This is a genomic window from Corynebacterium sp. (assembly GCF_030532965.1).
Taxonomy (GTDB): Bacteria; Actinomycetota; Actinomycetes; order Mycobacteriales; family Mycobacteriaceae; genus Corynebacterium.
In genome coordinates this window covers 1-57,671 of record NZ_JAUNKC010000015.1, presented here as the reverse complement: position 1 = coordinate 57,671, position 57,671 = coordinate 1, and the positions used below count along the sequence as shown (strand labels likewise).

At 54.5% G+C, this 57,671-nt stretch carries 43 protein-coding genes, 1 tRNA gene and 1 pseudogene (1 of these 45 running past the window's edge); 12 read left to right on the top strand and 33 right to left on the bottom strand.

Features of this window, described 5'->3' with window-relative positions:
• On the bottom strand, positions 1 to 302 hold the 5' portion of the coding sequence (leuA, locus tag Q4D85_RS08275) for a 2-isopropylmalate synthase (protein ID WP_303199629.1). The gene continues 1,516 nt to the left of window position 1, outside the view; 302 of the gene's 1,818 nt are visible here — the first part of the coding sequence; its start codon is at positions 300 to 302; its stop codon lies beyond the left edge, outside the window.
• Positions 303 to 926: 624 nt separating this feature from the next.
• Between leuA and Q4D85_RS08270 the strand changes: the two genes are divergently transcribed.
• Positions 927 to 2,222 carry a hypothetical protein gene (locus tag Q4D85_RS08270; RefSeq protein ID WP_303199628.1) on the top strand — a complete coding sequence of 432 codons (1,296 nt, stop codon included), beginning with the start codon at positions 927 to 929 and terminating at the stop codon, positions 2,220 to 2,222.
• Positions 2,223 to 2,472: 250 nt separating this feature from the next.
• Positions 2,473 to 2,871, top strand: a complete 399-nt coding sequence (locus Q4D85_RS08265; protein ID WP_303199627.1) for a helix-turn-helix transcriptional regulator — start codon at positions 2,473 to 2,475, stop codon at positions 2,869 to 2,871.
• Positions 2,872 to 3,014: 143 nt separating this feature from the next.
• Here Q4D85_RS08265 and Q4D85_RS08260 read toward each other — a convergent pair whose 3' ends face one another.
• Complete coding sequence (locus tag Q4D85_RS08260) at positions 3,015 to 3,866, bottom strand: DMT family transporter (protein WP_303199626.1); 852 nt, start codon at positions 3,864 to 3,866, stop codon at positions 3,015 to 3,017.
• A 196-nt stretch (positions 3,867 to 4,062) separates the two neighbouring features.
• Between Q4D85_RS08260 and Q4D85_RS08255 the strand changes: the two genes are divergently transcribed.
• The 5 genes from Q4D85_RS08255 to Q4D85_RS08235 all read left to right on the top strand — a co-directional run bounded on the left by Q4D85_RS08255 (position 4,063) and on the right by Q4D85_RS08235 (position 18,657).
• On the top strand, positions 4,063 to 5,328 hold the full coding sequence (locus tag Q4D85_RS08255) for an aspartate kinase (protein WP_303199625.1): 1,266 nt from the start codon (positions 4,063 to 4,065) through the stop codon (positions 5,326 to 5,328).
• Positions 5,329 to 5,679: 351 nt separating this feature from the next.
• Positions 5,680 to 10,974 (top strand): DUF5979 domain-containing protein, encoded by a 5,295-nt coding sequence (locus Q4D85_RS08250; RefSeq protein WP_303199624.1) that lies wholly within the window; start codon positions 5,680 to 5,682, stop codon positions 10,972 to 10,974.
• 208 nt (positions 10,975 to 11,182) lie between these two features.
• Positions 11,183 to 12,226 (top strand): aspartate-semialdehyde dehydrogenase, encoded by a 1,044-nt coding sequence (locus Q4D85_RS08245; RefSeq protein WP_303199623.1) that lies wholly within the window; start codon positions 11,183 to 11,185, stop codon positions 12,224 to 12,226.
• Positions 12,227 to 12,901: 675 nt separating this feature from the next.
• Positions 12,902 to 16,576 (top strand): DUF5979 domain-containing protein, encoded by a 3,675-nt coding sequence (locus tag Q4D85_RS08240; RefSeq protein WP_303199622.1) that lies wholly within the window; start codon positions 12,902 to 12,904, stop codon positions 16,574 to 16,576.
• A 548-nt stretch (positions 16,577 to 17,124) separates the two neighbouring features.
• Positions 17,125 to 18,657: a catalase gene (locus Q4D85_RS08235; RefSeq protein ID WP_303199621.1), complete on the top strand. Its 1,533-nt coding sequence runs from the start codon at positions 17,125 to 17,127 to the stop codon at positions 18,655 to 18,657.
• 101 nt (positions 18,658 to 18,758) lie between these two features.
• On the opposite strand, the gene Q4D85_RS08230 is transcribed toward Q4D85_RS08235, so the two are convergent.
• The 9 genes from Q4D85_RS08230 to Q4D85_RS08190 form a co-directional block, all read right to left on the bottom strand.
• Entirely contained in the window at positions 18,759 to 19,283 is a 525-nt protein-coding gene (locus Q4D85_RS08230; protein WP_303199619.1) for a carboxymuconolactone decarboxylase family protein, read from the bottom strand.
• A gap of 1 nt (position 19,284) precedes the next feature.
• A complete protein-coding gene (locus Q4D85_RS08225) occupies positions 19,285 to 19,881 on the bottom strand; it encodes a peroxiredoxin (RefSeq protein ID WP_303199618.1) in 597 nt (198 codons plus the stop codon).
• Between the two features lie 263 nt (positions 19,882 to 20,144).
• On the bottom strand, positions 20,145 to 20,702 hold the full coding sequence (locus tag Q4D85_RS08220; protein ID WP_303199617.1) for an RNA polymerase sigma factor: 558 nt from the start codon (positions 20,700 to 20,702) through the stop codon (positions 20,145 to 20,147).
• Positions 20,703 to 20,746: 44 nt separating this feature from the next.
• On the bottom strand, positions 20,747 to 21,073 hold the full coding sequence (locus tag Q4D85_RS08215) for a Na+/H+ antiporter subunit G (protein WP_303199616.1): 327 nt from the start codon (positions 21,071 to 21,073) through the stop codon (positions 20,747 to 20,749).
• Positions 21,073 to 21,345: a cation:proton antiporter gene (locus Q4D85_RS08210; protein ID WP_303199615.1), complete on the bottom strand. Its 273-nt coding sequence runs from the start codon at positions 21,343 to 21,345 to the stop codon at positions 21,073 to 21,075. The genes Q4D85_RS08215 and Q4D85_RS08210 overlap by 1 nt, the downstream gene beginning before the upstream one ends.
• A gap of 3 nt (positions 21,346 to 21,348) precedes the next feature.
• Positions 21,349 to 21,759 (bottom strand): monovalent cation/H+ antiporter subunit E, encoded by a 411-nt coding sequence (locus tag Q4D85_RS08205; RefSeq protein ID WP_368502285.1) that lies wholly within the window; start codon positions 21,757 to 21,759, stop codon positions 21,349 to 21,351.
• A gap of 8 nt (positions 21,760 to 21,767) precedes the next feature.
• On the bottom strand, positions 21,768 to 23,363 hold the full coding sequence (locus tag Q4D85_RS08200) for a monovalent cation/H+ antiporter subunit D family protein (RefSeq protein ID WP_303199613.1): 1,596 nt from the start codon (positions 23,361 to 23,363) through the stop codon (positions 21,768 to 21,770).
• A gap of 6 nt (positions 23,364 to 23,369) precedes the next feature.
• The gene (locus Q4D85_RS08195) at positions 23,370 to 23,816 is read right to left on the bottom strand and encodes a cation:proton antiporter subunit C (RefSeq protein ID WP_303199612.1); all 447 of its coding nucleotides are present in this window, start codon (positions 23,814 to 23,816) and stop codon (positions 23,370 to 23,372) included.
• Positions 23,813 to 26,833 (bottom strand): DUF4040 family protein, encoded by a 3,021-nt coding sequence (locus Q4D85_RS08190; protein WP_303199610.1) that lies wholly within the window; start codon positions 26,831 to 26,833, stop codon positions 23,813 to 23,815. Before Q4D85_RS08190 ends, Q4D85_RS08195 begins: the two co-directional genes overlap by 4 nt.
• Before the next feature lie 204 nt (positions 26,834 to 27,037).
• Here Q4D85_RS08190 and Q4D85_RS08185 point away from each other — a divergent pair, with 204 nt between their 5' ends.
• Positions 27,038 to 28,606: a hypothetical protein gene (locus Q4D85_RS08185; protein ID WP_303199609.1), complete on the top strand. Its 1,569-nt coding sequence runs from the start codon at positions 27,038 to 27,040 to the stop codon at positions 28,604 to 28,606.
• 386 nt (positions 28,607 to 28,992) lie between these two features.
• Positions 28,993 to 29,406, top strand: coding sequence for a hypothetical protein (locus Q4D85_RS08180; RefSeq protein ID WP_303199608.1), 414 nt, complete (start codon positions 28,993 to 28,995; stop codon positions 29,404 to 29,406).
• A gap of 217 nt (positions 29,407 to 29,623) precedes the next feature.
• On the opposite strand, the gene Q4D85_RS08175 is transcribed toward Q4D85_RS08180, so the two are convergent.
• The 3 genes from Q4D85_RS08175 to Q4D85_RS08165 all read right to left on the bottom strand — a co-directional run bounded on the left by Q4D85_RS08175 (position 29,624) and on the right by Q4D85_RS08165 (position 35,467).
• Positions 29,624 to 31,492 (bottom strand): right-handed parallel beta-helix repeat-containing protein, encoded by a 1,869-nt coding sequence (locus Q4D85_RS08175; RefSeq protein ID WP_303199607.1) that lies wholly within the window; start codon positions 31,490 to 31,492, stop codon positions 29,624 to 29,626.
• 249 nt (positions 31,493 to 31,741) lie between these two features.
• Complete coding sequence (locus Q4D85_RS08170; RefSeq protein ID WP_303199606.1) at positions 31,742 to 33,727, bottom strand: OPT family oligopeptide transporter; 1,986 nt, start codon at positions 33,725 to 33,727, stop codon at positions 31,742 to 31,744.
• Between the two features lie 216 nt (positions 33,728 to 33,943).
• On the bottom strand, positions 33,944 to 35,467 hold the full coding sequence (locus Q4D85_RS08165) for an adenylate/guanylate cyclase domain-containing protein (protein WP_303199604.1): 1,524 nt from the start codon (positions 35,465 to 35,467) through the stop codon (positions 33,944 to 33,946).
• A 73-nt stretch (positions 35,468 to 35,540) separates the two neighbouring features.
• On the opposite strand from Q4D85_RS08165, the gene Q4D85_RS08160 reads away from it, so the two are divergent.
• A complete protein-coding gene (locus Q4D85_RS08160; protein WP_303199602.1) occupies positions 35,541 to 36,737 on the top strand; it encodes a DNA polymerase III subunit delta' in 1,197 nt (398 codons plus the stop codon).
• Positions 36,738 to 36,801: 64 nt separating this feature from the next.
• Positions 36,802 to 36,874 (top strand) — tRNA-Thr (locus Q4D85_RS08155).
• A gap of 58 nt (positions 36,875 to 36,932) precedes the next feature.
• Here the strand turns inward: Q4D85_RS08155 and Q4D85_RS08150 are convergent.
• The 3 genes from Q4D85_RS08150 to Q4D85_RS08140 form a co-directional block, all read right to left on the bottom strand.
• A complete protein-coding gene (locus Q4D85_RS08150) occupies positions 36,933 to 37,346 on the bottom strand; it encodes a hypothetical protein (RefSeq protein WP_303199600.1) in 414 nt (137 codons plus the stop codon).
• Positions 37,347 to 38,493: 1,147 nt separating this feature from the next.
• Positions 38,494 to 39,099 (bottom strand): GNAT family N-acetyltransferase, encoded by a 606-nt coding sequence (locus Q4D85_RS08145; protein ID WP_303199598.1) that lies wholly within the window; start codon positions 39,097 to 39,099, stop codon positions 38,494 to 38,496.
• A gap of 78 nt (positions 39,100 to 39,177) precedes the next feature.
• Positions 39,178 to 39,747, bottom strand: coding sequence for a hypothetical protein (locus tag Q4D85_RS08140; protein ID WP_303199596.1), 570 nt, complete (start codon positions 39,745 to 39,747; stop codon positions 39,178 to 39,180).
• 308 nt (positions 39,748 to 40,055) lie between these two features.
• Here Q4D85_RS08140 and Q4D85_RS08135 point away from each other — a divergent pair, with 308 nt between their 5' ends.
• Positions 40,056 to 40,994 carry an NAD-dependent epimerase/dehydratase family protein gene (locus tag Q4D85_RS08135; RefSeq protein ID WP_303199595.1) on the top strand — a complete coding sequence of 313 codons (939 nt, stop codon included), beginning with the start codon at positions 40,056 to 40,058 and terminating at the stop codon, positions 40,992 to 40,994.
• Positions 40,995 to 41,040: 46 nt separating this feature from the next.
• On the opposite strand, the gene Q4D85_RS08130 is transcribed toward Q4D85_RS08135, so the two are convergent.
• The 16 genes and pseudogenes from Q4D85_RS08130 to Q4D85_RS08055 form a co-directional block, all read right to left on the bottom strand.
• A complete protein-coding gene (locus Q4D85_RS08130) occupies positions 41,041 to 41,838 on the bottom strand; it encodes a hypothetical protein (RefSeq protein WP_303199594.1) in 798 nt (265 codons plus the stop codon).
• A gap of 136 nt (positions 41,839 to 41,974) precedes the next feature.
• Positions 41,975 to 43,615 (bottom strand): AMP-binding protein, encoded by a 1,641-nt coding sequence (locus Q4D85_RS08125; RefSeq protein ID WP_303199593.1) that lies wholly within the window; start codon positions 43,613 to 43,615, stop codon positions 41,975 to 41,977.
• 100 nt (positions 43,616 to 43,715) lie between these two features.
• Positions 43,716 to 44,600 carry a cytochrome c biogenesis CcdA family protein gene (locus tag Q4D85_RS08120; RefSeq protein WP_303199590.1) on the bottom strand — a complete coding sequence of 295 codons (885 nt, stop codon included), beginning with the start codon at positions 44,598 to 44,600 and terminating at the stop codon, positions 43,716 to 43,718.
• 103 nt (positions 44,601 to 44,703) lie between these two features.
• Positions 44,704 to 45,570, bottom strand: coding sequence for a thioredoxin domain-containing protein (locus Q4D85_RS08115; RefSeq protein ID WP_303199588.1), 867 nt, complete (start codon positions 45,568 to 45,570; stop codon positions 44,704 to 44,706).
• Positions 45,571 to 45,625: 55 nt separating this feature from the next.
• Positions 45,626 to 45,976, bottom strand: a complete 351-nt coding sequence (locus Q4D85_RS08110) for a DUF2304 domain-containing protein (protein ID WP_047261003.1) — start codon at positions 45,974 to 45,976, stop codon at positions 45,626 to 45,628.
• Positions 45,977 to 45,981: 5 nt separating this feature from the next.
• A complete protein-coding gene (locus tag Q4D85_RS08105; RefSeq protein ID WP_303199585.1) occupies positions 45,982 to 46,761 on the bottom strand; it encodes a glycosyltransferase family 2 protein in 780 nt (259 codons plus the stop codon).
• A gap of 32 nt (positions 46,762 to 46,793) precedes the next feature.
• Positions 46,794 to 47,609, bottom strand: coding sequence for a glycosyltransferase (locus Q4D85_RS08100; RefSeq protein WP_303199583.1), 816 nt, complete (start codon positions 47,607 to 47,609; stop codon positions 46,794 to 46,796).
• Between the two features lie 10 nt (positions 47,610 to 47,619).
• The gene (gene rfbA, locus Q4D85_RS08095) at positions 47,620 to 48,480 is read right to left on the bottom strand and encodes a glucose-1-phosphate thymidylyltransferase RfbA (protein WP_303199581.1); all 861 of its coding nucleotides are present in this window, start codon (positions 48,478 to 48,480) and stop codon (positions 47,620 to 47,622) included.
• Positions 48,481 to 48,485: 5 nt separating this feature from the next.
• Positions 48,486 to 49,913 carry a bifunctional dTDP-4-dehydrorhamnose 3,5-epimerase family protein/NAD(P)-dependent oxidoreductase gene (locus tag Q4D85_RS08090; protein ID WP_303199579.1) on the bottom strand — a complete coding sequence of 476 codons (1,428 nt, stop codon included), beginning with the start codon at positions 49,911 to 49,913 and terminating at the stop codon, positions 48,486 to 48,488.
• Positions 49,914 to 49,968: 55 nt separating this feature from the next.
• Positions 49,969 to 50,961, bottom strand: a complete 993-nt coding sequence (gene rfbB, locus Q4D85_RS08085; RefSeq protein WP_303199643.1) for a dTDP-glucose 4,6-dehydratase — start codon at positions 50,959 to 50,961, stop codon at positions 49,969 to 49,971.
• Between the two features lie 89 nt (positions 50,962 to 51,050).
• Positions 51,051 to 51,608, bottom strand: a complete 558-nt coding sequence (locus Q4D85_RS08080; protein WP_303199577.1) for a hypothetical protein — start codon at positions 51,606 to 51,608, stop codon at positions 51,051 to 51,053.
• 43 nt (positions 51,609 to 51,651) lie between these two features.
• A complete protein-coding gene (locus Q4D85_RS08075; RefSeq protein WP_303199575.1) occupies positions 51,652 to 53,196 on the bottom strand; it encodes a hypothetical protein in 1,545 nt (514 codons plus the stop codon).
• 531 nt (positions 53,197 to 53,727) lie between these two features.
• Positions 53,728 to 54,402 carry an RloB family protein gene (locus Q4D85_RS08070; RefSeq protein ID WP_303199574.1) on the bottom strand — a complete coding sequence of 225 codons (675 nt, stop codon included), beginning with the start codon at positions 54,400 to 54,402 and terminating at the stop codon, positions 53,728 to 53,730.
• A 1-nt stretch (position 54,403) separates the two neighbouring features.
• A complete protein-coding gene (locus Q4D85_RS08065) occupies positions 54,404 to 55,723 on the bottom strand; it encodes an ATP/GTP-binding protein (RefSeq protein ID WP_303199572.1) in 1,320 nt (439 codons plus the stop codon).
• Positions 55,724 to 55,931: 208 nt separating this feature from the next.
• Positions 55,932 to 56,426 (bottom strand): hypothetical protein, encoded by a 495-nt coding sequence (locus Q4D85_RS08060; RefSeq protein WP_303199571.1) that lies wholly within the window; start codon positions 56,424 to 56,426, stop codon positions 55,932 to 55,934.
• Positions 56,427 to 57,306: 880 nt separating this feature from the next.
• Positions 57,307 to 57,671, bottom strand: a pseudogene (locus Q4D85_RS08055) (hypothetical protein); the annotation flags it as partial.

Here is a 57,671-nt window from a genome sequence, read left to right as displayed (position 1 = left end):
CCCATCTTGACCAGCAGGTTGAACATGCGTCGCTTGCGTTCCGGGCTCATGGGGTCGATCAGCGCCTGATTGCCATCGCGCAGGTCCACTGCACACCACTGTGGGGCGACGGTGATTTTCTTGTCTGGCCAGGTGCGATCCGGCAGCTTGATGTCTTCGACTTCCTCGGCGAATGCCTGGTAGCGGGCGACTGGCATTGCGGAATTGCGTTGTTTATTCCAGGGTGCTTGGCCGGGGGCGGGTGGGCCGGATGGGGTGGTGATGTCTGCAGGGGCGGAGATGAAGGTGTCGTGGATAGCCATGAGGGAGTCCTTTAAAGGTGTTTAAAGAGTCTTTCCTCGACAAATCTACATTTAATACGGCCTATTGCATAAACTTCTGGCGATTGGCGGGGATAACCGCGTGGGGATCGATCTGTGTGTGACCTCTAAAACGCCTTGTCGAGGCACGGCCAGCAGCATTACAATTTCCCGCGACGGGGTGCTGGCCGAATAAATGAAGAACTTTAAGGCCTCTAAAACCCGCCGCGGCGAAGAAGTAGAAGAAAGCTCGCACGCTGCATGTGGCACAGCATACACTTTTATGTGGGGTTGCGAAGGGGGAATGCCGTGAAAACCTTGCCGTTCCGGCACTTGAGGGATATTTTGGTTGAATATTTTACTTAAATCTTGAATTGTGAAATTTAATTGCTCGGTTTTGGATGGGTGTGATGTGTGGGAGGGGCGAGTGCTCGGTGAATTGATACCCGGTGGCGCGCTGGGATGAATGTGCGGATAGTGGTGGACTGTCCGCACGAAATAAGGCGATAAGCGGGGAAAAGCTATGCCAACGTTTGTGAACATGCCGGAAAGAACGAGTGGTTTTTATGTATAACCCGCCGTGGCGTTTGCTGCGTGAAGCCGCAAAACCTGGTTAGGTGGAAATTTGTGAGTATCCCAGAAGGCCAACCAAGACCGCGCGGCTTCTTAGGTCAGCGGAAACAGTCGCGTACCGGCGCGGATAACATGCGGCGTAACCAGATGCAGGCACCGGCGCACCCTGCCGGAGAAGCAGCAGAATCCGTGGCGGCTCAGGGCGGCAGCGGCAAGGCCGCAGGGAGGCTATTAACGGGCACCGACTGGCTCTGGGCGATCTCGATCTACGCGCTGACATCGTTGCTGCGTTTCTTCGCACTCTGGCTATTGAGTCGACCGCAGGATGCTGTCGCAAGCCTGCTGGGAAAATGGGATGCCCAGCACTTTATTGCCATAGCGAAATATGGGTATTTCTCCAGTGATGGGGCAGGGCCGCCCGATCCGGCCATTTATGAGCAGCGACTTGCGTTTTTCCCCGGTTTGCCTGGTCTGATGCGGCTGTTGCATGAGATTACCGGAATGAACGTCATCGTTGCGGGATGGCTTGTGGTTGCCGTGAGCGCGGTGGCCGCGGTAGCTGGTGCTATGGCGCTGGTGGCGCTGATGGGATACGGGAAACGGGCGCAGGTACTCACTGGGATTGTGGTGGCGACCGCGCCCATGACGGTGACGTTTAACATGATTTACACCGAGGCGCCGTTTATGGCGGTAACCACCTGGGCATTGATAGCCATGATCCAACGTAAATGGTGGTTGGCCGGGTTGCTCATTTTTACGGCGGGTTTGCTGCGGCTGACCGCCATTGACATTGTTGCCACCTTCGCTGTGGTTGTCGCGTTATATGCTCGTCGCAACTGGTGGGCCTGGCTCGCGGTTGCGGTTTCGGGGGTTTCGGTCATAAGTTACGTGGTGATTGCTTCTGGCTATACCCGTGCGATCGGCGGCTATTTCGGCATGCAGCAAAAAGGTTGGGATTCCAGCTTCGATTTCGGAGTAGCGACGCTGCAATGGGTTCGGCGCACGTGGTCGGCCTGGAATGAGCCGGGGTACGTGTTGTCGACGATCGTGATTATCGCGTCGATATGTGGTGTGATTATTGGTTTTCGTCGATTGCCGTGGCCGGTGTGGCTGTTTAGCGCGGCACTGGTTGCCAATATTCTTCTTTCCGACGGGATCATGCATTCGCGCCCCCGGTTGTTGCTACCGGCGATCTTTTTGATCCTTCCGATCGTGTTGTGGCTGGAAAGCCGCGATAACGATCGCGCTTGTCGACGCCCCTACGTTTGGCTGGTTCCCCTCGTAGTCTGGGTTGCGTGGGGCACGTGGTTCTCGGCCTATATGCTGGGGGTCTTTGAGTGGGCGATTTGAGCCACGATTCCGAGCGGAATTGAGGAGAAGGTAACCTAATTATCACCCCCGTTAAGTCAAAATTAAGTTGTCTTGTCACCTATTGGCTTTGCTTCACAAACGCGGTAGGTTGCAAGCTGCGAAAACTTAAAGATGCAGTTCGCTATGTGGATTAAATTATCAGTGTTTCTACCTTGGAAAATTGGAGACGTCTGACGAATTTGAATTGAAGGGGGTAAATCTTTAATAAAAGCTGAGAAACAGATATGCTATGCGTGTGACTAAAGAGATTTCCAAGAAACTATCGGTCCTTTCGACCGAGTGCGCTTGCATTGAAGGGCGCTGCAGCCTTCCCGATCACGACGCCGACCGGATGGCATTGGTTTTCAAGGCGTTGTCCGACCCGGTGCGTTTCCGCATCTATCACTTCATCGCGAGCAATAACGGTGGAAGCGTGTGCACCTGCCACATGCCAGAAATTTTTGGCATTACCCAACCGACCTTGTCCTACCACCTCAAGCGGCTGGTCAAGGCTGGCCTTGTTACCCGCGAAATGCAAGGCAAATGGGCACATTTCAGCATTGCAACCCACAGCGTGGGGCAGATCCAAACCTTCCTCGACGATGTGCTCGCAGCGGCGCACCAGCCGGAACTGGAATCTGTCATCTAACGGATTGTAGAAACCAACGGATAGTACGGGTAATTCTACGCCCTCCCGGGTTAGTTTTCTGCCAAGTTCCAGACGGGAATCTCCCAGGTAGCCAATCGTGGCGCTATTTTCGCTGACACCCGCCAATGCGCAAGCAACCAGTGTTAGTGATTGCCGCGCGCTGAAAGGGCGAACGTGGACAGGATCATCGCAACGATGGCTACAGCCATAAATACCCAGTTGTAGCCATTGACCTGGAATGATTCGTCAAGCACGAGATAGCCGAGGGAAAACGCAACGATTGGTTCCACCGTGGTCATCGCGGGAAGCGACAGCCGCAGCGCACCAGCATTAAACGCATACTGCTGGACAATGGTGCCGAATACCGAGCCGAAGACGAGGGAATAAAACACCCAGGAACTCAGTAGCCCACCAAGGCCACCCATGTTATAAACGTCCACGGTCGCCTTGGATAACACGGCGATAAATCCGTAAATTATGCCCACTATCACGCCCAGCATTAACCCTTGAATATTCTTTGGGCGACGTAACGATAGGCCGTAAATAATTCCCATCGCCCCGGTTCCCACCACCAATGCGGGAAGCCATTCCCAGAACGTTGGGATCGTCATTCCCGGTTTGGGTCTACCCAATACGATCAACACCGCGACCGCGATGGTCAGAACCGCACCCCAAAACAATTCGTCCTGTTGGAGTTTGCGCTTGTCGTAGAAAGCCGACATGGGCATGGTGAACATCAAGCTCAGCACCAAGATTGGCTGCACAATAAGCAAGGTTCCGTAGCTTAAGGCAACAACCTGGAAGAAATATCCAATGAGAGCCGTTGAGGTTGCGAACCACCACAGCGGCCGCCGGATCGCGGTGATCAGTGGGGATCCGCTCCAGGTGCCGTCGGCAGGTGCACGTTCTGCGATTCGGTGGCGGACCACCGTGCCCCACGCGATAACGAGCGCAGCGGCGAGCGCGAAGCCGACGGCAAGGAAGTTATTGTGCACCTATGAAATCCTAGTTCCTGATTACGCCAAAACGTGTATTACGGGGCTATGGAATAGTATGCTAGTTTTTCGATAACCCAAGATGATTTTGAGGAAACTGCTGCTTGGTTACGGCGCCGCTATTGTATGAAATTTTGTCATACCTGGTTATTCGGCGCTATATGTCAGCGGACGGTTTCATGGAAAGGCGTTGCCCGTGGCACTTGTCGTACAAAAATATGGAGGTTCTTCGCTCGAAAGTGCGGAACGGATTCGTCGGGTTGCTGAACGCATTGTTGCCACAAAGAAGCAGGGGCACGACGTGGTCGTCGTGTGTTCCGCTATGGGCGACACCACCGATGAATTACTGGATCTAGCAGCCCAAGTTAACCCAGTGCCGCCAGCTCGGGAGATGGACATGCTGCTTACCGCCGGTGAGCGGATTTCAAACGCGCTGGTTGCGATGGCCATCGAGTCCTTCGGCGCACAGGCGCAATCGTTTACTGGTTCCCAGGCTGGCGTGTTAACCACCGAGCGGCACGGAAATGCGCGCATCGTTGATGTCACCCCTGGGCGGGTGCGTGAAGCCCTGGATAAGGGGATGATTTGTTTGGTGGCAGGCTTCCAGGGTGTTAATAAAGACACCAAAGATGTCACCACCTTAGGGCGGGGTGGCTCGGACACAACCGCTGTTGCGCTGGCTGCGGCATTGGAAGCGGATGTGTGCGAGATTTACTCGGATGTGGACGGTGTCTACACCGCCGATCCCCGCATCGTTCCCGATGCACAGAAGCTCGATCAGATTTCTTTTGAAGAGATGCTGGAATTGGCGGCTTCTGGTTCCAAGATTCTTGTGTTGCGAAGCGTCGAGTACGCTCGCGCCTTTAATGTTCCGATTCGTGTTCGTTCGTCGTATAGCAATGATCCCGGCACCCTGGTGGCCGGTTCAATGGAGGATATTCCTGTGGAAGAAGCAGTTCTGGTTGGTGTGGCTACCGATAATTCTGAGGCTAAGGTTACGGTCTTGGGCATTCCCGATAATCCGGGTGAAGCAGCGAAGGTATTTCGGGTGCTTGCCGACGCCGAAATCAATATCGACATGGTGATCCAGAATATCTCTTCGCTGGAAGATAATCGCACCGACATCACCTTTACCTGCCCCCGCACGGATGGTCCGCGTGCGCTGGAGCTATTAAAGAAACTGCAATCCGACGGCACCTGTGAGAATGTGCTTTACGACGATCAGATCGGCAAGGTCTCCTTGGTCGGTGCTGGAATGAAGTCTCATCCGGGGGTCACCGCCACCTTCTGTGAGGCATTCCGTGACGCAGGGGTCAACATCGAGCTGATCTCTACATCGGAAATCCGTATTTCGGTATTGATCCGGGAAACCGAGATGGCGAAATCGGTTAAAGCTTTGCATGATGCTTTTGAGTTGGGCGGTGAAGAAGAAGCGACGGTTTACGCAGGAACCGGGCGTTAATACGTAGACAGCGAACAGAAGCCTCAGTCGGGATTATATTTCCGATGAGGCTTTTCTTGGATTGCGGGGGCGCTACGGGGGTGGGGTTAAGGGTAGTGAATTTGCGTGTTAAAGCGCTTCTATATCCATTTTGGGTTCTCGAGGGTACGGCGTGGGTTTTATCGACGTGGTCTTATTTGATACGCTTTAATTTCTAAAGATTGTCTAAATTTTTTTGGGCAAAGGTATATCAGAATATAAGTTAGGAATTATGCTATGCGGAAGTTTTTCCGACGTTCTCGAATGAGATCGGGCCGGGTGGCAGTAACAGTTGCTGCTGTTGCGTCTTTGGTTGCACAAACGCTAGTCGTGATGCCTGTGGCTCAAGCCGACGTGAATCCCGCAATCGTTATTTCGGATGTCAAGATCCAAAGCTCAGACCCAACGGGCAACTTGGTCAATGATGGAAACCAGCAGCTTATGCAAGGGCTTAACTCTGCGAAAGTTAGCTTCAATTATGATGCGAGTGACGATTCGGTTACAAACGGAAGCCAGTTCAATGTAAAACCACCGGCATTTCTTACCACTGGCGTCGAGCAAAAACTAGATCTGGAAGTCCCATACAATGGAAGTAACGTCAAGGTTGGTCAATGTGTCTTGAACAAGGCATCAGGATTAACATGTACTTTCAATGATCGTATAGATGTTTTGCGTCAGCTTGGTTTTTCCGGGTTTAAAGGCAATCTTGCCTTCGTCGCTGGAATTCAGGCTACGCATGACCAAAATACGGCGGCTGTGTCAGTTAATGGTCAGGATGTAATAGTTCCTTTGCCTGCTAACAAACCAGTTGGAAAAGTGAGTAGGCCATATTCTCGTGCTCCTTTGGGGAAGAATACCAGCAATCTCATTAATCAAGAGGGAAGCCTTGGTTGGGGCGTTAGCTTTAACAGTGCCTTGGTTCAAGAGGAGCTTCAGCGTATTGGTGATTCTCGGGTATTTGACGGTAAACAAACTCATACCTTGTCTTTTCTTGAAAGTGCAGGTCCCGGGCAAGAGTTTGATCCGGACATGTCCAAGTGGATATTGAAGTTTAAGGGCAATGCGGAACTGTACTCGAAGTTTAATAGTGATGCGCCAACAGGATGCTATAACGTCACGTTGGCAAGTGGAGTACGGCCTGGCCTTGTTACCACAGATTCTTTTGGCAAAGAATGTGTAGATGCGATCCGTGATAGGCAGATCGATATGAAGTTGCCAGATGGATTTTCCATGCAGGTAGAGTTTATCGATACGAATGGAGATGGGCAGGCTGATTATCGGGATTCCCAGGCTCGTATTCGAGTCACTGGCCCCTTTGACGCAGACACTAATTATGCCATCAACCCGCAATTGCGCCGTTCTGGATACGAAGAAGCTGATGCCCAAGGCCGCAAGAATTTGGCTGTGAAAGAGGGTATGACCTTTGAAAACACAATTTCTTTGGAGGATACCAGGCAATCAGTAGGTGCGATCGGTAAAGCATTTCAGACGCTTACTGGGAACATTGTTATGGTTGACCAGTTCGGTACGTTCTCAGTTCGGAAATACTTGCAGGGTAATGGAATTGAAAATGTTCAACAAAGTGATAAATTTACCATTACCGGTACATGGTCGTTGCCCAACGGGAATACAGTCAGCTCTTATCCAGGATGGCAGCCAACTTCTGGTGATGGCGTCGAAGTTACAGTTACTGGTGCACCTGCTACCGCAACGTCTGGAACCATAACATTTAGGCTGTCTCCAGGTGAGCGTAAAACTGCACCAGCTCCTCATTTCCCGGTAGGGACAACCATTACTTTGGCAGAGGATATTCAGACTGCTCCGAAGCCAGGTGGCATTGAGTGGGAAGAAGCGGAATTTCAAATTGGGCAGAAAGTAGTAGAACCTAATTTTAAAATCCGAAATAAGACCAATACTGAAGTCGAAGTCTTCAATAAGGCGAAACGTGAAACTGGAAAGTTGCGGGTTAAGAAGGTTCTTCAAGATCTTCCAGAAGCCCTGAAGCAACAAGCAGCGACAGATACATTTACTTTCGAATATCGGTGCGGTACAGGCACTGCATTTAAAGACATTCCAGATGTTTCGGCAAGCGGAGCTGAGAAGGAAGTGCCTGATGATTTCCCGATCGGAACTGTTTGTGTCGTCCGTGAAAAATTTGATCCACAGCAACCGCATACGGTTGGAGACTTCGTGCAATCCGCGATGGAGCCAGCTCTGGTTACTATCACCAAAGCCGGCGGTGTTGCGGAGGTAACCAATAAATACTCCCGTCTCAAGGGGGGATTCCGCATAGCTAAAGAAATAACTGGCGAACCAGAAGTTAGGAAGCTCGCTGGCTTGCAATCTTTCGCTTTTAATTATGATTGTCAGATTGGTGGGCAGTCGGTTGCTAAAGCGGACAACGTTGCTGTGACTACCGGTGAGCCAGCGGATATTACCGGAGTTGATGTCGGTGCGGAATGCGTTGTTACTGAATCAGCTGCAAATAACAATGGTGAGATTGGCGGCTATAACTTAACCCGACCACAGGAACAACGGTTTGTTATTGCTCAGCAATCCACGCCAGAAAACAACGTTAAGAACTTTAACAATGCTTATGAGCTAAAGCGGGGTGGCTTTAGCGTAGTCAAGCAATTCGCCGACCCTAAGTTCAAAGATCTGCTGAACAAACAAACCATCGACTTTACCTTCAGCTGTAAGTCGCCGCTAGGTGACCCATCAAATCTGGAAGGCGAAGCACAGGCCGCCAACGGAACCATCGCAGTCCCCGTTGATGGAACGCCGAAAACCGTCACTGGCATTCCTGTTGGTCACCGGTGTGAAGTTACAGAGGTTGCTGACTCAGCGAACGTGAAGAATTACACCCACACCCCATTGCAAGCGCAGACCGCAGTGGTTGTAGAAGACCCGGCTGCGCCAGACGCGGCAGCGGAATCCAAATTGACCTTCACTAATGCCTACACCTCAAAGAGCGCTAAGTTTGCGGTGACGAAGCAAGCACAGTTAGCTTCGGGGCAGGATACGCATCGTCAGGTGTTTGAGCAGCAACTTCAGGCTAAAGGTGAGTTTGAGTTCAGCTACACCTGTGACAGCCCGAACTTCGGTGCGCCGAAGACAATGCGGGTCGCGGCCAATGGTCAAGCGGTAGAAAGTGCCGAGGAATACCCGATTGGCACGCAGTGCACTATCACTGAGAATCTTGCCGAAGCGCAACTGTCGGGATTCGACGCGCCGGTGGTCAACAATGAGAACATCATGGTCACCATCGCTGATGAAGGCGAACCGGTTGCCATTGCAGCCTTCATCAATACCTATACTCGAAAGTCGGCTGGGTTGAAGCTGCAAAAGACCTTCACCGGCGCACGGCCACAGGTATTTGATACCGCACACAAGTTCCCGGTGAAGTGGAGCTGTGACGCAAACAGCGTTTCCGGCCCGGACACCTATGTCGCAGGCACTAAGGTTCCAGCAGAACTTCCGGCTTCCGGCGTGTTGGTGGAAACCGGTTACAGTTTCCCAGAAGGCACCACTTGTGAAATCAGCGACGAGGAAAACCTGTTAACCGACACCCTAATCCGGGCAGGTTATGTTGCGGGTGCACCGCAGTACACGCCAACGACCATTACCGCAGGTGTGGAAAACATTGTTGGCGTCAGCAACACCTACACCAAGCAGGTAGGAACGTTTACCGTAACCAAGAACGTTGAGGGCGACGACGCTGCGAAGTTCACCAACAGCAACTTCAGCTTTGCCTACACCTGTACGCTGCCGACCGACGGCGCGAAGCCGGAAGACATTACCGGCAACCTGACCGTCACTGGCAATGGGCAGCCAGGCGCACAGAAATCCGTCGAGATCCCAGTTGGGTGGGAGTGTACGCTCCAAGAAACAACACGTGCCCCAGAGGGATACGCCTTCGTCACTAACATTAATAACCCAGTTACCATCGCCGCCGGTGATGGCAATGCCTTCAACGTGACGAATACTGTTACTCGGAAGACCGGCGGATTCACGGTTGCTAAGGTAACCAACGATCAGCTTTTCGACGGCACCTCGTTCCTCGTCACCTACACCTGCGATAACGCGCCGGGTGAGATCAAAGAACTCAGGGTGCCAGCAAACGGCCAACCTGTGAGCGTCGAAAAGCTCCCGAGTGGAACCTCCTGCGAGATTGCCGAGCGCCCAGCCGACGCTGAGCGGCCTGGTTACACGGTGGGATCGGTTGTTAACCCGGCCACCGTGACCATCGAAGCCGATCAGGTGAAAAATGTCACAGTGACAAATACGTTTGCGGAGAAGATTGGTGGCCTGAACATTTCCCATACCGCCATCGGCAACGCTGCACCACTTGGTTCGAAGGAACTGGAGTACACCGTCACCGGCACGCCTGATAAGGGCGGCGACCCGATTACCAGGACCGTGACTGTCAAGGCTGGTGGCACTGCTACCATTGCCGATCTGCCAGCCGGTACCTACACCGTGACCCAGAGTGACCCGACTGCTGCGAAGTACGTCAAAATCGGGACCACCGTCAATGATCAGCCGGGATTGATAACCCAGGTAACGGTAAGCGGTATGCCGAACGACCCAGCTGAAGTAAAGGCGATCAATACTTACACGCTGGAAACTGGTTCGTTGAAACTGGCAAAGACAGTAACCGCGCCAGAACACGCTAACCGCAGCTTCACCCTGGATTACTCCTGCACCAGCCCACTGGATCCGGCGAAGGTCACCGGAAGCATTTTCGCACCGGCTGATGGCTCTGAAGTAGAAGCGGTGAAGTCTCTGCCATACGGTTCGACGTGTACCATCACCGAAGACCTGGCAAAGAACACCATTACTGGTTACACGATCGCACCGGTCGCTGAGAAAACCATCGAGATCACGGCCGCAACCCAAAAGGTTGAGATCGAAAACTCGATTAGCCGCGACACCGCGCCGCTGTCGATCGCGAAGATCGTTACCGGCAATGAGGATTTTGCCAAGAAGGAATTCACCTTCCGCTACACCTGCACCGACACCGGTGCCACCGAAACCGAAATCAAGGTGCTTGGCGACGGCAAACCGGTGGTAGCTCGGGACGCGGTTCCAACCGGAACCTCCTGTACCTTTACCGAGGACGAGGAGAAGGCCGCTGAACAGCACTACTTCCTCAGCATGGAACCCGCGAAGACCGTTAAACTGGCGAAACGCGATGAGGCTGTGACAGTCACCTTCACCAATACCTATACGCAGAAGCCGTATTGGATTGCTGGCTTGGTGCTTATCCCAGCGGTCATTGGTGGCGTCGCCGCGATTGCCCACCTAGCAAAGAAGGGCCACCCAACTGCACCGCCAGCCCCAGCTGCGGAAAAGAAGGGTGACGATCCTCTTGGCGATGGTGCTCAAGGAGCAGGCAAGAAGGGCATCGCCAAGGACGCAACTGCAGCGCCACAGGCCGCAGCGCCTAAGGGCGAGAACGCCGGAAAGGCGAACGCCCCAGCCAACGGCCAGCCAGGTGCTACCGGCTCACTGGCACGCACCGGCGCTTCAGTCCTCGGCGTGCTAGCAGCGGCATTGCTCATCATCGCACTCGGTGTCTTCTTCATCCGACGCGGACGCAATATGGGCGGCACTAGCGAAAGCTAATCACTGTAACTAGCGTGTAGCTGCCAACAACTAAGCGGCACGAAAACAACCACTTTCATAAGGTTGTTCTCGTGCCGCTTTTGCATGCCGGAAGCTGCGCTGCATTAGATTCATTGAAGCATTGCGGCATTGTGGCGGCACAACAAGGGGGAGTACTATCTAAAAGACACGACTAACCCACACAAAGTAGATTGAGGGCGAACCCTAAATGACAACTGTTGCAGTAGTTGGTGCTACCGGCCAGGTAGGCCGCGTGATGCGTAGCATCCTAGAAGAACGAAATTTCCCCGCAGATAAGGTACGGTTCTTTGCCTCCGCACGTTCGGCAGGAACGACGATGCAATTCCGCGGCGAGGACGTCGTAGTGGAAGACCTCGCCACGGTGACAGTCGAAAGCCTCGCTGGCATCGACATCGCATTATTCAGTGCCGGTGGTTCCACATCATTGCAGTACGCGCCGATCTTCGCCGAAGCAGGGGCGAAAGTGGTGGATAATTCTTCCGCATGGCGCAAAGACTCTGAGGTGCCGTTGATCGTTTCCGAAGCTAATCCGGACGATAAAAACAACGCCGTTAAAGGCATTATCGCTAATCCAAATTGCACGACTATGGCTTTGATGCCGGTGCTCACGGTATTGCATAAGGCTGCGGGTTTGAAGAAGCTACACGTCTCCTCCTACCAAGCCGTCTCCGGTTCGGGCTTGGCTGGTGTCGAGACTTTGGTGAAGCAGGTTGCCGAAGTAGGCGATCGCGCAGTGGAGTTGGTGCATGACGGTTCAGCTGCTCACTTCGGTGACCTCGGCCCTTACGTTGCTCCGATTGCCTATAATGCGCTGCCATTCGCCGGTAATTTGGTTGACGACGGTTCTGATGAAACCGATGAAGAGCAGAAATTGCGCAATGAATCCCGCAAGATTTTAGGAATCCCAGATCTCTTGGTTGCCGGAACCTGCGTTCGGGTGCCGGTATTGACTGGACACACCATGACGGTTCATGCCGAATTCGACTCCGCGATCACCCCAGAACAAGCTAAGGAATTGCTTTACGACGCCCCAGGCGTCTCCGTAGTCGACGTTCCCACCCCGCTTGCGGCCGCCGGGCGCGATGATTCGCTGGTTGGCCGGATCCGACAAGACCAAACGGTTGCGGATAATAAGGGGCTTGTCTTCGTCGTCTCTGGCGACAATCTCCGTAAAGGCGCAGCTCTAAACACGATTCAGATTGCCGAATTATTGGTGGATGCCGATAACTAAGCCTGCCTGACTCCCCGGTGGAAGTGGCATATGCCTTTGACTGCCGGGGAGTTTTCCATTGGTGTACGCATATGCAAAATTATGTGCAACATATCTCCCTATCCATCCTGCTGATGGCGGAATTTTGCCGGATTGGGACAAGAAATCGTTTCAAACCGGGCAAACCAGCAAGCTTTCATAATTTTGTTTTAATGAATCTAATACTCACGTATTAGATTCATAGCATGTGTAAAAAAGCCTATTTCGAGATTTATCGATGTTAGAGCGGGTATTAAATGCACCCCTATTGATAGGGGGTAAAATTTGGGGGAAACAAAGGTAGAATGCTGCAGATCACAGATTAATTTTGCTCATTTTCTGCTTATGAAAATTTAATCTTTGCCGGATGGGGTATCCGTAGCACTTTAGCCATAATCGGGTTTTGGCAATATCTGTGATATTAGTGTGATCTTATTTGCCAAAAAGTAAGTAAAAACTAAGAATTATGCTTAAAAGGCTATGAAAATGCCGGGGGTAGGTTGCTGTTTTTCTATAGGTTCACGCATAAGGTTATTGCAAAACAGCCCTCACTTGGCAGCGCTATGCCCAAGCGGGCGGACTGTTCAATCCACATTATTAACAATGTGGACAGTTATGAGAAACGCTTAATAAAGATTCAAGAGGAGGTGGCTACCAATGGGGCAACTGTCATTCACGAACGCGCGCAATAACGTCCGCGCCTTCGTTATGGTGATGGTTTTTGCGTTGGTATCGTCGTTTATCGTCGTCATGCCAACCGGTACTGCGAACGCACAAACATCTTTTGTGCCGGAGGACTTTGCGTCCAAATATGGTACAAACCTGACAATTACTCGTGACGGCGTAGATATCACTGATTCAGCAGATGACGATCAGCCATTTGTTCACGGTAACGAGTTCACCGCTAAGTTCGTGTGGGCGGTAGGGGACAACCCCCGCCCTCGGCCTGGCGATCAAATGGTCATCAACCTGCCAAGTTGGTTGCGGGGTGCGACAGACAAGCCAAACGTAGAGGCCGGTGAATACACTACCTGCAATGTAAAGGCTGCTGAAGCTTTGATCGTGTGTACGTTTACCGATGCAGTTGATGGAAATAAAAACAACAACATTCATGGCGAGGCCATAGTTCAGCTGAAGGCTGTCGCAAGCGAACGGACCGAACCGGTGGTTTGGGGTCCGAAGACCTACGATGTTTATTACCTATTGACCGGCGAGAGGAACGGTCGTATCGATAAGCCCGAATTAAGGGGAGACAGTGCCATAACTGGCGACATTCGTAAGGGTGGATACTTCTCCAAGGATGTGGTTTTCCCTGATCAAGATGGGACAAGCTATCAACAAATTTTCTGGTCTGTTTTAATTCCGGCGGAGAAGGTAAATGAGATTGCTCAAAACGGCGTGATTGAGATTGAAGATCATCTCAGCGATGTCACGTTGACTGATTCCGATACGAAAAAGGAAATCACTGTAGGCCACTACTTCGCGGCAGCGGGAGTAGGTGGAAACTTGGAAATTAGCCGCCGTGAAGGCGCTACCGTGGCTGATGGGTCATGGGAAGTTCAGGAATCGCCTAAATGCCGCATTGGTGGTGAACTGGAGTTGAAGAATATTCCATGTGCAACACGTATTGCCCAGGCCAATGACGAAACTGGTGAGGTCAGGACCCGGAACGGTGAACCAGAAGAAATTACTGTTGACGGTTACTTTGGCAAGAACAATTGGAAGAAGAATAGCGATCTGAAAATTAAGATTGCCAATGTGAAGCCGAATGCAGCATATCGGATCACCTACTACACTTGGATTCCTTCTGCATCAATCGGCGTGGACAAAGGCTATGCCGCAAACCCTAAGGCTAAGAATTCTCTGACTGTTAAGGGACAAGCCAGCAGAATTGTGAAGGATGTAGCGCTATACGCACGTTTCTGGGGCACTTCCTCTGGTGATCCAAATCGCGCAACCATCGTGATTAAGAAAGACATCGAGGCACCTTCAGGTGAGAAGCCAGATGTTACCGAATTTCCGCTAAATATTACCATCGGTGGCAAAGCTGAAACCTGCCAGGTTTCAGTAGAGAACCCGTGCAAGTTTATGGCAGACCCGGGTGAAGAGGTTGTTATTGTTGAGCCAAACGTCACTGGCAGCACATTTAAATGGAATCCCGGTAAATTCAGTATTCCTGGCTCGACCGAGCTAAAAGCGCAGGCTAATGGAATCACGGTTGCAGGTAACAAAGCAACCATCAAAACTCCGGTACGTGGCGAAGTGCTGGTTCTCGGTTTGACCAATAGCTTCCAGCCTTCGGTGAAGTACGGTGAGTTCGTGGTGAAGAAGGTTCAAAAGGACCTGGAGCCGAAGGATAGTACTGGCGCAGATTTGACTGCAAAAGAATACTTCTTGAAGTTCACCTGCGATCAGGACAGCAAGCCTGTAAATGGCGCTTCCGCATACAAGGCCAACACCGACTATGACATCACCGTCACGGCTAAGGCTGAAAAGGTTGTGGGTGAATTCCCAGCGGGCACCAATTGTATGGTCAAGGACGAAGATCTCAGCAAAGCTAAGATCAAGGGGCCACACGCAAATCAAACGAAACAATTTGAAGCTTCTGCTACATACTCCGGGGCAGTTATTAAGGCTGGCGAAAAGAACGTTGCTACTGTAACCAACAAGTATCAAAATACGTTCTTCCTGAGCAAAGTGGTTGAAGGTGTGCCTCAAGAGCTGTACCAGGACAAAGATTTTACGTTTGAATACACCTGTGGCACCGAAACAGGCCGCGTGAAGCTGAAGGCCAACGGCAAAGCTACTATGATTCCTCAGTTCTTTGATGCTGGGACTCGCTGTACCTATAAAGAGGTGGATTTACCAGAAATCCCTGGCTATAAACTCATCAACGCTGAAATGCCTTATGCGACCGGGTTCTCTATCGTCAATGCGCCTAAGTATCACGAAAAGCGCGTAGTGAACAAGTACGAAAAGGAAATCATTCTCGGCCAGTTTAAGCTTGAGAAGGCTGTTGTTGGTGTTGATGCTGCAGCTATTGGTAATCCTGAGTTCAAGGCGTCTGCTTCGTGGACCGTTAATGGTAAGGCTGAGAAGCGTGATGTAGCTGTGCGCGCTGGACAAGTTGTTGAGGATTTCCCAACACTTCCGGTTGGTACGGTTGTTACCTTGTCTGAGACTAAGCCTGCTGATAGTGCTGCTGTTGCTTGGGCTACCCCGGTATTTAGTGGTGATGGTGTTGTTGATAACGGCAACGGGACCGCTAACTTGACTATCAAGGCCGGTATTGTTGGTGGGCAGGTTGTCACGCTGACGAATAATGCGACACAGTTGGGCCAGTTTAAGCTTGAGAAGGCTGTTGTTGGTGTTGATGCTGCAGCTATTGGTAATCCTGAGTTCAAGGCGTCTGCTTCGTGGACCGTTAATGGTAAGGCTGAGAAGCGTGATGTAGCTGTGCGCGCTGGACAAGTTGTTGAGGATTTCCCAACACTTCCGGTTGGTACGGTTGTTACCTTGTCTGAGACTAAGCCTGCTGATAGTGCTGCTGTTGCTTGGGCTACCCCGGTATTTAGTGGTGATGGTGTTGTTGATAACGGCAACGGGACCGCTAACTTGACTATCAAGGCCGGTATTGTTGGTGGGCAGGTTGTCACGTTAACGAATAACGCGACGCCACTGGGTCGGTTCAAGTTGCAAAAGATTGTCAATGGCCTAGGCGCGTACTTCGTTGGTGATCCTGAGTTCAAGGCGTCTGCTTCGTGGACCGTTAATGGTACGCCTGAGAAGCGTGATGTAGCTGTGCGCGCTGGACAAGTTGTTGAGGATTTCCCAACACTTCCGGTTGGTACGGTTGTTACCTTGTCTGAAATCAAACCTGCTGATGGCGCTTCCGCAACCTGGAATACCCCAGTATTCAGTGGTGTGGGCGTTGTTGATAAGGGCGACGGGACAGCTGAGCTGACTATTGGTGCAGCTACCGCTGATGGCCAGATAGTGACCCTGACCAATACGGCGAATCCACAATGGTGGTGGTTGCTGATTGGTGTGGTTCCATTGCTTGGTGGCGGGCTTGCAAGTCTTGTTCCGGGACCGGTAGCACCATTGGGCCAGGAGCCGCAGGCACCAGCTACATCCACGCCTGCTAAGCCGCTTGGCGAGGCACCGCAGAAGGGTATCGCAAAGGATGCTCCTGCCGCGAAGGGCGTACAAAAGGATTCGCAGGCTAAGTCGCTGGCTAAGACTGGTGCATCTGTTCTTGGACTTGTAGCCATTGCAGCTTTGCTGGCAGCACTTGGGGCGTTCCTTGTGCGTCGTGGCCGCAAGAGCTAGTTGCTGGAAACAGTTTATGCGATAGCAATTATCGCAGCTGATTAGCCGGTGTCTCCCACGGAGGGGACACCGGCTTTTATGCATGCGTAACCGTCGGCGCAAATTCGGTATGGGGCCGAATGTTAGGGTTTGGTTATAGGTTTCATTGGGGGATTACTGGTTGGAATGCTGACGGTAACCTGGGCACATTTCTGATGGTGTCGTGGTTGCGCCTGCTCTGAAAAAGGGGTTTGGGTGGCCAGCAGTTATCGGCTGGTGGCTACTGCAGGGGTGGTATCGGGGGTGATTTTCGTTATTAATGTGAGCGTTTTATGACTTTAAAAGGTTGGGCTAATCAGTTTGTTTGCGCAGCTAGGTTCTCTATTTTTGGCCTCGGGCGATAAAGCTTAGACGGGCGTCAATGCGTCGGCATAGTAATAAAGGTTGATCTTTGGCAAATTGGCTTGTTTACCCTTGGATCCGGTCGCATTCAGCATTAAGCTATTAATCAATCACTCACCCATAGGTTAATAATCTATATCTGTTATAGGTTTAAGAAAGGTTTGTATATGGATACCAATGACATTGTTTCGAATGGCATGCGTCCAGAATTGACCGGCACCACCACTCAACACGGTGGCCGTCCAGTTCCAAGCGAAAACATTTCCATCACGGCTGGCCCACAGGGCGCCAATGTTCTTAACGACATTCACCTGATTGAAAAACTGGCTCACTTCAACCGCGAGCGCGTCCCGGAGCGTAACCCACACGCAAAGGGCCACGGCGCATTCGGCGAATTGCACATTACTAACGACGTTTCCGCCTACACCAAGGCAAAGCTGTTCCAGCCGGGTACCGTAACCCCCATGGCTGTTCGGTTCTCCACCGTGGCTGGCGAGCAGGGTTCCCCTGATACCTGGCGCGACGTACACGGCTTCGCTGTGCGTTTCTACACCGAAGAGGGTAACTACGACATCGTCGGTAATAACACCCCCACCTTCTTCCTGCGTGACGGCATGAAGTTCCCGGACTTCATCCACTCCCAGAAGCGTATGGGGCAGACCGGTCTGCGCAATGCGGACGCGCAGTGGGATTTCTGGACCCGCACCCCTGAGTCCTCTCACCAGGTGACCTACTTGATGGGTGACCGTGGTACCCCGAAGACCTCCCGCCACCAGGATGGTTTCGGTTCGCACACCTTCCAGTGGATCAATGAAGAAGGTACCCCAGTGTGGATCAAGTACCACTTCAAGAGCCGCCAGGGTTGGGATTGCTTCACCGACGCTGAGGCACAAGAAATGGCAGGCAAGAACGCCGATTACCAGCGCGAGGATCTCTTTAACGCCATCGAAAACGGCGACTACCCAATCTGGGACGTCAAGGTCCAGATCATGCCGTTTGAAGAGGCAGAAACTTACCGCTACAACCCATTTGACCTGACCAAGACCTGGTCGCAGAAGGATTACCCACTGGTAGACGTCGGCTACTTCGTCCTGAACAAGAACCCACAGAACTTCTTCGCTCAGATCGAGCAGATGGCGCTGGACCCAGCGAACTTGGTGCCAGGCGTTGGTCTGTCCCCAGACCGCATGCTCATGGCTCGTGCCTTCGCTTATGCGGACGCACACCGGTACCGGATCGGCCCGAACTACCGTCAGCTGCCAGTGAACCAGCCGGTATTCCCGGTTAATACCTACGCTCACCAGGGTCCAATGGAGTACCAGTTCAACCCTGCGAGCGCGCCGGTGTACACCCCGAACCGCTTTGACAAGGGTGCAGGTTTCTTGGACGATGGGGTTTCTTCCTCCTCCGGCGTGAGCTACGGCCAGGCTGCCGAGTTGTTCGTTAACCCAGATCCACATGGCACCGACCTGGTGCGTGCTGCCTATGTGCAGCACTCCGAGGATGGCGATTTCGTCCAGGCTGGGATCCTGTACCGCGAGGTTATGGATGACGGCGAGAAGGAGCGGCTGGCTGACAACATTACCAATGCGATGGTCGGTGTTTCCCCAGAGACCGAAGAGCGTTGCTACTGGTACTGGGAGCAGGTTGACCCACAGCTGGGTGCTCGGGTCAAGGAGCTGTTCGCACTTAAGAAGTAGTATTTCGCTTGTCGACGCCGTCCCGGTCGCACCGTGGTGACGTCGACAAGCAAAAACCGGCGCGGAGGCTAAACCTCACACGCGCCGGTTTTTCTCATTGTTTAGCGAGCGGCCTCAATGTCGACCACCTGTGCCACGCCTTGAATGGTGGCGGCGATCTTTACTGCTTCGAAAACCTGCTCCTTGGTCAGGCCTTCGCCGCGCACGGTCTTTTCGTGGGCGATGGTGCAGTGTTCGCAGCCGTTGATGGCGGATACTGCCAGCGACCACAGCTCGAAGTCGACCTTTTCCACACCTGGGTTTGCGATGACGTTCATGCGCAGCCCCATCTTCACCTGGGCATAGTCGGAGCCCAACCAGCTTTTCGCCCGGTAGGCAACGTTATTCATCGCCATGATGGATGCGGCAGCAAGTGCGGCATTGAATGCCTCGTCGCTGAGGTGGGTTTTGGCTTCTTCGCTTACCTCGGAGAAAACTGCCTCGCTGCGGGTAGCTGCGGCAGATGCGAGGAGCGTGCCCCATAACTGCTGCTCGTTCAGCTCGGTGCTGCGGAGCAAGGTGCCGATATTAAGCTTTAAGTCTTTGGCGTATTCCGGCAGGCCTGCCTTGAGATTATCGATGCTCATGTTACTTTAGGCCCTCCTGAAGCTCCGCGAACTTGTCGATGTTCTTGGTGGGATCGTTCTTCTGCCAGTTGCAGGCGCAGACCTCTTCGGACTGGAGTGCATCAAGGACCCGCAGCACCTCGTCGACGTTGCGGCCGACTGCGTCTGGGGTGACGGAAACGAATTGGATGATGCCGTCTGGGTCGATGATGAAGGTCGCGCGGTCAGCAACGCCGTCGCCGTTTTCGACACCCAGTTCGCGGATGAGCTCGTGCTTGACATCGGCGAACATTGGGAACGGGACGTCCTTGAGTTCTGGGTGGGTGGCGCGCCAATTGAAGTGGCAGAACTCGTTATCGGTGGAGCCGCCGAGAACCTGGGTGTCGCGATCCTGGAATTCTTCGTCCAGCTTGCCAAAAGCTGCGATTTCGGTTGGGCAGACGAACGTGAAGTCCTTCGGGTAGAAGAAGACGATCTTCCACTTACCTTCGTACTTGCCTAGCGAGACAGTTTCGAAGTAGTCCTCCGGCTGTGCCGCATCGACATTGTGCAGGTCGCCGCCCTTAAGTGCAGTAAGTTCAAATTCCGGAAATTTTTCACCAACGGTCAAAATTGGCATTGTTGTTCATTCCTCCAACGGCAATGATTGTTTCTTTGGGGGTGCTTCGTGCCCCTTTAGACGTTTCTACCGACATACTGAAAAGCTGTCAATGAACTAATGTAAAAATCAATCCGCTGCAAATAGGTAATTTTTATGGCTGCTATTGGTTAGGGTTGTTAAGCCAGCGCACCGGGTGGGGCGGAAGGGGAAACTAGACAACAGTTAAACGGCAAATGGCCGAAAACTGTGAGAAAGATAACCCCGCAACGGGGTTGAACAGGTTAAGCGCTATGTGACGCACCGGTCGAAGTGCGCGACGCGGCGATGATATCCGAGCGGGCGCGGGCGACCCGGGAGCGGATCGTGCCCAACCGAACGTCGGCGATTTTCGCGGCCTCCTCGTAGCTGTACCCCAAAACCTGGGTGAGGATTAATGCTTCACGACGCTCTGCCGGGAGGGCGTCGATAAGCATCCGCACATCAACCCACTCCGACCAGTTTGTTTCCGTCGGCGAATCGACGGACTCCACTTCGGCCGCTGACTTTCGTGGCCGAGCCATGTCGTGGCGAATGTTATCCACCCACACCCGACGCGCAAGCGACAGCAACCAGGTACGCGCCGAGGAGCGCGCCGCGAATCGGGGTAGCGCTTTAATAACCCGCAAATAGGTCTCCTGCGTGAGGTCATCCGCGATTTCCGTGCCGCCCAAATGCGCCAATAGTCGCCACACGTCCGATTGGGTCGCCTTGATAAACTCCGTCAGGGCAGCCCGATCACCCCGACCAGCCTTCAAGGCTAATTGGGTGATGTGCTCATCCGCTGCGGACTGTGTGGTCATGGTGAAAAAGTTTAACATGCACTCCCTGCGGGGCGAATGTTGGACTAGCTAGGGGAGCTGGCTTCCTCTTGTTCGGTGGCCACCGCGTAAAGCGAACGCCCGGCGATAAACGAACCGACCGCCAGCACCACCAAATAACCGGTGATGGACAGCACCGCCCGGATAAGGTCGCTGAAGACCAAGCCGTGGTTGCCGATGTCATAAATGAGCTTTGCGACGATCAACAGCGGCAGCCCTACACTGGTGGCCGGCCCCATCAGATTCGCCTGGGTGAGGGGTTCTTGATAGCGCCAATACGCCAGTGCGGTTAGCAAAAATAAGAGGCCAGCAATAACGATGCACACGCCCGCGATAATCTCGGTAATAATCATTAGCGGCGTCCCTTCGAAATGATGCGCGCCATCGACATGGTGGGCAAAACGCCGCCAGCGACCGCAGCCAACAGAATGATCTCATAGGCGATAGCCGTGTCGTTCAACATGGACCAGACGAGATAAAACCCAATCATGGAATAAAACACCAGATCCGACACCACCGCACGCACAAATTCGTCCTTGGTGCGCACAATCAAAGCGATGATACTGAGCAACGAAACCGCCAGCAAGGCCATTCCGGTGTAGGCGAAATAATCAAATGCCATCATCAGCTATGCCTTCCTTCCAGGCGACGTCGCCTTCGGTGCGGGATATTCCACCTTAGCGGCGGAAAGATCATGGGCGATGCCCGCAACATGCGGCGCCAACATTTCCTCCATTTGGGCGAGATCGGCTAGAACCTGATCGGGATTGGAACCGTACACAGCGTGCACGATCAAATGCCGATCGCCTTGTTCCTGATCCTCATCATCGTCGACGATGGTAAGCGACATCGTTCCGGGCGTGATGGTAATGGAGGTAGCAAATAATGTAATCTGCCAGTCGTTGGTCACCCGTAACGGGTACGTGACCACGCACGGATCGATCTTCTTATTACCAGTAAGCGTGTCAATAACCACAGTCCAGGTAGCAAGGAGAAGCTGGAACTTTAACCAGAAGATAAATTTCACTGCATGCACAATTGCCATAACTAGCTAGCACCTCCCGAAATAGTGGCTGCCGCCACGGCACCTACCGCCTGGTTTGGATCGACGCCGAGCACGGCGGAAACGTAGCCGGGGACGTCGACAAGCGAATCAGCGGCAGAAAGCGCCACCGACACCAAGGGGCCAGCGAAAATAAACATCCCGAAGCTCACGATGGCAAGCGCCGCACCAGGGGCGATGCGCGCCAACGGCACCCGGAGGTTTTCGGGAATGCGTTGTTTATTCATCTCGCCACCCCAGAACACCTTCCGCCAGATGCGCAAAACCGCCTGAAACGCCGCGAAGCTGGCAAGGATCACGACGGCAATCACAACCCACCCAGCAACCGTCTGAGCGGCGGCGATATTTACTATCAGATACACCTTCGCCCATAACCCGGAAAACGGAGGGAAACCAACCAAGGAAAACGCACCGGCGGCGAACACCGCAGCAACCAACGGATCGCGACGCGCGATGCCCGAAAGCTTCGATAACACGTCCTTGCCGTAAGTTTCCTCGACTGCGCCCGCGCTTAAGATCAACGAAGCCACCGTGATCATGTGGTGCAGCATGTACAAAATGCCAGCCGCCAAGGCCGCCTTCTCATTACCAGCGGTAAAGGCCAGCATCACCATAATCATCGGCATGCCGTTGACCATCTGATACGCGAGCACCCGGCGCATGGAATTCTCCGCCAAACCCGCGAAGGACCCCACAATCATGCTTGCGATACACACGACGATAATCAGCGTCGTCCAGCGTGCATCAAGCTCAAAAATCACCACATAAATGCGGAACAAGATAAAGACCGCAACCTTGGTATGCAGCGCCGAGAACAACGCCATGACGCTTGCCGACGTCTGCGGGTAGGAACGCGGCAACCAGGTATGAACCGGGAACAACCCTGCCTTCACCACCATCGCGATCACCACGATCCCCATCGCCACCGTGGCCGGGCCGTGGCCCGCCGCCGCACCGCGCAACGCCGCGATATTCACGGTCCCCACCACGCCGTAGACGATAGCCACACCGACCAAAAGCAATGTCGAAGTGGCCAGATTAACCAAGACAAACGCCCGCCCCGCCGACAAGCGAGCCCACGTGCCCGTCATAGCCAACAGGCCATAGGACGGCAGCAGCATGACCTCAATGAAGACGAAGAAATTGAACAGATCAGCGGTAAGCAGCGCACCCATCACACCGCTAAGCAGCATCGTCGCCAGCGCCGGATAAAACCGGGCGCGGGTTTCGCCAACCACCAATGCGAACCAATTGGCGGCAAACGCAACGGCAGACGTAGTCACGATCATCACGGCGGCGAATTGATCGCCCGCAAGCGGAATGGCAACGCCACCGATATAAAGCCCCACCGAATGCGCAATGGTGCCGTGCGCAGCGGTGTAGCCGAACAACCACACCCCGCCAAGCAGCGTGCCCACGGGGGTGAGCAGACAAATGCTATCGCGGATAGGTTTCGACGGCGCGACGGCAGCAAGCGCCACCAACGCTAGCGGAATGCCGATGAATAACGGCAAAACCGCATCGACATTAAAGCCGCCCGGAGCTTCCGCAGCAGCTGCGAGAAAAACTGGAAGCGTCATCACAGGTCAGTGGCCTTTCGGATCGATAGATTTCATTCGTGCCTCACGCCTACTGCGGCGCTTCGCCACATGGGCTTCACTGGCTGCAAGCTCCGCCGTGGTGGTCGACCGGCCCAAGGTCTGCAGCGGCGAATCCTCATCAGCCACAACCTCGGCCTCGGTATCATCCGACCGGCCCAAACCAGACAGCGTCAACATATACGTGGTGGTCGCCATCGCAATGACGATCGCCGTGAGCACAAACGCCTGGGGGAGCGGATCAGCGGCGTCGGAAATCTCCGTCCTACTAGGAAACGGCTCACCCCGCCATGCCGGAATGCCAGTGACCAGGATCAAAAGATTAGCCGCATGGCTCAACAGCGTCATGCCCACAACAATGCGCAGCATGCCGCGCTGCACCACCAGATACACTCCACCTGCGGCAAGCAGCGCAATGGTCAACGAAATAATCACTTGGAATCCTCCTGCGTGCCTAAGCCCTGTTCCTCGCCTGGGTGGGTGATCGTGGTGGTATGCGAGGCGGAATCCGCCTTCAGCGCAGCCGATTCCTGCAGCGCGTGCTTTTCAATCAACGCCTGCTCCGGGGCCTCCGGTGCCCGCCGATGCTCATCGGGGAAATCGCCCGGCTCGTGCAGGACCTGCACCAAAGGCTGCAATGGTGAATCCTGACGATTGAAATTCAAATCCTTATACTCCATGCCCGGGCGCAGGTAGCCGCCCAAGGCATTAATAGCCATCGAGAGCATTCCCAGAACCGCCAAATACACACCGACGTCGAAGATCAACGACGACGACAGGTGCTGGCCAAAGGCATACCCGTGAATGGCGTAGAGGAACGAGCCATGCATGAGGCCGATAAAACCAGCCAGCAACGCGATAAGGATTCCAAAACCAGTGAGGTAAATGGGAACCGAAACCCCGAAAATCCGCCGGTCACGCGGGAAAGCGATATAGGTCAACATCATCGCAGCGCCGGCGACCAATGCCGCGATGAAGCCGCCACCAGGTTCATTATGGCCGCGCCAGAAAATCAACGCCGACAAAACGACCAAAACCGGAACCAGTGCCTTTAACAAGGTACGCAGCGGAATGGAATTGACCGTCGACTGGCCGATAGGTGCCGGGTGCGTGCCCTTAGCAAACGGATAGCGAGGCATGGATGTCACCACCGCAGCGATAACCACCGCGGCCATGCCCAATACCGACAACTCACCCAAGGTATCCAGCGCACGGAACTCCACCAAGATGGTATTCACCACGTTATCGCCACTGGTGATGCTCGGTGCCTCATTGAGATACCACAGCGCAATTTCGCTACGGTCGTGGCGACCTAAAAGCATGAACGACGCCAAGAACGTCAGCACGCCCACCACCGCGGCTAACAAACCGCCGACAATCTTGCGCTTAGGTTTCGTGGGGTGGAAAGTTTCCGGTTGTTGGCGCACCACCATCATCATGATGACCACAACCAGCGCTTCCACCAAGAACTGGGTGAGTGCAACATCCGGGGCACCTAACATCAATACCTGAAGGGTAACCCCAACGCCCACCACGCCAATCAGAACCACGGCGGTTAGGCGTTTCGTCGTGCGCGCTAGCGCAATTCCACCCGAGGCGATAATGACCAGCGGCAACAGATCGTAGACACGATCCGAGCCGGGGGTCCGAGGCGAGAGCGCAACACCATCAACCCCGCCGTATAGCAGGCCGGAAATGGCAACCGTGACTCCGAAAACCGCTAAGAGGAGGAACATGAACGCCAGGTGGCGGGCAGGCGACAGGGAATCCGCCATGCGCCCAAGCAGGCGGCCGAACTTGGAAAGCGACTGATTGAACACCTTAAGTAGGTCGTTGCCGGAATAAGGGGCGAGGCGTTTGGCGTCGACAAGCGCCCAAATCTGGTGCCGGAAAAACACCCCGATAATCCCCACAACCAAAACCACCGCCGACAAGATGAACGGAACATTGAGCCCGTGCCACAGCGCCAAATGCACGTGGGGGTCTTCGCCGATCGCGGCGGCGGCAGCGGAAACCGGGGCGTCGAGGTAACCTAGTGCAAAGACAATCGGGATCGATGCGAATCCAGGCAAAGCGGCAGGAAGCCACAACAAAACGGGGGCCTCACGCACCTGCGACATGTCCCGGTCGCCGTCGATGAAACCATCCGCCACAATGCGCACCGAATAGGTGAATGTGAAGATCGCGCCAATGGTCGCCGCAGCTAACAGCACTAGCACACCAAGCGAACCTACCGGGGCCTCGGTAAACGCGGTGAGCATGCCTTCTTTGGAAACAAAGCCGAATAGCGGCGGGATAGCCGCCATCGATGCCGCCGCAATCACCACCGATGTAAACGTGAACGGCAATTGCCGCCACGAGGAACCCAGCCGGGTGGCGTCTCGGGTGCCGGTCTGGTGATCCAGCACTCCGATTAGCATGAACAGCGAGGATTTAAAAAGCGCATGGGCGAGCGTATGCACCAATGCGGCAGCCAATGCCAACGGGGTGCCGACACCAATCGTGGCCACGATCCAACCCAAATGCGACACCGTGGAATACGCCGTGAGCTTTTTTAAATCGGTTTTCTGGATAGCGAACAACGAGGCCATGACCGCAGTCGCCATGCCGGTGATGATGAGCAGGTAATTCCATACCGGGACATCGTGAAACACGGAGGAGAACCGCAGCAAAACATAAATACCAGCCTTGACCACGGCGGCGGCGTGGAGGAACGCGGAGACCGGCGTTGCCGCGGCCATTGCCTCCGGCAGCCAGAAATGAAACGGCAGCTGCGCGGATTTCGTGAATGCGGAGACCGCAATCAGCACCGCGAGCACTGCCGTTAGTGCCGGGTTGGTCGACCAGAAATCAGCAGCGATAATGCCGGTTATGCTGGTAGTGCCCGCCTGGGTGGCGGCTATCGCCATGGCGACCAATAAGGTTAAACCGCCGATGAACGTCAGGATCAACGTGCGCTGGGAACCTTGCTCGCCACCCGCGCCGCCGGAGCGGGCAATCAACATGAACGAGGCCAGGGAGACCAGTTCCCACGCGATAAACAGCACCACTGCGTCGTCGGCAAGCACCAGCAGCAAAATCGCCGCGGTGAACGCCGTCATGATCGTGTAAAAACTTGTGTTCTTTTTATATTTTGGTAGATAACTGGCCGAGTAAATAAACACCACTGAGCCAATGACCAGGGCTAATAACGCAAAAAATACCGATAATGCGTCAGCGCGCAACCGCAGATCAACATTAATGCCAGCACCGACGAAATCCGGCACCCAGGTGACAGACCACACCAAGGGAGTGCCTGAGAAAATGTCAGGCAAATGTGGAACGAGTACGCCGAAGGCACCGAGGAAAATTGCGGCAAGCGGCCACCCTGCGGCTCGGTCAAATAACTTGACGCAAACAGGAGCCACTGCGACGCTAAGCGCCGCAAGACCGAGGACAAAAATTAACGACACGTGAAAACTCACACCCACAAACGCTTAGAACGGGGGTGGCGCCACCAGTGAACACAACTCACCTAAAAACTCAAGGAAAACTGCCGGAAACCCGTGGCGCCTACTTTCATTTCTATAAAAATCGAACAATAACTTTGACAATAATACCAGTTACCTGCGGTGTGGCTTGGCCTTAAGGTTAAGGAAACGGATACATTTCACAGTATGACTTCGAAGCCGTCAGCCTTAAAACGCGCAATCGTCGCCCTGCTCGTTGCAGTCCCATTGCTCGGCGGGGCCACCTTCTCCACCCTCGCCGGAATCGACCCGGCTGACGCGTGGTCCGCCACCGATAATCGGGAAGGCGCACCTGCCGTCATCGACGATTCGTTGCTTATCGACGCCCGCCGTGCCACCGGCGAAGCCAATTCCCAGGCGGGGTTCCTCGTTAATGGAACCAAACAATTAACCGAAGGCACGAAGAAAATATCCGGTCGCAGCGGCGAAGTTACCGGCGCAGTCACCGCCGCCACTGATGGTTCGAAAAAACTATCCGACGGACTCGTGGAATTGCAGGCCGCGACGGGCCAATTAGGTGATGGTGCCACCAAGGTCGCGGACGGGGTGGAAACCGCAGTCAATCAATTGGTGACATTCGAAGTGGTACGCGGCCAGATCGTCGGAACCATCGATCGATACCTGGATGACCTGAAAGGCGCCACCGATGCCGATTCGGTGGAATTACGGGAACAACTGACCGGCTTTAGGGAACAAGCCAGTTCCTTCCAATTAGACGAAGGAACCCGAAAGCAACTAGAAGAACTTCGCGACGGGTCGCGGGAAATCGCCAACCAGCTGCACGTTCCGGGCTACGCCTATCACGATGGGATTTTCTCCGCCACCAAGGGGGCGAAGGAACTCCACGACGGGCTTAATCAATTAAACGCTGGGGTCGATGAGGCCCTCGCCGGGGTCGGGGAACTGGAATCCGGCGCAGTCAAGATCGACGACATGGCGAAACTAACCAAAGAGAAAATCTCCGCCATTCAACGCGCGATGCCGATTACCCAGGCGGGAACTCCCGAAGCGGAGGCGGCCGGGGTGACCCGCACCTTCGCCCCCATGTACGCATTCCTCATCTCCGCTGGCGTGTTGTTGGGTGCCGCATTGCACCGCCGGGGTGACCGCGAACAATGGTGGCTAAGCGCATTGGTTGTTCTCGGTCTGGGCGGCATGGCAACCATCCTGAGCGTGATCCTCGGCTCGGGCATTGAGGCGGTTCAAATCCTTGGAATTACTGGCCTTGCGGTGCTGCTGGCTGCTTCCGCATTAATAGGTGGGATGCTGCTGTGCCGGATTCTGGGGCCGCGCATTGGGACGGTGGCTGCAATCCTTGGTTCGCTTGCCCAGGTGGGAATAGTCGGATGGGCTTGGAACTCCGCTACCACCAGCGCGGTTGATACTGCCTGGCTTGCGCTTTCAAGCCTGACGCCGGTGCATTATTCCACCGCTGGGTTGGCGGCATTGGGCAACTCCGGTGGGGTGTCGACCATGGTGGGCATCAGCTATGGGGTGTTGTTGCTGCTAGTCGTCGCCGGGGTCATCGGGCTGAAGCTTCTTCCGGCCACCGACATTGAACAAGCCCCTGCCTGGGAGGGCGACTATTCAGAAGAGTTTTTCGACGAGTACGACGACGGGGCGGATGTCGTCGACGCCGATGACGAGTACATCGATGGTGAGTACGCCGACGGCGAATATATCGATGATCAGTCCTATCGGGATAAAACCAACTAGGGCGAAATGAGTTATTCGCATTGCTGCGGGGACTGTCCACGGCGATCAAGGCAGTGCTGTCATCTCGCCTTTAGCGAACAACACTAGGTTCCTAACTCACATCACTGCCGAGCTAAGACGCTGAAGAACTAACGTGTTGGCTTCGGCCCATCGATGGCACGGGCGGTGCATTTCCGCCCCAATTTCTCCAAAGCCGTGATCCGCAAAACCCTCTGTGAAAACGCGGATCGACGCAGTGGTCATTTTCCAACTCGACCTTTAGCTCCCGTCGTCCACGAAACCAACCCTCCAACCGCCTAAAGGTCGAGTTGCTTTCAACGCCTCGCCCCGACAGGCCGAATAATTGCTGGACTGCAACGTCCAATCCGCCTAATTTCAGCTCTTATATGACGTCAATCGGGATTCGCATTCCTGCCAAGAACTACCCGCTGCAATCAAGAGAGTTGGGCAAAAAGACAAAAAGGAAAGGCACCACGATCACGTGGTGCCTTCTCGCCTTTAGTGTTAAAACACTAGGTTTGCATCACACTATTACGATGAGCGGTGTTTTAGCGGGAATCCCGCTGAAACGCTTTCCTTATGAGGAAAGGCTGCTCAACTTGCTTGTAACAGTGTCAACTGCGTTGACTGCAAACTTTACGACAGTGACGATGAGACCGCCAATGCCATTGACCATACTTTCAACAAATGTAGTTACTGAACCCATGACCCCAATTGTAAAGATAGAAAGTCATGAATTCAATGGAAAATCGCTTAAAGTTTCATATTCTTTTGTTTTGAGAAAAGCGGAGAAAATGTGAAAAAGACTGTCAGTAAAGCGGCGGAAATGGCTGATTTTTATTGATAAAATCCCAGATTGCAGTATTTTTGCAGATTTACCAACATGTGAAATGGGAAATATTCACATAGGCATTCATTGCGTGTGTATCTATTAAGAAAATAAAAATCACCTGAAATTCGCCGCTTTTTCCGGAGAAGTGCGGTGAAATCAGGTGAAAAGTGGTATCGAAACCAGCGTTATCGAGAAACGCTATTATCGTCGAAATCAATAGTGGCGGCACCAACAGCGGGCAACGAGCCGCTGTGGGTGACGATCTCCTCGGAGTATTCCTCGCCAACAACGGTGTTATTGCTGATATCAACACCGGTGACATTTCCAATGAACTTTTGCTTGCCGTCGCGGCCAGCAGAGACATCGGCGCCAACATAAACCAGCGGGGCGGCCGAATTCTTTGGAGTAAAGGTGTTGTTAGTGACGGTGATGTCGGTCAGCGGGCCGCGTCCGCCGTTATACACGGTCATTGCGCCATCCACCGGATTAGGTACGGAACCGCCGCCCATATATGCATGGGGGTTGTGTGGCCGACTGTCGGGCAGGTTGGTGCGCGCGGAATCACCATCCCAAACAGACTCGATGCCGACCACTGCTTTACGGGCCCCGCCGGTAATGGTGTTTCCGGTGAACGTGGTATTGGAGGAATCCGTGCCCACATACAAAATCCAGCTAGGGATATTGTTGCCAGTGACCGTGACCGTGTTATCGGTAAACGAGTTGCCGTTACTTGCTTGATACGCCTGAAGTAGGCCTTGGCCGGTGGAGGTGCTGGTGGTGACCGTATTGTTGCGCACCTGATTGTCGTCGGAATTGTATGCGATGTGAATGCTGGAGGAGAAGCTATCGCTTAGGTCATTCGATTCCACGACGTTTGTACTGCTGTTATTCTGCATGGAAATATTGCGCGTATTGGCGGTAATCGAATTTCCAGAAACGGTGGAGTTGGTCACCCCGGAGAAGCTCAACCCGTAGTAGCCGCCATGAATCTTGTTGTCGGTGACTTTCAATCCTGAAGCTTCAAAAGTATTGGGGCTTACCGTGCCGTCGGTTACGTAGCGATCCCAGATGGGGCTCGGGCTGTTATTGAAGTGAGTGTCCGGTTCGGTGCGGCGGGCGGATACCGCGATGGAGATGCAGTGGCCTTTTGTATGGGCTTCGCCTACTTGGTTGTTGATGGTGTTGTTGTGCATAACAATGTCGCGCAGATCCCCGGAGTCGGCAGATAGTTGAATACCCCGGTAGAAGACGTTGTCCATCACGATATTGCTGATTTCGATGTCGCTTACCCCGTCGGCGGCGATGCCTCGGGTGAACTGGCCATGTTGTAGATCAAGCGTGAAATCCGAAATTTTGGTGCCCGTCGTGCCGCGTGCGATGTCGATGACGCTGCTTACTTCCTGAAAACTAGGAGTATGAATCTCCGAAATGATGCGCGCCCCATTGCCGTTGAAATAGGCCAGGTTGTGGGGGATGACGATTCGCTTGGACGGTTTGTATTCCTTCCCCGCGCCCAGGGTGACGCCGGTACCCGCTTTAGCTGCGACGTCGACAGCTTCCTGTAGCGCGCTTGCAACGTCGCCGCTGTCGGCAAAAGCAATCATGGAAACGCCGTCTTTGGGTTTCGCACCATAGGTTTGACCTGCGACGTCGATGGTGGCGTAGGCGCCTGCGGCCTTATCGACACCACGCTCGAAATGCACATGCGAATGCCCGTCAGTGACGACGATGTGGTCTTTATCGGCGGGCAACGTTGCTGCCTCGGCGATCGTTGCCGCAGTGCGGGTCTGTGCCGGTTCTAGCCCGAGCTTTTCGACGGCCTGCTCTGGGCTGATGGCTGGGGTGGCTTCGTGAGCAGTGCGATTGATGGACGGCGACCCCGGAGCCTTATGCTGCGGTGTCGAATGCGAGCGGGAGCTACTGCTGCTGGAACTTAGGCGATCTAAAAGCCCCTCGGAAGATTGTGCTGCTGCCAGCGGTGCTGATAATGGGGCGATAACCAGGCTAGATGCGGCGGCGATGGCCAACCATTTCCGGGTAGAAAGCGTGAACATGGGCGTAAATCTCCAAAGGTTGGGGAAGCGGAGTTAACACCCATAGAGGCTAGTGAAGAGGAATAGCGGAAAACGCTGTTTCTAGCGACTTTTATAGCGGATTTAGGGCAGATTTCAGCCTTGGGTTATCCCCTTTAAGCTATTTGCAAGAAATAACAATAAGTAGCAAAACATTTTCCCCTGTGTGGGTGGATTGCCCAGATCCTTCCCGCATAGCCTGGTTATGAAAACCTGGGCAATCAACCGTGGTTAGCGCACGGTTTCGGTTTTAGACTGAGACGCCTTTAACCATTGATACAAGCCGAATCCGACGGCCGCGAAAACGACGATGCCGATAATGTCAGTCGCCTTGCCGAAATCAAATAGTCCCAGTGGCTCGTCGGAGCCGGTGGCACCGATGATCGCGGCCAGGACCACGCCGAAGAGGGATTCCCCGACGATCAAGCCGGTGGCTAACAATGTGCCCATCCGAGTTGCTGATTCCGGATTAGGTCGGGAAGCGGCCCACTTGTTGTATGCCAAGCCAGCGAATGCACCGATCGGGACCATTAACGTCAGGGCGATGGGCAGGTACATGCCCATGCCAACCGCCAGCGGTGGCAGGTAGAACTTGTTGCCCGTGGCCTTACGCAGGACTTCGTCGATGACAATCACGGCGACGCCAATGAGGGCACCAAGCCCGATGAGGTTCCAGTCCAGCGAATCGCCGAAAATTCCGTTGGCGACGCTGGAAAGCAGCGCTGCCTGCGGTGCGGCCAGGGCTTCGGATCCCGCGCCTTCCATTCCGGCAAAACCAAAGCCGGTGAGCATTAATTGCAGAACCGGTGGGATGACAACCGAGCCGAAAAGCACACCGATAACCAGCGCCACCTGCTGCTTCCACGGCGTGGCGTTCACTAACTGTCCGGTCTTTAGATCCTGGAGGTTGTCGTTGGAAATCGTGGCGATACCGAAAACGACAGCCGCCGTGAACAACGTATAAGCAACCAATGCAGTGGCATTCGTGTCGGACTCATTGCCGGTAACCGCCTTAATAAGCAAGGCTGCGGAAAGAACCACGATGATTCCCACACCGGAAATAGGCGAATTGGACGCGCCGATAAGCCCCGCCATATAACCGCACACCGAGGCGACGATAAGGCCAATGAGCAGGACGAAGATCACGCTCAAAATCACCAACGTGGTGGTGTGGTGGGAAATCTCCGAGACGTTAATGAACAAGTACAACAGCGCGCCCACCGGCAACATTGCAGCCAATATGACCCCGACGACGATATTGAAGGGGATGTCGCGTTCCGTCAGCGGAACCTCGGCACCATCATGACGCAGCTTCGAGGAGGCTAAGGAGTCCTTAATGCCCTTGACGATGGGGCCGATGATCTTCAGCAACGTCCAAACTGCGGCCACCGCCATCGCACCAGCGCCAATGAATCGCACCTCACTGGAAAACGTCGTGCTGACCACTTCGGCCAAATCAGCACCAGGCTCGCTTAATGCGTCGGCGCTTAACGTTGGTAAGAGCACCCCATAAGAAATGAGGAGCCCGACAATCATCGCGATACCCACGCCGACACCTACTAAGTGGCCGACACCGATCAAGGCCAGGGATAACGACGCACCAACCATGGTGCCGCCGGATAGGAATTTAAACGGGTAGGAAATTCCGCCCGCTACCGCTTTCATCGCAGCTAACAGGGCATAACCGGCGGAGGCGACGCCGCCGATGATGATTACCATCAAGCCCCGGTGGTTTTCTTCCGCACCCGCTGCGTCAGCGGAATCATCGCCAACCTTGAGCACCTCAGCCGCGGCAACGCCCTCCGGGTAGGGGAGGTCGGAACCAGTGACCAATGCCCGGCGAAGCGGAATGGAATACATGACTCCCAGAATGCCGCCAATCGCGCAAACTGCCGTGGTGGTCCAATAGGGGAAACCGGTCCAGAAACCGATCATGACCAGGCCGGGAAGCACGAAAATGATGGCGGATAATGTTCCGGCGGCAGAGGCGATTGTCTGCACAATATTGTTTTCCACCACCGAATGGTTTCGAAATTTCCGTAATACGGCCATCGAAATGACAGCCGCCGGGATGGAGGTGGCAAACGTAAGACCAACTTTCAATCCCAAATACACATTGGCTGCGGTGAAGACCAACGTGATGAGGCCACCGAGAATGATGCCTCGAATTGTTAATTCCCGAATCGGATGATCGGTTGGTTTTAATGTGGGAGTCACCAGAAAACCCTTTCTAAATTTATGGTCTTTTTGGAATAAAGACCGAATAAATAAAAGGGTAAAATGTGCGGTTCCACTTTGTCTATCCGTTGTAATCTTGGCAACAGGTAGCCCGTCGGGCGTCGAAAAGCGGCAAAATATGCGCTACGCACCGAAAACGGCGGAATGACGCGCAACCCCCAAACCGGGGTTTTAGGGGCGCGGAGATCGTGAATTTTATGAAAGATCCGCCAGCGTCGGCCTGATCGGGCGAGCGATCTGCGTCATCATGTTACGCCCACGCAACTCCACCGACTTCATCAACGTCCAGCGCGCCTGCTCCGCCTCGTTAGCCTTTGCCAAGGTGGCCGCATTGGTCAGCACCCGACCGGGAGTATCTTTAGCTATTTCCGTCAACCGGGCTGCCGTATTAACCGCATCGCCGATCACCGTGTATTCAAACCGATCGTGTCCACCAATATGGCCCGCGACCACATGCCCCGCCGCAACCCCAATACCCGCCTGGAGCCGTAAACCCTTGAGCTCGTGCCGCAACTCGCGGGCGGCCTGCAACGCGTGGCCGGTGGCGTCGGAAAGCGTGATCGGCGCGCCGAAAACCGCAAGGGCGGCATCGCCCTGGAATTTATTAATAATCCCCTTATTGCGGTGCACCACCTCAACCACGTGCTCGAAGAACTTATTCAGCTCCTCCACCACTTCCTCCGGTTCGTGGCTGACCGCAAAGGTCGTAGACCCGATAACGTCGACGAAAATCACCGCTACCTCGCGATCCTCACCACCTAATTCCGGTCGCTCCTCCAATGCACGCCGCGCGACTTCATTGCCGACGTAGCGGCCGAAGATGTCCCGCACCCGCTGGCGTTCCCGAAGCCCCCGCATCATTTCATTGAAACCGGCTTGGAGCACACCCAACTCGGAACCGTCGTAAATATCGACCTCAACATCAGTGTCGCCGCGCCGCACCCGGTTAATCGCTGACTGCAATTCCACAATGGGGTCTACCACGCTCATCACGACCAAAGTGGTGCCCAAAAAACCCGCGACCAAGGCGGCGGCGCACATAATCATCATCGCCGGTATCAGCATCGACAATGGGCCGGGGAAAATGCCGTTACGGTGACCCAACAGCAGTAACAAAATGCTCAAAATAGGAACAGCTGAGGTGAGCACCCATGTCAACCGCAGACGCTGCGTAATCGGCGGCTCCAGGGTCGAATCCTCAAACCGGCGAGCCAACGCCGTCGCTGCAATCGGGCGCATGAGACGTTCCGCCTCAAGATAGGTGATAAGGCACATCACCAAACCCGCCAAGGTGGTGGAAACCCCAATAACCAACGCCAACCTGCTGGAAGCCTGGGCGGCCACCGCCGTGGCAATAATGATTCCGATAACCCACACCACCACGCTCAATATCGTCTGATAGAACGGAATGCGCATCACCAAAATCCGCACCATGTTGGGATCGTGGCTATCGGGATCGCGTTGCCAATCTAAAACCGGCCGGAACAAAATGAACGTGATAACAGCGCAGACAACAACGGCGACGGATGTGTAGATCGCGCCGACCGTCGGCAAGCTAGCACTAGCAGGAAAAATCCCAACATCAGGCAGCGGTAAAACGTATTTCAAAAACAAAATAATGAAAACCGCAGCGAAAATGTTCGACCCCAAAACCGTCGCTGTATAAAGTGGCCACGACGACTTTGCCAACCATCGGATGACCTGCCACATTCTCTGCATGATCACTACTTTAACCACCTGAAGAAGAAACGGGGGTACACATTAGGCAACAGTACCTAATAATCTAGTGGGCGTGAGTACCGACATCTTCACCCGCATGGGGATCGCACAACAAGTTGCAGCAACATTGCGAACCGCCGCCCAGGCCGCCCGCACCGGCGTCGGCGGCAGCGCAATGACCCACGCATGGCTATTCACCGGCCCGCCAGGTTCCGGACGCTCCACCGCCGCCGTCGCCTTCGCCGCCGCGCTGGAATGCACCCACCCCACCATCGTCGGCTGCGGGGAATGCGAACAATGCCAAAAAACCCGGGCGGGTGCCCACACCGATGTCGTCCACATCGCCCCCCGCGAACTCAGCATCGGCGTCGACGCCATGCGGGTCGGGGTCGTAACCCCCGCCGCGATGCTGCCGACCGTCGGCAAGTGGCGCATCGTCATCTTGGACAATGCCGATCGACTCACCAACGAAGCAGCCAACACACTCCTCAAAACCGTTGAGGAACCACCCGCCCACACCGTCATCATGCTGTGCGCCCCCTCCACCGACCCCACCGACATCATTCCCACCCTGCTGTCTAGGTCCCGCCACGTGTACGTCCCGCAACCGTCTATCGACGAAGTCGCCGCCGTCCTCATGAGTGAAAGCGACATCAGCGAAAACGTGGCGAAACTCGCCGCCGCGGCCTCTGGCAACCACATCGGCCGCGCCCGGCACCTCGCCCACCACAAAGAATCGCAAATCAGACGCGCCAATATCCTCAACCTGGCGGAACTGATCTTCCACGGCTCGGAAGCATTTCAAGCGGTTGGCGCCCTGGTGAAAAGCGCCACCGAAGAAGCTAAAAGCATGCTGGCTGAAGAAAACGAAAAAGAACTGGAAAAGCTACGCACCGCACTCGGCATGGGGGCACGGGGTAAAGGTGCCCAAAAAGCCCTCAAGGGCAGCGCCACCCAACTGAAAGAACTCGAAAAACAACAATCACTGCGGGAAACCCGCGCGCGCCGCGACACCCTCGACATGCAACTCGTCGACCTCATGGGGCTGTACCGCGACGCCCTCATGCGGGCCACCGGCGCGGAAGTTTCCGCCATCCACCCGGACATGACACCGCTGGCTGATGAGCTAGCCACAATCGGGCCGGAAAACCTCCTCACCTGTATTGAGGCGATTCAACAATGCCGCAGTGACATCAATAAAAACGTCCGGCCGGAAGCCGCCATGGACGCAATGGTAGGACGAATCCGAAAAGCATGTAACATCCGCTAACCCCAGCGGTTTGTAAAAACACCACTCAACTGTTGTAGAATCACCGCTTGAACATTTTGTTCGTGCCGCCTTAGCTCAGTCGGTAGAGCGCTTCACTCGTAATGAAAAGGTCAGGGGTTCGATTCCCCTAGGCGGCTCCGCCAAAACACCTGCTAAAACACACTTTTAGCGGGTGTTTTTCTCACTCAACCCCATTTATAAGTCGTCCCTTGTTGTCCCCATGTCGTACCTTCTTGTACGGAACGCAGACTGAGCACAGACCGAGCAAGCCTCTTTCGACAGGTAGAAAAACTTCCTAAAATTATTCGAACAAATGAACTGGGGGACGACGCCTATCGTTACCCCCAATAGCGACAGGCGTCGGTAACTCCGCTCTCCGACAGCGTGTAGTCCTTGGCGTTGCGCGGTAGGTTCTGCACGCCGGGCTGTTTTGGTTGCTTCACGGTGCCGTTCTGCTTCCATGTCGGCGTTGATGGCATTGGGTACCGTGTCGATACCGGCGATGCCAACCGCGGTGCAGGTGATTTCGTCGATAGTGATTGGGCTTATTGGGTCGTCTTTCGAGCCCGGTCGATGGCGTAGCCAATGCCCGCGAATGCAGGCAGCCAAAGGAGGCCGCCGCCGTTCAAGATTGTTATGGCAGCTACGCCAAGTCCCATCAGTGTGAATAGCATGTGTTTCCTCGTTTCTGGTTGTGTAGCGTGGAAGGGAATCCTCGCTAGTAAAAGTGGTGGGGACTTACTTATTTACTGGTCCTGCGGGCATCTATCCAAATGGTGTCTTTCCTGCCAAACATGGGATTGCGTTGAATGTTCTCAGTACATGTCTGCCGCTTTGCATGCGCCGCTTATCCACATTAGATAGATGTTAACCTCGCCTGTGATGATGACGCCTGCAGGAAAACTCGGTTGGTAGTACTTCCCAAGCAACTAACGGGAGGTCTTCGTAAAAGTCGAAGCTCTTCCTCGTTCTATCTTGTTCCTTTAAAAAAATCGAACGGCTACATTCCGGCGCAGTATGTAGTCCACCGTGGTCCCATCAGTGAACATCGTTGTTCCCGGTTGGTATGAAGGATCGTTCATGCAATACGCAATTGTCTTATCCAGCTGCTGTGGCGCGCCGGTGGGGGGCACCAGTGAAACCTACAACCCCGTTATTAGTGGGCGCTGGAGCAGGTGCTGGCGGCGGAGCTTGATAGATGGTTGTTTGTTGAACCACTGTTTGCTGTGGTTCCTGTACCGGTGTCTCCTGTGTGGTGGTGGGTTCCTCACTGGTGGACGCTGGCTCCGATGACGTTGTCGAAGACGGCACCGCTGTAACTGTCTGTGTGACCGTAATGGGGGCTTGCTGTCCACTGCCGCAACCGGCGAGTATTACACCTGCACCACAAAGAACCAATAAGAAAGATCTGGGCAATATGAACTCCTCAAAAACCTTGCAAGAAAAGAACTAACTTTATTTTTCCTTAAAGCCGAGAAATTGGGACGCTTTTCACGTAGTAATCTTAAAGCAGTCTGAGCCTCGCCACTCATGGATGAACTTCTGTGTAACCCCAAGGCTGATGGCAGTGCCACCACCATGCCCATTGCAAACATTCTCCGCTTGCATGTGTCTCTCCAACTCAGCTAAAACGCTATAGCCTGTTCATTCGCCTTTCGTTCCTGGGAGGATTATGGCCCCACCATGTCGCGCCGGGGGTCGTCGAAAAGCGAAAAGTTCTAGGTTACCGTGTCGTTAGTCGCGGCCTTTTCACCGGCTACCCGTTGAACCGAATGAACGCCCGGGTCTCGAAACCGGTAAAATCCCGGGATTCGGTGAACCCCATGGCCTCGTAGAATGCGCGCTGGTAGGGGTGGTCGTCGGTAAGCAAAACGTGTTGGCGGCAGTGCATAAATGGCGCGAAGGCGTGCTGGAAAAGCTGTTTTCCTATACCGTGGCGTTGCGCGATGGGCTTGACCAGGATGTCTTGGAGGTATGCGATCACTTCGCCGTCGCCGACGATGCGGGCTAGGCCGACAAGTTCGTCGTCTTGGTAGGCGCATACGACGAAGCGGGAACCGGCCAGCGCCCGCATGAGCTGCGCGGGATCTTTGGTGTAGGCCGCCCAGCCCACCGAGTCGTACAGCGCAACCGCCTCAGCTTGGGTGGGGATATGGTCGGTGCGGATTGTAAGTCCCATGGGTTTCCTTTGATCGGGGAGTGGGGCGCGGAGGCGACGAACGAAAAACGCGGTGGGGAGTGATTCCTTGGCAGCAATGCTACGGGAGTGCGGCAGGTGGTCCGCAGGTAGCGCTAGCGTGGCGGTGCCGGTCGGCGAAAGCGCTGCCGAGCTGGTGGGGGATCGGGATGTGCTTGATGCCATGCAATCGAGCCCATACACTCCTGGTGTAATCGCAAGGCATTCATTCGGCCGGAGTAGCCACGTCGTCTCAGCCGCCTGCTAGTAATTATCGCTGTAGCAGGTACCCACCCGCGTGCCGTCGATGGATAGGTCCGCGACCCAGCCTTCGTCGAAAGCTGCCGCGACTTCGGCCGGAATTATGGCTTGTTGTTTCTTCTCAGTAAGCGACACGTCGGCGTCCAGTTCCACGGGGTTGCCGCCGAATTCCGTGTAGGTATTAGAAACCAGTTGGCCAGCGTCGAATTTCAACATCCGGGCGGCCCGTTTGGTTATCACGCCGAATGCGGCGCTGCTGGTGCTGACGTCGCCGGAATATTCCCAGGTGATTGTTTTGGTTCCTTCCGGTTGGTCGGTTCCGCTGGCGGTGATGGTTGCGCCGGTTAGTTTCACTGGGGACGCGCCGGGAGCGGATTCTTCGCAGGCGACTTTCACAGCGGGGGTTTCTTCGGCGGAGGTGGTTTCGGAAGCCGAGGTGGTAGTTGCGGCGCTGGTGGTTGCAGGTTTGGTTGTGTTGCTGGTCGCCGTTGCATCTTTGGTTTCCTCAGAGCTGCATGCGGCCAGGCCGAGGCTGAGACTGAGTGTTATTGCGAGTGCGACTTTAAGCTTCATTATTGCTCCTAGTTGGGGTGATTGCTGAAGTGATTGTAAGTTATGGTGCTGGTGTGGCGGGGGCTGTTAGTGGAATTTTTTGTTCCAGTATTTTTTAAAATTCCTGCTTACCGCTTTTCGACGCCGCCAGCGTAGCACTGGACACAGGGTTCGTTGTGCGTTGGCACGTAAGTGGGTTGCTTGAATTGTGGTCGGATTGGCCCGGTGTGGCAGAAGAATTGCGGTTAGTGTAGCGAATTATTGCGAAAACCTTGCAGTCTTGCTGTGTGGCAGCGCGGTTATTGCTATTGCGCTTGTACATTGAAATTATGAAAGCTTTAGTTACCGGCGGTGCTGGTTTTATTGGTTCCCATTTGGTTGATCTATTGGTCGCTGAGGGACATTCAGTTGTGGCAGTGGATAATCTCTCCCGAGGCCGGTTGGAGAATCTTGCTGCTGCGCTGGGCACCGGTGCGGTGGAATTCATTGAAGCGGATTTATTGGAAGCTGATCTTGATGAGGTAGTAAAGTTCGCTCAGCCTGAGGTTATTTTCCACTTGGCGGCGCAGATCGACGTGCGCCATTCGGTGACTGATCCGCTGTTCGATGCGCACACGAATATCTTGGCCACGATCCGGTTGGCTGAGGCGGCTCGTAAATTTGGGGTGCGCAAGATCGTGTTTACTTCCTCGGGTGGCTCCATTTACGGTGAGCCTGAGCATTTCCCGGTGACGGAGGATGTTCCGGTTGATCCGCATTCGCCTTATGCGGCGTCGAAGGTGTCGGGCGAGGTGTATTTGAATACCTACCGGCATTTATATGGGGTGGAGTGTTCGCATATCGCGCCTGCTAATGTCTATGGGCCTCGGCAGGATCCGCATGGCGAAGCCGGGGTGGTTGCGATTTTTGCCCAGCGGTTACTGGCGGGTGCGCCGACGAAGGTGTTTGGTGCGGGGGAGAACACCCGGGATTATGTGTATGTGGGCGACGTGGTGCGGGCGTTTTACTTGGCTGCCGGTGATGTGGGCGGCGGAATGCGCTTTAATATCGGCACGTCGGTTGAGACTTCCGATCGTCAGTTGCATAGTTTGGTCGCCGCTGCGGTGGGGGCGCTGGATGAGCCGGAGTTTGCGCCTGCTCGGTTGGGGGATGTGCCGCGTTCAGCGTTGTCGTTTGCGCGGGCGGAGCGGGAACTGGGGTGGCGGCCGGAGGTGTCGTTAGAAGAGGGCATTGCCCACACGGTGGATTTCTTTAGAGATTTGGCGTAGGCAAAAAGAAACGGGGCCGGGGTGAAACTCACCGGCCCCGTTGTGGTTACCTGCCGCGTGGGCTAAATAGTTGCTGTATCTGCGGCAGGAATGTGACGATCGCTGCAATAACCGCGGTTACGGCCGTGATGATGCCTGCGATGATCCCGGCACGGGGAGCGGCGCTGGTACCTGCACTGGTATCGCTGCTGGGGGTGTTTGCTTTCGGAACGGTGCTTCGACCCTTAATGCAGTTGTCGATGGCGGTCAGGAGCGACCGGAACAGCTCGTTTTGCACGGTATTTTCGTGCGCGATGAGCGGGTGGGCTGGGTTGGTCGGCGGGACGGCGGCTAGCTCGGCGTTAACGAAGGCGAGTGCTGTTTGAAATTCGCTCTGCGCCTGCTTCGCTTCCGCCTTGGTGAACTTGAGCTTTTGGTTGCCGGGGTGTTTGATTCCTAAGAAATCGTAATAGTAATCGATGTCCGTGAGGTCACTATTGCTGTAGTTATAGAGTGCCCGCAGGCCGTGCGCGATTTCGTCCGGTTCCCGGTGTGGAAGATTGGTGCGTGCCCAGTCGAGGACAGCCGGGGTGCCGGAGGTGGCCAGTTCGGCGTTTGCTTTTAGCTCGGCGTCGCTAAGCGTGTCGGTGGCGATGGTGGCGGCGATTACTTTTTGGGCGTCGGAAACCAGCCGTTCCCCGAGCGCGTCTATTTTGCTGTCCGGGAGGTGGAAGACGCAGATATTGGTCGTGTTATCGACTTCCACGGTGGGGTTGAAAAGCCGCCCGTAGGCGTGCGCGGGTTGGGTGGTGGTAATCAGCAGCGCCGTGCTAAGCGCGGCGGCAATGAATCGGATTCTTGGCACTAGAAGACCCTTTCAAGAGGTGGCAGAGTTCTTGAATATTAAGACTATAGTAAGAAAGGGTTAAGTGTTTAATATGGTGGTGTGGTAGGGGTAGTGCTTTTCGACGTCGACAAGCATCACCCACCCGCCGGCAACCTTAAACTTGCGGCGGCACCAGGCGGGCGGGCACCACTTTTCCGGTTGGGTTACGCGGCAACGAATCGACAAAGTGCACGTCACGGGGGATGGAATGCTCCGCCAAGTGATGCGCCACCCACTGTTGTACGGCTTCTTCCGTAACTGCTTCCCCAGCAGCGTCTGCGCTTCGGACGATCCACACGGCGATGCGCTTGAAGGTCTCCGGGTCATCCACGCCGCCAGCGTACATGTCGGCGATGCCGGGCATTTCCTCCAAGACCTCTTCCACGCTGCGCGGATAGACGTTTTCGCCGCCGACGATAATCATGTCGTCCGCCCGCCCCAGGACGTATAGGTACCCATCGGCATCCAGGTAGCCACGATCCCCGATTTGCACCATGTGCCCGTAGCGGCGCACCGGGATTTTAGGGTCGGTGTAGCCGGAGAGAGTCACCGTGTTGTAGCAGAAAATTCGACCCGGGGTGCCGGTTGGGCAGGGGAGATCGTTATCGTCCAGAATGACCAAATCGGTACCGGTACAGACCGGGCCGGCGGTGGCGCTGTGGGCATTAATGTCCTCGATGCTGGCCACCGCCACGGCGGAGATCTCGGTGGAACCGTAGAGGTTACATAAGATTTTGCCGAAGCGTTCGTGGATCGCCTCGACCAGCCACGGCGACAGCGCATTGCCGGAGGAGAAGATGAATTTCAGGCTGGAACAGTCGTATTTTTCGTTGTCTTTGACGTTGACTATCTGTTTGAGGAAGATCGGCGAGGACAACATGCCGTCAAGTTTGTGCTCGGCAACGTCGCGCAGGACCGCTTCGGCGTCGAAAAGCCTGCGGGTGACGATCGTGCCCCGCATGCCGAAGGCAATATTGAAACACGCCCAACCCCATGCATGGAACATGGAAGCGGTGACCTGGACTTTCATCCCGGCTCGCCACGGCACCTTGTTCAGGATACCCGCAAGAACCGTCGGCATGAGCGGCTCAGGGCGCATGACGCCTTTGGGAACCCCGGTGGTGCCGGAACTCATGGTGACAATCGGGCCGTGCTTCGGGAATGCCGGCAACGGACCGGGAATATGGGTGCGCAGAATGTCTTCTAAGCTCAGGTAATCAGCGCTGGCTTCGGATTCCCGATGCGCGATGATGATGGGAATATCGATGGCCTCCGTATCAAGGCGGGGCAAGAATTCCTCGTCGATGACCAGCACGTTCACGCCGTCGCGTTGTAAACACGCGGTGAGCTGCTCCCGGGAGGAACCAATATTGAGCAAATAGACCGTGCCACCGGCAAACCCTTTCGCCGCCATCGGGTAAATAATGCCCCGGCCGTTCCGCGCCATGATCCCCAAATGCAGATCCTGCGGTTGCAATTGCCGTAAATAGCTGGCGATAATCCGGGAATTATTCCGCAACTCGCGGTAGGTGAGCGACCCGTTGTCGTCGATAAGCGCGGTGCGATTCGGGCAGGCGTAATACCCCTGCTCCACCTCCCGTGCGGTGGCGAAGCGGTACCGGGCGAGAATCGGTGCCGTCGCGGCGACCGCTTTAAGCCCGCCTTCGTGGGAGACGATCCCAGCGCGCACCACCCCAGGGATAAAGTCCTTTAACTGGGCAAGGGTGTGAGTAAAGCGGGTAAAGCGAAGGTTCATGAGGGCACAGTCTTTCAATGTACGTGGTCACAACAGTTGATAGCGATACTACAAAAGACCACCTTTGAAAGGGGAACCCAAGGCTAACACCACATGTGATCTATTTGCTGTCGAAACTATCGCTAGCGCCAGCGGAAGAGTTACGAAGGATATACACTACCAAACCCCCAGCGATGGCAAGCCCAATAATGATCGCAACCATGACGTCGCTGACGTTCCCGAACGTCGATAACACCCACTCCTGGATTCGGGCGTGGCTATCGATGCTGATAACCGACGGCAAAGTGGTTCCGCCCCGGAAGAACAAAAACAGCGCGCCCACCACAACCAAAAGCCCGCCGGACAACATCGAGGTGGTGTGCAGTTTCAAAGGGCCGACTTGTCGGGTTGATCCGATAAGCGGCCGCCACTGCGAAATATTCCACTTGTCCCACACTAAGGCCAAGCCGAACAGCGGCACCGTCATGCCCAGGCCATAGGCCGCCAAAATCAGGGCGCCGTAGGCGGAGGCGGCTATCACGTTGTCGCTGCTGTTGCCACCGGCAGCGGTAATCGAACCGCCACCGACGACTGCCGTGGTGAGCACGGCACCAAGAAGCGGGCCAGTGCAAAACCCCGAGAAACCATATAGCGCACCGAGCAGGAAGGTAGAACCCCGCGAGGTTCCAGCCGGTGCCATCGATGGGCCGATGCGGAAACCGCCGCCGAAGAAAACGAAGACGCCGAGAATCATCACCACAGCGCCGCCAGCGGTGATGAGGGTATCGCGGTGGGTGGTAAAGAAGCTTCCTACCGCGCCTGCGCCCACGCCGATGGGTACTAGCACGGCGGCTAGGCCGAGGAAGAACACCGTGGTGCGGGCGATAAGTTGGGTGGGGGTGGAAAACGCGTAGGCGAAAAATGCGGGCAGCAATAATGCCGAACAGGGGCTTAGAAGTGCCAGAATGCCGCCGATGAAGGCACCTAAAAGTCCAATGTCGATCACGGTAACCTCGAAAAGCTAGGTGGTGGGTACGGCCAGAAAATAAAAACTGACTCACTAACAGGCGGTCAACAGATACAACCACCGTCAGCGAGTCAGATATTCCCTAAGGCTTCGCCTTGTCGTTGGCTTTGATCAGTTCTTCGTCGATGATCTGCTTGAATACTTCATAGGGCTGAGCGCCATTAACAAACTGAGTTCCCACCAAGGAACCCGGCGTACCCGTTAAGCCGATGGCAGCCGCGTAATCGCGGGCGCTGGTGACGGTATCGGAATAGGTATCGTCGGTGGCTTCGGCGCGGAACCGCTCCAGGTCCGGGACACCTGCCTGCTTCGCAAACTCCACGAAATCCTCAATGGTGTTATCCGGGTGGCCGGAGACGGACGCAGATGCGGTGAACAGGGCGGTCTTGAATTCGTAGAACTTACCCTGGGCGGCAGCAGCGCGACCAGCTTTAGCCGCGGCGATGGCATGGTCGCCGTTGATGGGGAAGTCGTTCCACTCGATGCGTACCAAGCCCTTCTTTACGTAATCTTCCACGATGTTCTTATAGGCGGTATTGGCGTGCCGGGCGCAGAATGGGCACTCAAAATCCGAGAACTCGGAGATAACCACCGGCGCGTCAATGGCGCCGTAGGCAAACGGGTCGGCCGCGTTACGACGATGCACGTTAAGGATATCCGCCTCAGATTTCACTTCACCGTTGGAGCCGAAAATCTTCGCGTCGATCTTCGCAGGGTCGCTTAGCGGATCAATTTCGGCGGTGCCTGCCGGGGCTGGTTTGCCGGTAGGTTTCGCAGTGGTGGTTTCCGCCTGGTGTGGCGCCGCAGTGGTTTCGTCGCGCGCCATGGTGGCTGGCTGTTCGACGGAATTATGCCCCACCACGTAACCGATCATGCCCGCTACGGCGATGAGAACTGCGAATAATGCCCAAATGGCAGGTGAAACGGATGAAAATTGGTTCTTTTTCATAAAAAGTTAAGGCTCCTGACAAAAAGTAGTTGCCTTATTGTAGCGACTATCCGTTTCAGAATTCATCTTCAGGCGTAATGGCATTTTGCAATGCGATGGCGCGCGCGAGCCGCGCGTAGCGCAATTCCTGTTCCCGGAACCGAATCCACGTGGACAAAGTTGTGAACCCGAACGCCATGATGAGCACATATAACATCAGGTCGGTTCCGCGATCCACCCCGATAGTATTGGCGATGACGGTGACGTCGTCGGGGCGCAGCACCGCCCAGATCGCCAGAATGACCAACACGACGAAGCCGAGCTTCACACCGGCCTTGGCGCGTGCTTTTCGACGATTTGTCAGGAAGTACAGCACCAAAAGCAGGGTGGTAATCAGCAGTAATAATTGCACGATGGTTGTCGTCATGATGATTATATTCTCCTCGCCAACAGGCCATCGGCCAAGATATTAACGCCGTTGATCAGTGACTGGCCCTTGCTCATGGAATACTCCGTGTACAAGATATCCACTGGTTCTTCCGCTACCCGCCAACCCCGGTCGAGAATGTGGGATACGATTTCCGAGGCATGCGACATCCCGTTCATTCGGATATTCATCTCATCGGCCACCTTTTTGTTAAAAACCCGCAGGCCGTTATGGGCGTCGGTGAGCCCCAGTTTGCGGGTGGTGACCGAGAGCATGACCACGGTTTTTAACACAATCCGTTTGAGCAGCGGCACTTGGTCGTCGGCGGAGCGCGGCCTTCCGAACCTCGTTCCGACGATGATGTCCAACGGTTCACTCCGCAGCCGATGAAGCATCCGAACCACGTCTTTGACCTGGTGCTGGCCGTCGGCGTCGAAGGTGACGAAGTATTTCGCCCCAGGTTGTGCCCGGGCGTATTCCACCCCGGTTTGAATGGCGGCACCCTGGCCGAGATTCACCGGATGATTCACCAGATGCGCGCCACCGGCGTGAATACGGGCGGCGGAATCGTCGCTGGAACCGTCGTTGACGGCGACGATATTGGGGAACGTGGCGCGGGCGTTGCGGATAACGCCTTCAATGACCTGGCCCTCGTTGAAGCACGGGATGATAAGCCAAGTATCGCTAAACGCATCCGCTGCAATGGCGGGCGCAGCGGCGGCGTCAACAACCGGAGTCGCATCAGTGGCTGCGGGTTCCGGTGACGGGGAGGGGCGGTTATTCATAGTGAAAGTAAAGGTAAACAAGAAAGGAATTATTACTTGTTAAACAGTACCGAATATGCCCGTTTAAGCAAGGAGAACGGTAATAATCGATATAAACTGCGAATAATGAAATTTGCTACCGCCCGGGGTTTGGAAACTAATCCATAGCGCACCAGGTTACGTTGCATGGTTTTCTCCACTCGCCACATGCCGCGGGCGGTGCGACGCGCAAACTGATCGTCGCTCACCCGAAAGTAGGTAAGCGGCTCGGCGATGTTATGGAATCGTCGGCCGCCCGCCAGCATGCGGGCGAACAAATCGTAGTCCTCCATGAAGTGAATATCGCGGTATCCGCCTGCTTCTTTTACCGCGGCTACCCGCATCATCACGCTGGGGTGATTAATGGGGTTATTGATCTTCATGTAGCGGGCTATCGCGGCGTGGCTCTCCGGCAACGACCGCACCGCATCGGTATCGCCGGGGGTGTGGGTAAATTCCGCCACAGCGCTGCCGATTACGTCGAGTTCTGGGCGGGAATCGAAAAGCTGTAACTGGGTGGCAAAGCGGTGCGGCGCGGCAATGTCGTCGGAATCTAACCGGGCGACGAATTCCGTGTCGATGCTGCTTAGCCCGGCGCGCAGCGCGGCCCCGAGCCCTTGGTTGGTGGCTAGCGCTATACGACGACTGGACGTGTGCTGTGCGACGTGGTCGTCTAACACCTGGTAGAGCGCGGTGGACAGCGGGCCGTCTTCCACGATGACAATCGCATCGGCGGGCCGGGTTTGATCGACCAGCGATTGTAATGCGGCTTGAAGTTGCTCCGGGTCGGTTTTCTTATAGACGCTCATCAGGGCGGTTAAGGTGGTCATATACGTCTTTCTACAGCACGTTGAGTAGGAGGTTTCCGTAGCCGGATTTTGCGTACGGGCCGGTGGCTAACCTGGTCAATTGTTCGCGGTCGAGCCATCCTTGGTGGAAGGCGGCGACTTCCGGGGAGCCGATGACTTGCCCGGTTCGTTTTTGCAGGACTTCGACGTATGCCGCCGCTTCGCTCATGGAGTCAAAGGTGCCGGTGTCGAGCCAGACGTCGCCGCGGCCGAGTTTGTGCACCTTGAGGGTGCCGTGGTTGAGGTAGGCCTCGTTGACGGCGGTTATTTCCAATTCGCCGCGCGCGGAGGGCTGGATGGTGCGGGCGATGTCGACGACGGTGTTGTCGTAGAAATACAGGCCGACTACCGCGTAGTTGGAGGTGGGGTGCTGGGGTTTTTCTTCGATCGATAGGGCGTTTCCCTCAGCGTCGAAGTCGACCACCCCGTAGCGGCTGGGGTCGCTTACCTGGTAGGCGAATACTTTTCCGCCCTGAACGTCGTCGATGGTGGATAGGGTGGTGGTGAATTGGGAGCCGTGGAAAATATTGTCGCCGAGGGCCAAGGCCACGGAGTCTGTGCCGATGAAGTCCGCGCCGATGATGAATGCTTGGGCGAGTCCTTCGGGTTTGGGTTGGACCGCGTACTGTAATTGGATGCCGAATTGGGAGCCGTCGCCAAGGAGCCTGCGGAAATTGGCGTTGTCTTCTTCCGTGGTGATGATGAGGATGTCGTTAATGCCCGCCTGGATGAGGGTGGACAGCGGGTAGAAGATCATCGGCTTGTCGTAGATCGGCATGAGTTGTTTGGATATGCCCATCGTGATGGGGTACAGCCGGGTGCCGGAACCCCCGGCTAGAATGATGCCCTTCATTTCGGTTACCGTTCCTTTTCACGCTGCTTGGCAACGTATGTGCCAAGACTTTCCCGCCACGAGGCTGGCTGAAACCCAGTGGCCTCGATTTTAGCCAAGCTCAGCGCGGAGTTCGCTGGCCGGGTGGCTACCGGGTGCGCGAGTCTCATGGTGTATTCGGCGGTGCTGCACCTGGTAACCCTAGCCGGGTCGGCCCCCGCGAGGGTGAATACTTCTTCCGCTATGTCCGCCCAGCTCACAACGTCGCCGTTGCCGGTGACGTTGTAGATGCCATACTCAGGTTGGGTTTCTAACAGGTGGGTGACTGCGTGGGCCAGGTCGGTGCTAAACGTCAGCCTGCCGAATTGGTCGTCGACTACTGTCGGCTGCACCTGCGACCCCGCGAGGTGGAGCATGGTGGTGACGAAGTTTTTGCCCGAGCCGATCACCCAACTGGTGCGCAGAATATAGTGCTTCGCGGTGCCCATAACGGCGATGTCGCCTGCGGCTTTGCTCGCCCCGTAGACATTGAGCGGGGCACAGGCTGCGGTTTCGGTGTAGTTATCGCTGGTGCCATCAAAGACGTAATCGGAGGAGAAATGGATAAGCGTGAGGTTAAAGTCGGTGGCGAGCCTAGCTACGGCGGCAGCACCTAGCGCATTGGTGGCCCAGCATTCTAACCGTTCGGTCTCGGCGACATCCACCTGGGTGTAGGCGGCCGCGTTGATGATGGTGTCGAACCTGGACCAGTCGCAGAAATCGCGGATGGTGGCGTAATCGGCGTTGATGTTGAGGTCTGCCCGGGTAAAAACTTCGGCGGTTGGCAATGCCTCTGCTAGGGCGGTGGCCACCTGACCGCCGCCGCCAATAATCGCGATCTGGTGCGGGGGGACCGGGGTGGCGTCGACAAGCAACGGGTGAGTATGATCCGCATCGGATAATACGGCCTGATCCAGCGGAATCGGCCACGGAATGCCAAGCTGCGGATCGCCGAGGTTCACGTGGCTGTAGCTGGCATCGGGCGACCAATGGGCGGTGACCAGGTAGCTGTAACTAGTGGGGGTTAACGCCTGGAAACCGTTGGCTACCCCGCGGGGGACGAACACCGCAACGCTCGGGTCGATGGTAAGCCACACCGTCGTGCCGAAGGTCGGCGACCCGGCGCGCAGATCACACCACGCCGCGAAGACCTCACCGTAGGTGACGGATACTAATTTGTCCCACGGTTCCGCGTGCAACCCCCGGGTGACTCCGGCTTCGGCGTTAAAGGAAACATTGTGTTGCACCGGCCGGAATGCGCGAAGAGCTGGGGTTACGCCGCTAAGCTGGTTGATTTTCTGCCGCTGCCAGTTTTCTTTAAACCAGCCCCGGTGATCGCCGTGCACGCTAAGTGTAAGAACCTGAAGCCCCGCGATAGCGGTGTCGGTTACTGTCAGTGGTGCGTTAAAGTCCATGAGTAAAAACCACCCTACCTTTTGACCTATTCTGACCTATCGAACCCACCTGAGCCTAGTGGCCGGTTTCGGCGTAGCGGGCTTCTACTTCTTGCTTGATCGGTAGCCACCAGTCACGGTTGTTCTCATACCAGGCGATTGTTTCTTCTAGTCCTTCCCGCATGCCGGAATCGGTGTCGGTGAATGTCGGCTGCCACCCTAACTCGGTGCGCAGTTTCGTCGAATCCATGGCGTAGCGCATATCGTGGCCCGGCCGATCCGCCACGTGCTCATAGTCGGCCACCCCCATGAGTTCGCAGATAAGCTCAATGACCTGCTTATTGCTCACATTGTCGTTGTCCGCGCCGATGATATAGGTTTCTCCCACGGTGCCCCGGTCGAGAATGAGGTGCACCGCATCGTTGTGGTCGTCGACGTGAATCCAATCCCGCACCTGCTCCCCGGTGCCGTAGAGTTTCGGCGGCAACCCCACTAGAACGTTGGTGATCTGGCGGGGGATGAACTTCTCAATGTGCTGGTAGGGGCCGTAATTATTGGAACAATTAGAAATCGTGGCCGGGATATTGAAACTTCTCACCCAGGCGCGCACCAGATGGTCGCTGCCCGCCTTGGTTGCCGAATACGGCGACGACGGGTTGTAGGCGGTGTGTTCGGTAAACCGATTGGGATCATCAAGGCTCAAATCGCCGAATACCTCGTCGGTGGAAATATGGTGCAGCCGGGTGCCGTGGGCGCGCACCGCCTCCAACAGGGCAAACGTGCCGATGATATTGCTGTGGACGAACGGCCACGGATTGGAAAGCGAATTATCGTTATGCGACTCGGCTGCGAAATGCACCACCACATCCGCGTCACGCACCAGCGGATTGATAACCTGCGGGTCCGCTATGTCGCCCTCAACAAACCGCAAGTCCAGTCCGCTGAGGTTGTCTTTTCGCCCAGCGTAGGTGAGCTTATCCACCACGGTGATCTCGTATTCGGGTCGGGTTTCTAACGTGCGGCGGACGAAATTGGTGCCGATAAACCCAGCACCGCCGGTGACAAGCATCTTCATAATGCTAAAAACTATACCGCCCAACCGCAGCCGCGCGGCCACCCGGCGGCATTCCGCCACCGACACGGCCAACCATCAAGCACCTATAACTGGTTCAACAGATCATACGTAAGCGCAAGCTGCCGCTGCGCCACCTCAAGGGAAGTATCGGCAGGCAGTTCAGCCGCGGGGGCGGCAGGCACCGAAGGTACAGACTGCGCCGCCTCGGCATCCGCATGCGCGGCCTGCCACACGGCCATAAGCTCACCGATGGTCATCCCGCTGCGGATTCGCGCCAGCTCCGCTCGCACCAGCGGGACGGCGTGGTCGTTTCCGTGGTGTAGGTTTAACACTCGACCCGAACGGTAGTCCGTGTATTCCGGCGCGCCTAAGTGGAAGGCCGCCATTCGCTTTCGTAGGTAAGAATCAAGCCAGACCGCCTCACCCGTATTAAGATCAATGACGACCGGAAGCACCGACGCCGCTGGGGAATTGAGCGTAAGCCAACCAGAATCTGTTTCACCCGCCGTATGGTGCGCCTGGATGCGGATGGCGGCATGAGGATCATTCTTCATCAACTTGCCCTCCTGCGCCCACGAATTGTTAGTGTTGTGGATAGTGACGCTGATAATGGCATAACGGGCATGGGGGATCACCGACACGATACCGTCCCACTTAGTCTCGCCCAGGCGGATAGAAACAAAGTCAGGCGCGCACTCGATGAATTCGCGCAGTGGGGAGGAGTGAAGCGTCGAAAAGCCCACCTTGCCCAGGCAAAACTCCAGGTTGGCATCGGCAAAGACGACACCGATGCTGCCCGAATGGGTGGCGTTTTTGCCACCGCGCGGTAATCCGGGAAGGCTTGGTACCCAACGCCAGAACCTGCCCTGGCACCACGTCCGACGCGCGCCGTAGCAGCGGAACCGGGCGCATATCCGGCACCAGCGCGGCGACATCCTCCGGCAGTGCGACCGCACCTAGCTTTTCGACGACCACCCGGCCAAGCGCCTCATCCAAGAGCCGCGCCACCTCCGGTTTCAGCCCATACTTGGCGTCTTTCCGGAGATAAACCCCAGCATGCGGAACATTAACCAACCGCTCCGGCGCAGTGTTACGCACCGCATTAAGCGCGGCGATCACCGTTTTAAGCCGAAGCTGCCGCCCACATGCTTCAATGGCAGCGACCAATAACTTCCGATCAGCGTCAGTTCGACAAATCGAACCGATGCGCACCAGCTCCCGGAACAACTGAGTCGGCTGCATACTCAGCGCATCAAGTGCAGCAGACACGTCGTTAGCTGCAACTGCGGCATTCGCTCGTGTTATCGCGTTACGGTGTACTACACTGCCGAAAATAACATCCAAACCCGATAGGGCTTGTTCATACCCAGGAATCTGATACGGGTGCACCTTCTGCAACGCCCACCGCCACAACCGCCGATGGCGCAGATACTCATCGAGGTCCGCCAATGACTGGAACCGGCCAAGGGTGGCAATGAGCTCCCGCCTAGCCCACCTCGGCAGGGACGTAGTACGCGCCGGGTACAATCGCGAAAAACCCAACGTGACCGCCACATAAGAGTCAGTGCTAAAACACGCCAACACCACCCGCAGAACATCGGTCGGGCCGGTGGCCTTTCTAAGACCCGCCCGAAACACCTCGGCAACCGGCGCGCCACTAGTGCGAAGACTCATAAGCGCCGCCGCGAACATGGGCTGACTACGGAACTCGGTGGTGCTGACAAGCGACACCACATCCGTTGACGCGGAAAGCACCCGCACCACTTGGGTGAAATAATCACAGGTGGAACGCGACGGGCTCAACCACTTCGACCACAGCCGGTGAAGATCGTCCGCAGTCGGCGCAACCACGTTCAGCCGACGCGGCCGCGAGTGCTCCGTGATGGTTTCCAAATGCTTGCGTTCAAATTCCCGCTCCGCCTGCGGCAACCAGAAACGAAAATCCGCATAGAAATCACTCGCCTCCAACCACAACTGCGCATCCTCGTCGGTTACGACCTCGGCGGGGAACCCCGGAAAAATCGGCGACCGCCGATCGTCTCGGGCATATACATGCCCGATTAACTCAGATAACTCCGCCGGGCTCAGCGCCTGCAGCTGGTCTACCTTGACGAAAAACCCGCAATTAAGCAGCTCCACAAAGGCCGTCGCCGCTTCCTGCAACGTGCAGGACGGATGATGAGAAGAAGTCACAATTGCGCCGTACCGCAATGCATAATGCGTGGGCATGGGAAACCTCAAACATTCAAAAAGTTTAAACGGGCGGGAAAGTGACCCCAGTAAGGTCTCCGCCAGCGGCGGGAAACGTGCGTAACTGGAATCTAAAGCCACGCCCGCTCCAATTAAAGCACACCAAGCACGCAGTACGCCGCCCCAAATGCTCTGGTACAACACAGGAAAAACAAGCAAAGCGGCGAGGAAAGTACACCGGTAGTTAGCCGATCCACGGCGGGTATAAGACGTAACCGATGATGAAAACGCCTCGCCTAATTAAGGATTAAAGCATAAAAGCGGGAAAGGGGCGCTGGGGAGCGGCACGGGCATTGCTGCGCTTGAAGGCGAAAGAACATATAAGAAACTTTGCATGACGACGTGTAGTCTATAGCAAACCCGACCAAATGGTAATAAATATATTCATAATCGCTAGACGTCGTCCATATTTGTTTTCTATGAATTGGGCGCTGGTTGATTGAGGCTGCCTGTATGTGCGTTTTTAACGCCGGTACTGCCAACCTGGTACCGACAGTGGCCGAAAGCCCCTCAGTGGGAATCTCGTAATTGGATTAACTGCTCTACAAGAAGGTGGACGGTAGTTACTGCAGCTGGGGTGTCACGTAAATCCGCCACAGTTGACTCAAGGGTGATCTTTGGACGCAACTCATGAGCGTGCGTCACTGCTGCGAGAATGACGTTTTCAGAAAAGGACGATAGAAGTTTGTCATCGTTTTTCTTATAGGTGGGGACGAAGGACTTGAGCTTTTCCATGCATTTCTTTTGGGTAGCTACTCCCGTAATCTTGTCAAAATGCAGACATAGCCAATACTCGAATTGGGGTTTTGAATAGCCCAAAAATCTATCAGGGCGCTCAGCTAACCATTCTTGAACTTTGTCAAATTGCTCTTGAATTCCTTCGTCTTCATCGACGACAATCCACGCGAAATCACCAGAACGTAGTCTGTCGTCTTTCTTCTTCTCGTCTAGCAACTTCATCATTTCGCTAAGTACACTAGCGGGATCGGTGCCGTTTTTTGACGAGACAACTTCAAACTCGACACGGACAGAAGACTTCAGAAGGCTGAGGGCCTTCTGAAGGTGCCGAAAATACTTCTCCTCTGTTTGGCCTTCCGTAACGATAAGGAACAACTTTCGTGGTTGCCGCGTTCCCACGGGGTGCTTGGTAAAGTCAAGCTGGCGCAAGTCACGTTTTCGTGCCATGTCACCCTGCTGCTTTTCCTGCGAGAGAATCCAAAAGTTGGCGACTATTAACCTCCGGAACTCCGCCGAACCGCCCCAGAAGATAACTCTTTCGTATGTCTTTGTCGTTCCGGATTCCGGCATATTCCGTGAGCCTAATCAACTCCGAACTACCGTCTGGGGACTTCTCACAAATCCAAATTTCATCCCGCCGAAGGTAGTCCAAGTTCATGAGCATTAAATCGTGGGCTGTAAAGATCAACTGGCTACGGGTATTTTCGGTACATAAATGGAGAAAAGCTCGAAGAAATTGCTCTGCAAGGGACGTATGCAGACTTTGATCGATTTCATCAATAAGCACAATGGGAGGTGCTTTTTGGCTATGAACGGACGTCCAGAGAAGGGGAAGGATTGAAAAGACCTTTCGGGTTCCCTCAGACTGTTCGCCCCATTCCAGTTTGTATTCACCGTCGACCCCTTGGTGAATGAAACAAATTTTCTTGATGCTCACGGCATCGTCGCCACCTCTTATTTGGAAAAGACTGTTGCCATCAGAAATAAGCGCTGAACTGTTTCTGTCACTACCGATGATTTCGTCGATTTCCGAAGGGCTAAAATCCGACTGGTCTATGTTGGTATCTTCAATATCGAGCCGCAAAACACCAATGTCTAATGCAGCGAGTGTTTCATTGAGATTTGCCAGTGATTTATCTTCATACAGCGGAACGGTAATCCCCTGAGCGCGTGGACTTACGAAGAGCAGGCGTTGGGCGAATTTGAATGGTGCGCAGAAATCTTCGTAGCCTTCCTCGCCACGGAGGGTCTCGCCAAGTCGGAACGCGAGAGTTTCGCTGGGTGCAAGATTCTTTTGTATGAGGGACAGCACTTGATCGTTGTCGTGCGATAGCTCTACACCGTCCTCGGATCGGTCGAAGATCAACGTGTGGGTTTTGCCACTTGTCTTGTACAGATATTCCTCGGACACTCGGCCTCGTACAATTTTGATGCCATGGATGAAGACCGTTTCATCATGGAGAAAGTGCATCTGGAATGCTACTGGCCGAGTTTTTCCAAGTTGTGCCAGTTTGAAATGCCGGTCTCCTATGGAGCCAAGCTGTGGTTTAAGTATTAAATTCTTCCATTCGAGTATTGCGGTGATCTCATTGGTTTTTCCGGAAGCATTCGCGCCGTAAATGCCGGCAATGGGGTTCACGCGACGGGCATGATGTTTGTTAATTACAGCAAGACGTTCTCCATGCGCTTGTTCTCGGGTTGCAATCATGCTTAGTACAGCCTCTTCGTTGTAAGAGCTGTAGTTGGAAACCCTAAACTCAAGAATCATTGAGATGCACCAACCTTTCGCACCTAAACATATGGAGGAACAACAACTTACATCCTACAAGAAGAGGTGAAAATTTCGCATCTTTTCGGAAGTGCTGTTTGTGTTTACTTGCTGAAGGAACGCATCTAAAGGCCGAATGGCTAGCTAAGGGCAGGTGAATTTTATGAGGAAGTTACTCCCAAAAGATAGGGCTCGATAAGATCAAAGCCTACGAGTTCACCCACAGCCACAATAAAATTACAAACGCTGTTGCCATAATGAAAAGGGATAAACCGCATCCAATAAATTGCCATTTTGGCCTGAAGGAAGATGTCTTGGGATTGCTGGAATTTGGATATGGATCCTTCCCGGAAATCTCTCGGATGAAAGGTTTTAAATCGTGAAGTTTTGTATTGTACCTATATCCCGATTTTTTTAACCATGTTATAGGTAAGTATGTGAAATATGCTGCCGTGGAGATGATGAATATGACCGGAATTTTATCGCGAATCGGCCAGGAATCTGAAAAGAAAAGTGTATTTATAACAATCGCAGGAATGAAACCAATAGTGAAGAAAGATGAAAGCTCAAATATAAAATACCAGCCACCAAAAGAATTGTTTCTTAAACGTATTGTTTTTTCCTTCGGAAAAAACAATAAATAATAGAGGACAGGTGCAAAACCTAGAATAAGGGTTATGGTGATATATGTTGATTCGTTCATGTTTCGAAGCGTTGTGTTTAAAGTAGAGTTTAATCGAAGTATTTTGTGAATTCTTGAAGCTTATTCAGGGGTCGTGCAAATGCGTCGTGACATTTCATACAAAATTCAACGCCTGTCTCTGCTTATACCACAAATCAGAGAAACAACCGCCCTACCGAACCCCCGCACCTGAATAAGCTTCGCAAAATAGTTTTTAAACAAAGATCAGTTTTAAAAAGGAATATCTGCATGCCTTTCGCTACGGTATACCCACTATCTACGGAAAACTGCAGATCAAAAATTTACACCTGTTATTTTGAGAGAAAACTCACCGTTTTCTAGATTTAAATTTTATGCAGATATTAGGAGCCATACCATCACAATTAAAGTAATCGACATAAGGATTAGCAATGTGAAACACCCTTTAAAAAGCCATGTGGATTTCGGTTTCTCCACGCTAAAAGCCGCACAAGACTCTGGGTGCGGATTCTTCCCTCTGATCTCCCTCATGAAGGGACGAAAATCGCGCAAACGGGTTTTGTAATTGTAGCCAGACATCCTAAACCAAGTAGTGAATAGGAATGCAGGAAAGATGATGATTGAAGCAAAAAAGATCACTAACACCCTTAGTCGAAAATGCGGTAAATCTACGTAAGAAAGTGTGAAAAATACTATTGCTGGCAAAATTCCTACAATAAAATAAAACAAAAGTTCACAGATGAAATACCATCCACCAAATTGGTGTTTTCGATAAAGAACATCCTTTTCATTAGGGAACAATATAATGTAGCCAAAGAAAGGCAGTAAGCCCAAAAGCATAATTGCTATACCATAGCTTGAACTGATCACGTTATTCCCCAATGTGGTTGGTCTTTAAAAGTGAAGTAATCAAACATTTCGTTTAATTACGAAGCTGCTTTAAATAGTCAGTAACTTCTTGCTTGAGTTCTGATTCGTCGATTATTTCGCCGATTTCGTGGCCGAGTTTTTTGCCTAGCTCTGAGCCTGCGAGTCCGCCTATTGCGCCGCCAACGACAGTACCAACGGGACCTGCGACAACGGATCCGGCTAGAGCCCCGCCCGCTGCCCCACCCAGAGCACCGCCTGCGAATGATCCAACAGCTTCAACAGCCGGGGTAGCTTCCAAAGTTTGTGCACTTTCAACGAATCCTACAATTACGGTTGTTCCATCCCCTATTGTCCCCATCCGTCCGAGTGGTTTGATGAGGTGTGCTACTTCGTCGATGTGTTGCGCTGCGGCTATTC

What these genes read in the sequence shown, in the direction of transcription:
- Q4D85_RS08105 (WP_303199585.1), bottom strand. Translation starts at nt 46,761, where the DNA reads ATGAATAACCGCCCCTCCCCGTCACCGGAACCCGCAGCCACTGATGCG.
- Q4D85_RS08075 (WP_303199575.1), bottom strand. Translation starts at nt 53,196, where the DNA reads ATGCCCACGCATTATGCATTGCGGTACGGCGCAATTGTGACTTCTTCT.
- Q4D85_RS08180 (WP_303199608.1), top strand. Translation starts at nt 28,993, where the DNA reads ATGACGTCAATCGGGATTCGCATTCCTGCCAAGAACTACCCGCTGCAA.
- Q4D85_RS08265 (WP_303199627.1), top strand. Translation starts at nt 2,473, where the DNA reads ATGCGTGTGACTAAAGAGATTTCCAAGAAACTATCGGTCCTTTCGACC.
- Q4D85_RS08175 (WP_303199607.1), bottom strand. Translation starts at nt 31,492, where the DNA reads ATGTTCACGCTTTCTACCCGGAAATGGTTGGCCATCGCCGCCGCATCT.
- Q4D85_RS08145 (WP_303199598.1), bottom strand. Translation starts at nt 39,099, where the DNA reads ATGGCATCAAGCACATCCCGATCCCCCACCAGCTCGGCAGCGCTTTCG.
- Q4D85_RS08110 (WP_047261003.1), bottom strand. Translation starts at nt 45,976, where the DNA reads ATGACGACAACCATCGTGCAATTATTACTGCTGATTACCACCCTGCTT.
- Q4D85_RS08200 (WP_303199613.1), bottom strand. Translation starts at nt 23,363, where the DNA reads ATGACGCTTCCAGTTTTTCTCGCAGCTGCTGCGGAAGCTCCGGGCGGC.
- Q4D85_RS08245 (WP_303199623.1), top strand. Translation starts at nt 11,183, where the DNA reads ATGACAACTGTTGCAGTAGTTGGTGCTACCGGCCAGGTAGGCCGCGTG.
- Q4D85_RS08115 (WP_303199588.1), bottom strand. Translation starts at nt 45,570, where the DNA reads ATGAAAAAGAACCAATTTTCATCCGTTTCACCTGCCATTTGGGCATTA.
- Q4D85_RS08210 (WP_303199615.1), bottom strand. Translation starts at nt 21,345, where the DNA reads ATGATGGCATTTGATTATTTCGCCTACACCGGAATGGCCTTGCTGGCG.
- Q4D85_RS08220 (WP_303199617.1), bottom strand. Translation starts at nt 20,702, where the DNA reads ATGACCACACAGTCCGCAGCGGATGAGCACATCACCCAATTAGCCTTG.
- Q4D85_RS08225 (WP_303199618.1), bottom strand. Translation starts at nt 19,881, where the DNA reads ATGCCAATTTTGACCGTTGGTGAAAAATTTCCGGAATTTGAACTTACT.
- Q4D85_RS08185 (WP_303199609.1), top strand. Translation starts at nt 27,038, where the DNA reads ATGACTTCGAAGCCGTCAGCCTTAAAACGCGCAATCGTCGCCCTGCTC.
- Q4D85_RS08070 (WP_303199574.1), bottom strand. Translation starts at nt 54,402, where the DNA reads ATGGCACGAAAACGTGACTTGCGCCAGCTTGACTTTACCAAGCACCCC.
- Q4D85_RS08090 (WP_303199579.1), bottom strand. Translation starts at nt 49,913, where the DNA reads ATGGACTTTAACGCACCACTGACAGTAACCGACACCGCTATCGCGGGG.
- Q4D85_RS08250 (WP_303199624.1), top strand. Translation starts at nt 5,680, where the DNA reads ATGCCTGTGGCTCAAGCCGACGTGAATCCCGCAATCGTTATTTCGGAT.
- Q4D85_RS08065 (WP_303199572.1), bottom strand. Translation starts at nt 55,723, where the DNA reads ATGATTCTTGAGTTTAGGGTTTCCAACTACAGCTCTTACAACGAAGAG.
- rfbB (WP_303199643.1), bottom strand. Translation starts at nt 50,961, where the DNA reads ATGCTTGTCACCGGCGGTGCTGGGTTTATCGGCACCAATTTCGTCCGC.
- Q4D85_RS08230 (WP_303199619.1), bottom strand. Translation starts at nt 19,283, where the DNA reads ATGAGCATCGATAATCTCAAGGCAGGCCTGCCGGAATACGCCAAAGAC.
- Q4D85_RS08165 (WP_303199604.1), bottom strand. Translation starts at nt 35,467, where the DNA reads ATGCAGAGAATGTGGCAGGTCATCCGATGGTTGGCAAAGTCGTCGTGG.
- Q4D85_RS08135 (WP_303199595.1), top strand. Translation starts at nt 40,056, where the DNA reads ATGAAAGCTTTAGTTACCGGCGGTGCTGGTTTTATTGGTTCCCATTTG.
- Q4D85_RS08060 (WP_303199571.1), bottom strand. Translation starts at nt 56,426, where the DNA reads ATGAACGAATCAACATATATCACCATAACCCTTATTCTAGGTTTTGCA.
- Q4D85_RS08235 (WP_303199621.1), top strand. Translation starts at nt 17,125, where the DNA reads ATGGATACCAATGACATTGTTTCGAATGGCATGCGTCCAGAATTGACC.
- Q4D85_RS08240 (WP_303199622.1), top strand. Translation starts at nt 12,902, where the DNA reads ATGGGGCAACTGTCATTCACGAACGCGCGCAATAACGTCCGCGCCTTC.
- Q4D85_RS08125 (WP_303199593.1), bottom strand. Translation starts at nt 43,615, where the DNA reads ATGAACCTTCGCTTTACCCGCTTTACTCACACCCTTGCCCAGTTAAAG.
- Q4D85_RS08215 (WP_303199616.1), bottom strand. Translation starts at nt 21,073, where the DNA reads ATGATTATTACCGAGATTATCGCGGGCGTGTGCATCGTTATTGCTGGC.
- rfbA (WP_303199581.1), bottom strand. Translation starts at nt 48,480, where the DNA reads ATGAAGGGCATCATTCTAGCCGGGGGTTCCGGCACCCGGCTGTACCCC.
- Q4D85_RS08140 (WP_303199596.1), bottom strand. Translation starts at nt 39,747, where the DNA reads ATGAAGCTTAAAGTCGCACTCGCAATAACACTCAGTCTCAGCCTCGGC.
- Q4D85_RS08100 (WP_303199583.1), bottom strand. Translation starts at nt 47,609, where the DNA reads ATGACCACCTTAACCGCCCTGATGAGCGTCTATAAGAAAACCGACCCG.